A 57671-nucleotide genomic window follows, 5' to 3' on the forward strand; every position below is an offset into this window, starting at 1 on the left:
ATTTTTTTTAATTCCTTGTTTAGTGTTTTTAAGTTTTTTGTTTTCATAAATTATAGTTTTTCTGTAATAAATTTGGATAATTTAACTTTTTTGTGAGATAAATTTAAGTTATTTTTGTTAAAAAACTAAATATTTTTTAATAAAATTTTTAATACAAACAAACAATTAGATTAATTTATGAGCAGTAGACCTACCAAACAGAGTTTAAAAAACATGATATCTGAAGCAGGAGTAGAAAATGTTCTTCTATTTGATATCGATGGAGATTTAATAGATTCGACAGAATTTGATTATGACGGTAATTATGCGGCTATGTCTGGGATAATTGCTACAATGTGTAAAGAAATAATCCAAGATTTAGAGTATGGGGATATGGATAAAATTACCATTCATGCAGATAAAGGCTTAGTTGTAATTAATAAGTTTAATAAAGATTATTACCTAGCTTCTTTTTCTAAAGATGGTTCTAGATTGGGTTTAATCATGAAAACTATGGATACCATTATCAATAAAAATTAACATAAACTAAAAATAATACTATGTCAGATTTTTTAACCACATTTGTCGAAGATTTAAAAACGAATCTTCCTGGTTTTATAGCAGTAGCTGTTACCGAAGTAAAAACGGGAATGTCTTATAAATCATTGTCTGTAATTACTTCTTTTGACCCTGAACTTGCTTCGGCTTATAACCTGGAAGTTGTAAAAGCAAAAATGAATGCAATTAAAGCACTTGGACTTAAGGAGAACATTGAAGATATTATGATTACTTTGACTAATCAAATACATATCATTAGTATTTCTGAAAATGGAGACTATTTTGTTTATTTAGCAGTTGATAGTAACAAAGCTAATTTAGGGATGAGTAGAGCAATGTTGAAAAAATATGCTAAAGAAATTGCTTCCAAAATGTAAAAAAATACAGTTTGTATTTATGGAAAAACCTTAGAGGTTGTTTGGATTTCTAAGGTTTATACTTTGAAATTTTTAGCCGTGATAAACTCTTGAGAAGATAATTTGATTGTCTTTAATTTCTAGAACCTCGGCAATATGCATGTCTTCTTCATTGTTAACTTGTCTTATGTATTCCATAAATACTCTATCTGAGTTTGCAGTTATTGAAGTTACTTTGTAATGTAATGAGGGTAATCTATCAAATGCATCTTGCCACCATATACGCATGGCTTCTTTTCCGGATATTAGCCCATTTGTTTCAGGTTGTCGCAACTTTAATTTTGGACTAAAATGTTTTGCTTCGTTATGATACAATGCGAGTAGTCTTTCTAAATCTTTGGTATTGAATGCTTCAAACCAGTTAATGGCTATTTGTTCTAGATATTTTGACATAATAAAAAATAACCACGAGTAAATAATCGTGGTTAATGAAAAGTTTAAGCGTTTCTTAAATTGATAATTTCCTGTTCTGTTAGGAACCTCCATGTGCCTCTTGGGAGATTCTTTTTGGTTAAACCCGCAAATGTTACACGGTCTAATTTTATCACGTTATAATTTAAGTGTTCAAATATTTTGCGAACTATTTTAACATTAGCCGTCTTCATTTTTACGCCAATTTCACTTTTTGGTTCGTTTTCTATATAGGTGATTTCTTCTACATATACTCTAAAATCGTCAATGTTAATTCCACCTGAAATTTTTTCTAAGTCTTCATATTTTAAATTTCGATCTAGAGAAACTTGATATAATTTAGAAGAACGCTGATTAGGAAGTGTAAATTTTCTAATCATATCTGTGTCATTAGTAAATAATAATAGTCCAGTAGTGGTTTTATCCATTCTTCCTACAGGTTGTAGTTTCGCTTTGGTAGCACTTCTTACTAAATCTAAAACATTATTATCTCCTTTTTCGTCATCTCCTGCAGTAGAAAAGTTTTTAGGCTTATTAAGTAATACGTATTCTTTCTTTTCGGGTGTAATGGTTGCTCCGTCAAAAACGACAACATCACTCAGTTTTACTTTATAGCCCATTTCGGTAATTACCTCTCCATTCACTTTTACATTGCCACTTTGAATGTAAAGATCCGCTTCTCTTCGACTACACATCCCTGAGTTTGATATATATTTGTTTAAACGCATTTCGTCTGAGTTAGAAGAAGTGTTTGTGGTTTTCTTTGGTTTATTAGCTTCTGGTTTTGCCGAAAATTTTGAAGGTGTCTTCTTTATAGGAGCATTCCCTCTAGAGCTACTTGTTTTTTTAAAACCGCCTTGTCTGCCTGAACCTGGTCTGCTTTTATCATTTCCTTGATGACGTGACATAAGTAATTGTATTTTTTGCAAAGATATAACTAATATGTGTAAAAGTATATTTTTATTAGTAAATAGAAATGAATGAGAAAAATGCTAAGCAAATGGGTTTAAAAGTGTTTGGTATTGAATTGCTAATAATTTTTTTCCATGAATTAAAACGGTTGGATCTATTAATACAATACAAAAAACACCAGATACAATGATGAATTTTAATAGGAAATGTAATTTTAAAAAATCACCTTTAGTTTTTGATCTCCATAGTTGAATAAAAAAGAATATCAATAGTAATAAGCTGAAATAGAAATAGATATCCATGTAGCCTACGTCGTAAATATCTGTTAAAAAATACACAGGAAATAGTGTGCTTGCCGTTAAAATGGAGATAATTGTTTTGGCAGTTTTTTCATTAAATAGTACAGGGATAGTTTTGTATTCGTTGGCTAAATCGCCTTCTATGTTTTCTAAATCTTTTATTAATTCACGAATGAGTATTAATAAAAAGAGAAAGGTAGCGTGTGCAAAAATTACATGATAAAAATTCTTATAATACATCAAAATTCCAAAAAAAGGCAAGATGGCTAAAACTGCTGCAGTTAAGTTCCCAATAATAGGATATTTTTTTAATTTATGAGAATAAAACCAAATAAGAAAAATGTAACTTGAAAAAAATAAAACAGCTCTCCAAGAAATAAAGCTTATCATAGTAACAATAAGAAAATTCAATATAAAATAGACTTTTAGTTTTGTTGATTGACTAACTAGTCGATCAATCATGGCTTTTCTAGGTCTATTAATCAAATCTTTTTTTGCATCATAAAAATTGTTAATAATATATCCGGATGCAATAGTTAATGAAGAAGCTAGTACGATTAGAAATAATCTCCAATCAAGAATTATGTCTAAAGCGCGAATTTCTGGTGCTAAGATAAAAATAGCTGCTAAATACTGTGCTAATGCAATCACCCAAATATTATATCCTCTAATTACAGAAAAAAAACTGAAAATTTTAGTCAATAATAATTTAGACTTTCTTGATAGCATTTAGTTAGAATGATTAAAAAAATGGTTTTAATATAAGTTTAAAAATTATAAACTACTTCTAATTTATAATCTTTTAAAGCTGTTTTTGCTTTTTCTAAATCTTCAGTAAATCCAAGTATATATCCACCACCACCAGAACCGCATAGTTTTAAGTAATAGTCGTTAGTTTCAATACCGTGTTGCCAAATTTGATGAAATTGTTCTGGAATCATAGGTTTAAAATGATTCAGTACCACTTTTGATAATTTTTTTGTGTTTGCAAACAAAGATTTGATATCGCCATGTAGAAAATTTTCGACACAAGCATCAGTGTATTTTATGAATTGAGATTTTAGCATTTTTCTAAAGCCATTATCTTTTAAGTTTTCCATAAAAATACTTACCATAGGTGCTGTTTCGCCTACAATTCCAGAGTCAATTAAAAAAACGGCACCTTTTCCTTGAGTGCTTTGACTTGGAATTCCAGTGGGTTCGATATTGTCTTTAGAATTAATTAATATTGGTAAACTCAAATAGCTATTTAAAGGATCTAAACCAGAACTCTTTCCGTGGAAAAAAGATTCCATTTGAGAAAAAATAGCTTTTAATTGTAATAATTTTTCTCTTGTTAGATTCTCTAATACAGTTATTTTGTTATAGGCATATTTGTCATAAATTGCAGCAACTAAAGCACCACTACTTCCTACACCATAACCTTGAGGAATACTTGAATCAAAATACATTCCATTTGCAATATCAGTATGAAGTGTTTCTAAGTTGAAAGAAACTAATTCGGGTTGGCTATTTTGTAAATCAGCTAAGTAGCTAGCAAATTTTTGCAAACTTTTATTAGAAGCTATTGCTTCATTTGATGGGTTTTCATCAGTTTTTAAAGCGCCTTTGTAAAAATTATAAGGTATTGAAAGACCTTTGGAGTCTTGGATGATTCCGTATTCTCCAAAAAGTAAAATTTTCGAATAAAATAATGGTCCTTTCATAGGGTGTTTTTAATTTGGGTTTCGTAAATATACAAAAAAAATTAAATGGCTAGTGCTCCTTTTCCAATTTCGTCGCAAATATACTGACCATTTTGACAATAGCCAACTAATTCATTCTTAATAAAATCTAAAACTTTTTCACTAACATTCTCAGGGTATAAAATATGTACATTTGCACCAGCATCTAATGTGAAACAAACGGGTGTATTTGTTTCGTTTCTAAATTTCCAAATCCGATTGATTATTTCTAAAGTATTCGGTTTCATTAAAATAAAATAAGGCATTGAAGTCATCATCATAGCGTGTAATGTAAGGGCTTCACTTTCTACAATTTTAATAAACTCCGTTAAATTTCCAGTAGATAAAATATTTTTAACTTCTGTTAAATTTTTATGCGCTTGTTCAAATCTTTTTTCTGCAAATGGATGATTGTGCATCAAATCGTGTCCTACAGTGCTAGAAACTTGTTTTTCTCCTTTATCTACTAACAATATGGTGTCTTGATAATTGGTAAATATAGGGTGTAAATCTGAAAATGGTATACCAAACAAATCGGAACTATTTGGCGTTTCTTGATGTTTACCCCAAATAACTACTTTCCCAGTAATGCTTCTACAAGCACTTCCGCTACCTAATCGAGCTAAAAATGACGCCTTTTTGTGAAAATAGGCCTCTGTTATGCTTGGATTTAGTTTTTTTTCTAAACTCATGATATTCATAGCTAAAGTTGCCATGCCAGAAGCAGAAGATGCAATACCTGAACTATGAGGAAAAGTGTTTTGAGTGTCAATTGCTAAATGATATTCTTTAATATAAGGGCAATATGGTGCTATACGCTCTAAAAATTTTTGAATTTTAGGCTTAAATTCTTCTTTTGGTTTTCCTTCAAAAAGCAGTTCGAATGAAAATGAAGTGTTTTTTTCTTTTTTTGAAACGGCTAATTTAGTAATAGTTTTACAATTGTTTAAAGTAAAACTGATAGAAGGATTTGCTGGAATTTGGTGGCTCTTCTTGCCCCAATATTTAACAAGAGCAATGTTACTTGGTGCACTCCATTCAAAAGAAGCGGTTTCAATAGAAGTGTATTTTGTAATGATAAAATCCTTTTCAGTCAACATAATTGAAAATTTGTGCAAAAATACCAATTTTGATTTACTTGTTTGTGAGTTTATTTGTTTATTTGTTGCAAAATTTGAAGTCATGTCAAAGTACCTGAAAATTATCATTGTTGTTGGGGGTTGTTTGTTGGTAGGTTATTTATCGAGTTTGGTTACAATAGAAAGTATAAATACATGGTATCCTACCTTAAAAAAGCCTTTTTTTAATCCTCCTAATGCTATTTTTGCTCCTGTTTGGAGTGTGCTTTATATCTTAATGGGGATAGCAGGTGGATTAATTTGGGACAAATTTGAGATAGATAAAGAATTAGTAAAAAAAGGAATGTTCTTTTTTGTAGCTCAGTTACTATTGAATGCATTTTGGTCCTATTTGTTTTTTGGTTTGCATAATATTTTATTAGCTTTAATTGAAATTATACTTTTAGGACTAATTATTTATGAAACCTATTTGATTTTTAGGAAGATAGATAAAATGGCTTCATTGTTGTTAATCCCTTATCTGCTTTGGGTTTCTTTTGCAACTGTTTTAGCGTTTTCTATTTATATTCTTAATTTTTAAGAATAAAATTTTATTAAATTATTATTTTAAGAAAATTACTGTTGTTTTTTTGTTAAATTTTTATATTTTTGATAGTATTCAAAAATAGAAAGGATATGTCAAAAAAATTACTTTATTTTTTGGGAATTCTACTCACAATTCTTATAGGAACTTGGTTGTTTACAAAATTTTGCTGTCCATGTTGTGAGGCAGTAACTGTTCCCAATGAACGCAAGACTAACGAAAAGATAACGACAGTAGATGAAACTACAAGAAGTTCTCATCTTGGGTTTTCAGTATCCGATTTAAAGATTACTAAGAATGAAAGTCTTAATTTTTTAAATTCTAATTTTTCTTTATTACTACCTGTTTCTGATTCTATAGATAAAGGAATCAATCAATTAAGAGAAGAGTTGAAAAAAAGGGATTCTAATTTGAAACTTACTGGTTTGTATAGCTCAAAAGAAAAGAATAACTCTATTTTTCCAAATTTAGGACTTGCACGTGCAAATGCAGTTAAGAATTATTTAATTACTAAGGGTTTTTCAGAAAAGCAAATTGAAATTGCGGATCAAGTTGAAGAAGCTTTAGTAGTTAAAAATGATACCGTTTTTGGACCAATAATTCTAAAATGGTTGTCTAAATCCAATGTTGATGAAGGAGCGAAAGATTGGGAAGTTGTTAAGGCAAATCTAAATGCGAATCCTTTAACCTTATATTTTAATACAGGACAATCTGCTATAGTATTAACTCAAGAACAAAAAGAAAAATTAGCAATGATTATGGATTATATTAATCATGTTGAAGGCTCCAAGATTAATGTAACAGGTCATTCGGATAATACACCAGGAGTAAGACATAGTAACCAATATTATTCTTTGGAACGAGCTAGATTTGCTAAAGATTATTTTGTTTTGAACGGAATTTTGGAAAATAAGATTGAAATTTCTGGAAAAGGAGAAATGCAACCTATTGCAGATAATACAACCGAATCTGGAAGAGCTAAAAATAGAAGGACAGAGATTACGATTAAATAAAAACAACCAACTAAACTATATTACTATGAATTTACCCTGTTTTTTAATCCCTGCTTTAGTAGGAATTATTTGTGGAATATTAGGCTATTTATTAGGGAAAATGTATTCTAATAAATCTACTTTTGATACAGAATCTTTACAAGATGATTTAGATAGTTGCAATCGAATGAATTCGCAACTCCGATTAGATTTAGAGAAAATGCGTTCTCAATTGAATGAACAAAATAAAATGAAAGCCAATTTTGTTGCCGAAAAAGATCAGATAATTGAAACGAATAGCAAAGCACCAATTAATCTTGCCTTTGATGCTGGTGTTGCAAAAGCTGTTTTTGGTAAAAAAATTAATGAAAACGATTTAAAAATTATAGAAGGGATCGGTCCCAAGATAGAAGAGTTGTTTAAAACCTCTGGTATTTTAACATGGAAAGCTTTATCAGAAACTTCGGTAGATCGTTGTAAAGAAATACTGAATAAAGCAGGAGAACGTTTTCAAATTCATGATCCAGGGACTTGGCCAAGACAAGCCAAATTATGTTATGAAGGAAAATGGCAAGAATTAAAAGAATGGCAAGCTACTTTAGATGGAGGAAGGGAAAAATAGACTAGAGGCTGTCCAAAAAGTACAATCTTGTCAAGCGGAACTTGTTTCAGCTTCTATAAAATATTTGATTTTCAACTATTATTAGATTCCGAAATCGAAGATTCAATGAAGTTAAATAAATTCGGAATGACAAATCAAGACTTTTTAGACAGTTTTTTTTAAGGCTTCGCTAATTAAAAAACCTCCTGTCCATGCGTTTTGAAAATTAAATCCTCCAGTAATTGCATCTATGTTTAGTATTTCTCCAGCTAAATATAAATCAGGTAAAATTTTGCTTTCCATTGATTTAAAATTAATTTCTTTTAAATCAATCCCGCCTGCGGTTACAAATTCTTCTTTGAATGTGCTTTTTCCATCTACTTGAAAAGTACCATTAGTCAATTGTTCTGCTAAACTGATTAATTGTTTTTTTGAACAATCGGCCCATTTTAATTCTGGATTTATGTTTGCAGCTTGTATGAGTTTTTCCCATAATCGTTTTGGAAAATCAAAAGGACAAAAAGTGTTAATTTGCTTTTTATTATTTTGAATTTTAATCTCTTTTAGTTGCTCTACACATTCTTCAAATGAAGTTTCGTTAAGCCAATTGACTTGTAAGGAGAATTTATAGTTTTTTTCAAATAAAAGGCGTGCACCCCAAGCCGATAATCTTAAAATTCCTGGGCCACTCATTCCCCAATGTGTAATTAACAAAGGGCCAGTTGCTTTTAAATTAGTTTCTTTTACTTTTACAGTAGCTAAAGCGGAAAGTCCCATTAAATCTTTTATTCTTGCATCTTTAATGTTAAAAGTAAATAGTGAAGGTACAGGAGGAATAATACTATGACCTAATTGTGTTAAAAGTTCCCAAATTTTTGGGTTGCTACCAGTGGTAAGAATAACTTTTTTACATAAAAAAGAATCGGAATTAGTATCTACCTTCCATCCAATTTCCTTTTTAAAAAGTGATTGAACGCTTTGTAAAGTAAGAATATCTATTTTAAGTTTTTGGCAGGAATTTAAAAAGCAATCTACTATCGTTTGAGAGGAATCGGTTTCGGGAAACATTCTTCCGTCTTCTTCAATTTTTAAATTGACACCATGATTAGTAAACCATTCTATAGTGTCTCCAGAACAAAATTGGTTAAAAGGGCCTTTTAATTCTCTCTCGCCTCTTGGATAAAATTTAACTAATTCATTAGGGATAAAACATGCGTGTGTAACATTACATCTTCCACCACCAGAAATTCTTACTTTAGACAGTACTTCTTTTCCTCGTTCTAAAATTCCTATTTTAAGATTTTTATTTTTTTCTGCGATATTTATTGCTGTAAAAAAACCAGCAGCACCGCCACCTATAATTAGAATGTCATATTTTGTATTCATATTCTATCGGGAAAATCAGAAATAATACCTTCTATTGTAAAACGTTTTACGTGTTCAATATCTATACTATCATTAACAGTCCACGTATTTATTTTTAATTTATTTTGTTTAGCAAAGTTACAATTGTCGGTCGTTAAGAGTGAAAAATGAGGATGAATATAACTTGCATTAAATTTTTTTGCCCATTCAATTGCTTGCTCTACACTTGCCTGAGTTAAAACTGCTAAAGGAATTTTTGAATGTAAATGACTAAAAGTTTTTAATTCTTCATATTGAAAACTAGACACAATAAAATCGGAATATTGCCAACCTTTTTTTTGTACATAGTATTCAATTAATGAAGCGGTAGGTTGTGCAGTATCATGACCTTTTAATTCAATATTTATTTTACATCTTTTGTCTATTAAATCTAAAGTTTCAATCAATGTTGGAATATGATAAGTGTCAAGAATTTTTAATTCTCTCAATTGTTGCAAAGTAAATTTAGAAATTTCTCCTTCGGCATTTGTTAGTCTTTCTAGTGTGAAATCGTGAAAAACAACTAATTCACCACTGGCACAAACATGCACATCTAATTCAATAGCATCGACTTGTAAATGGATAGCTTTTTCAAAAGAATCTAATGTGTTTTCGGTTATATGCCCTTTGGCTCCTCTGTGACCTATTTTTTGCATATTCAAATATATGAAAAAGCGCGAATCTAAAAGATAAGATTCGCGCAATTCAAACAAACAAACAGGTAAACATGAACCTGTACTACTGCAAAACTACAAATTTCCAAGAATCCAATTGTAAATTTTGGTTTTTATTTAACGAAAAATTTGTATTTGTATATATATTTTTAAAAGCGCCATCTAATTCTAGTGAGAAATTTTGGTTGTCTTTTGATAAATTACCAATGAAAATTATTTTTTTACCGTCTTTTTCTCTTTCGAAAGCTAAAATTTTGTCATCCATAGAAGTCTTAATCCTTTTGTATGAAGCTTTGTTTTTACCTCCATTTAAAGCGATATTATTGATCTTTAATTCACCTAATTTTTTAAAAATTTCCCAGTTTTTCCTTTTAGTTTTTGGAATTGAGTCTTTTTCAAAAAATTGTAAGCGATGATCTAAACCATATTCGTCACCACTGTAAATTAATGGCATTCCAGGTGTTAAATAAGATAAGACCATCATTATTTCTGATGCATCACCTAATCTTTCGTTTATTGTTCCATTCCACGAATTTTCATCATGATTATCTACAAAATTCATCAGAATATCGTCAGTTTCATAGTCCTTTGTTCTTTTAGCCATATAAGCATCCCATTCTTTCACGGTCTCTTTACCTTGAGCCATTTTATTCATTGCATGATGCCCATCCCATGCATAACACATATCAAATAAATTATCTTTTAATAATTCGGGTTCCCAAGCTTCAGCTAACATGAAAATGTTTTTTTCTTTTCGAAGTTGAGGAATAGCTTCTTGCCAGAAGTCTGTAGGTACTGAACCTGCAACATCGCATCTAAAACCATCAACACCTTCATTTTGTAGCCAATGTTTCATATCGCTTATCATTGTTTTACGAAGGCCTTGGTTGGAATAATCTAAATCTGCTACGTCAGTCCAATCGGTATCTTTTGGATGTGTTATTTCACCTTTGTCATTTTTTGTATAGAATTCGGGATGTTCTTTAATCCAGATGTGATCCCAACCAGTGTGATTAGGTACCCAATCTAAAATTACATACATATCATTTTCATGTGCTGTAGAAACTAATTCTCTAAAGTCTTCAATAGTACCAAATTCAGGATTGATTGCTTTAAAATCCGAAACAGCATAATAACTGCCTAAATATTTTGCTTGTTCGGCTTCTGGCATTTCCGAAGCAAATTTGCTATTTGCACCACCCGTGGCTTTTCTTTTTGTTTCAGAGATAGGAAATACAGGCATTAACCAAATAATTTTAACACCTAATTCTTTTAATTGTGGAATATCTTTGGTAAACTCATTAAAGGTACCTTTTTGAGAATACTGACGAATATTAGCTTCATAAATGATAGCGTTTTCAGCTATTTCTGGTGTAAATTGAACCATTTCTTTCTTTTTTTCTGTGTCAAATTCACTTGTTTTTTCTTTTTTTTCTTCTTTACAACTCCATAATAAAGAGAGTGCTGTAAAGGCTAGGATAATTTTTTTCATTTTTTTATTTTTAAAAAGTCTTATAAGATATTCAATGTTTTTTTATTCTTTTTCGATTAATAATATTGTAAAAGGTGTATCAAAACTTACTTTGCCATTTTTTATAACTGACTTTGTATTTGAGTATGTGTCTAGAACGGTATCTCCATCTTTAAATGATGTTCCTACAACTATTTCTTTTTTTCCTGTATTTAGGTCAAGACCAATTACTATATTGTCTTTGAAATTGTTTTTTGACAATGTTCTACTAAAAACATAAGGTGAAGCAGTTATTTGGTTATGTTTCCCTGCACCTATGGCTGGATGTTTTTTCCTAAATTGACCTAATTTTTGAAAATGTAGTAGAATTTTTTTTGTCTTAGAATTTTTTTTAATGTCATCCCAATTCATGAATGAGCGTAGGCTAGCATCTCCAATAGTTCCTTCGATTTCTAAGACGCGACCTGTTTCGTCACCATAATAAATTTGAGAAATACCGGGAGTTAATAATAGTTTTGTACCTGCTTCTATACATCTTTCTCTTTTTTTATCAAATGGATAACCGTCATCATGAGAACTGATATAATTCATTACACTATATCCTTTTAAGTCGGTTTGGAGGATGGTATTGTAATTTGAAAAAATTTCTTCATATGTTTTATTCGCATCACCTTTAAAATTAAAATTGATTAGGCTATTGAAACCATTAGCAAAATAATCTACTTTTTTATCTCCAAAATCATATAACTTCTTATTAGAAACACCATAGCCATATACTTCACCTACTAAGAAAAATGGATTGTTGTCTAGTATTTTTGTAGGATTTTGCTTTTTGTATAATTCAAATTTGGTTTGGCACACCTTTGAAAAATCACTCCAAACATCTTCATAAGTATGTTTTACCGTATCCACTCTATAGCCGTCAATACCAAAGTTTATGATATAGTCTGATAGCCATTTCATAATGTAATATTTAGGTGCTTTTGGATACCCAGTTTCTTTAAAAAAAGTTTCCAGCGAAGCCATTTCCGCTTCATAACGCCCTTCTTTTTTCCATTTATCTACTAAAACTTGAGGTAGTGCTACATTTTCCTTACTTTCTGTTTTAATGTCTGGAAGGTTTTCAACTAAGGTACAGTTGATGTAGTTTTTGTATGAATCATAAGTGCATTTTGGGCTAGTGCGCACCCAATCATTTGAATAAACTGGATCTTTTTCGGTAACAGGACCCGTGTGATTGATAACCGCATCAAGAACAATTCGAATTCCTTTTGAATGTGCTTTGGTTACTAATTCAGCTAAATCTTCTTTGGTGCCAAAATTTGGATCTAAAGCAGTCCAATCTTTTGTCCAATATCCATGAAAAGCATAAGTGTTACCTGTCCCTTCATCCACACAACCGTGAATTTGTTCTACAATAGGTGTCATCCAAATAACATTTATTCCTAAATCTGTAAAATAGTTTTCGTCTATTTTTTGAATTATACCCCTAATATCACCTCCTTCAAAGCCTCTTAACTTTCCTGTAGGTTGATTTCGTTCCAAGATAGTATCATTTGAAGTGTCTCCATTATTAAAACGGTCCGTTAATAAAAAATAGACATTCGCAGCTTCCCAAACAAAGGGTAAAGATGCTTTTTCTGATTCACTATTTGTCGTGTCTTTTCCTTTTTCTTTACAATTTACTGTAAAAAGTAGTGTAATTACTAAAAATAAAACTGTTTTTTTCATGTTAAAGTTGTATGTCTATTTGAACTTTTTTATCGTTTATTAAATGTGATTTTAATTCTAATATAGAACGACTTGAATTCCAAGTGTATTTTACTTTTTTATTGTCTAGTCTTACTTTTTTAGGTTTTTTAGAGATGTTGTGGACTTTTAGAGTTACTTCTTTATTGAAAGTTGAAATCATTTCATAATCAGATTCTAATCTAATTTCAATTTTTCCATTTTTAAATTTACTTCTGAATGTTAATTTTTCAAATTTTTTGTCTTCAAAAGTATTAGTGGTAAGTCCATCATCATTAAATAATTTACCTGATGAAACTTTTATAGATTCATCAAAATAAAAGTGTAAATCGAATTCATTTAAACTATAATTATCAGTGGTTTGAACTAATTTTGCCATTGGAATAAAACTACCCGCTCTGATATACGTTGGTATATGATTTTCGTTTACTTCAACAGTTTGTGTTGTGCCTCCTTTGTGTTTTTGCTCCGTATAAAAATTATACCAATTGGTCGTTTGAGGAAAATAAATTTCTTTGCTTTTTTGACCTGCTTCTAAAATAGGGTAAATTAGAAAATCATTTCCCCATAGATAACCATCTGCTTTTGTTAATAAAACTTCGTTATTATCCTCTTCGAAAAATAGAGGTCGCATTAAAGGTTTTCCTGTTTGTGTGTTTTCAAAAGCTAAGTTGTAGTTATAGGGAAGTAGTTGGTATCGCAGTTCGATAGCGCATTTTGCTAATTCTTTTGCTCTTTCACTTCTAAAAATAGGTTCTGAAGCTACATCTTCTTGAGCGTGAGGTCTGAAAATTGGATTAAACACGCCATATTGTAACCAACGAACATACAATTCATCGTCTAAATTTGCACCTGCAAAGCCACCTAAGTCGGAATGCATGTAACCAAAACCTTGCAAACCCATTTGTAATGCAATTTCAGGTTGACCAGATAAACCTCCCCAAGATCTGTTTACATCGCCACTCCAAGGAATCATTCCAAAACGTTGTGAACCAGCCGCACCAGCGCGCATTAATATAAAAGGTCTTTCATTAGGAAAATCTTTTTGGTAACCTTCAAAAATTAATTTAGCCCATTCATGCCCATACACATTATGAACTTCATCAGCTTTTCCAGCGGCAGTAAGAGCGTATGAAGGAAAAACTTCAGGTTCGCCTAAATCGCCCCATATGCCTTTAATCCCTTTTTGATGTAATTCTTTATAAATGTTCCAAAACCAATTCTTTGCTTCTGTGTTAAATACATCAATTAATCCTGTATTGCCAAAATAGAAATCCCAAGTAGCAGGTAATCCTTCTATGGTAGTGGTAAGTAATTTTTTTGATTTAGCTTCATTCCACTTATTTGCATTGGTTAAGATAAAAGGTTCCGTTATTGTGATGGTTTTTATTCCTTGTGCTTCAAAATCTGCAACCATTTTTTCAAAGTTTGGGAAACTATCTTTAAAAATTTCTAAGTTCCCCATTGTGCCTTTAATATCTTTACCAAACCAATATAAATCCAATATAATTGCATCAACAGGTATAGCATCTTCTTTGAATTTTTGAATGACTTTTCGGGCTTCTGTTTCTGAATGATAACCAAAACGTGAGGAAAAATTACCTAATGCCCATCTTGGTGGTAAAGGTTGTTTGCCGGTAAGCTTTGTGTAATTTGAAATAAGATTTTCCCAATTATTTCCTACAATTAATTGGTATGTTTTTCTACCAGAAATGGTTTCATAAGAAAGAGTATTGTCTTTTTTACTGTCAAGATCTAAAAAACCTATAGGAGCATTATCAAAATGGAGTATGTATTTTTTAGAAGAAACCACGATAGGTAATGTGAAGTTCATTAACTCCGATTTGGTTTCATAACCATAATGTGCTCTATTATATAATTGCAACCTATTTCCTCTTCTATTCATTCCTAAAACACGAGCACCACCTCCATATAGGATTTCTTCTTTAGTAAGATTAAAACATATGCTTTCTATACTGTCATTTTTTTTGTAGCCTTCCTTTTCAGAAATTATCAATTGATTTTGATTGTCTAAATACAATATTTGAAAAGGATTTTTAATTATTAAAATTTTAATTCTTGGAGTTTCAATTTTTATTTCTTTTTCGGTTTCCAAAATTTTATTTGGAAAAGAAGCATTATTGAGAACTTTAGCATAAGAATAGGGATTGAATTTTTCGTTTTTAGGGATAAAAGAAGTTTCAATAATTTCATCGGTTATATATTGAAATGCATAAGTTCCCTCATTAGTTAAAATGTTGATGTTTCCTTCTTTTTGTTGTAGCTCAATAAATTTTCGATTTGCGTTTTGAGCAAATGAAAATATAGAAATGAATAATATAATAAGTATTTTTTTCACTTTATTTATTTTCCTAACATGAATAATAGTGGAATGTCAAAGCGTTTTTGCCATGATGCTTCCGAATGATTTTCTCCTTCAAAGCGGAGATTTTTAAAATGGGTATTGTTATATCCTTTTTCGAGAAACAATTGGTTTACCGTTTCTTCGTATTGAGGGTAATGCTGGTCTAATGTTTCTGTTCCAAAATCAAAATAAAATTTATGATTTGTAGATGATGGGATATTTGCCTTTAAGTAATTGAAAAATGAACTGGGTATTGGATTTTTTTCTTCAGGATATAGACCAGGCCAATGTGTAGAGATGCAAATAGCACCGCTAAATATGCTCGGATATTCGCAAATTGCATACATAGACATTAATCCGCCCATACTCGATCCGCCAACAAATGTGTTCTCTGCTTCTTTTAAGGTGAAAAAATTAGCGTCTATATATGGTTTTAATTCCGTAACAATAAATTTTAGATAATCATCGCCTTTAAAGCTATTGTCGGTTATATTCAGTTTTTTCTTTTTTGAATCTTCAAAGAGTGAGTCTTTTACTTTTTTTGGAAGATAGTTAATTGTTTTTTTAGGATATAAATCAAAAAAGCGAAGGTCAGGAATGTTGTGAATACCAACAATGATGAAGTTTTCAACTTCTTCTTGATCCATTAGTTTTATAGCGGTTTCATCTGCCATCCATTCTTGTTTGTTCCAAGTAGTATTAGAATCAAATAAATTTTGGCCATCGTGCATATAAATGACATTGTACTTTTTTTTGTTAGAATAACCAATAGGAATCCAAATATCAACAGCTCTTGGTTTTATTAACTTTGTTGGGAAACTATCTATACGAATAATATTTCCTTTTACTTTATCTGATTTAGGTAAAATTCTAGGTTTAATTTTAACTTGTGCAAATGTCAATGTCGATAGGAATAAAATAAAAAGAAGCTTTTTCATAAAATATTTTTTTGGTTTTAATTTAACTCTAAAATTAAAACAGATTTTGCATTTATGACAATGTTATTATTTAAATCGATAATTTGATTGGATAGGATATCTTTTCCAATTTTATAACTTTTTACGTTTTCTCTAAATAGTTGTGTGTCTATGGTTTGGATTTCTGTATTATTATTTATAATTACCATAACACTTTCATGGTCATTATATCTAAAATAGGTGTAAACATTATTAAAAGGTATATAATGTTTTGTTTTTCCAGAATGTATGACACTTTTATTTTTTCTCCAATGCAATAATTTAGAGGTGAAATCAAAATATTGACGTTGTTTTTCATTTCTTTCAGAAGCGATAAATGCACTTTTTGCATCATTTATCCAGCCACCTGGAAAATCTTGTCTAATAGCGGCATCACCTTGATCTTTATTGCCACTCATCCCTATTTCAGAACCATAATACAATTGAGGAATTCCTCTTATAGTTGCAATAAGAGCTGTGGCCAATTTATAATCATTAAAATCTGGATATAGATGATTGAATCGTTGCGTATCATGATTTTCAGTAAAAATTAATATGTTTTGGGTATTAGGATATAAAAAATCATTAGTAAAATTTTCATATATTTTAATCATTCCTTTATCCCAATCCGATTTGGTTTCTTTAAAGGCATTACTTATAGCGTCATGTAAGGTGAAATCCATAACACTTGGTAAATAGGAATTGTAATTTTGAATAGCACCAATTTTACTGTCTTTTTGCCAATAGGCCATTTGTGCTTGGTCGTGCATCCAAACTTCACCTACAATATTAAAATAAGGATATTCATCAGTTATCGATTTGGTCCATTTTGAAATTGCTTCTTTGTCACAATAAGAATAAGTATCTACACGAAAGCCATCTAAATCTGCAAATTCAATCCACCAAATAGCATTTTGGATTAAGTAATTTAATACTAATGGGTTGCTTTGGTTTAGATCAGGCATAGATTTTACAAACCAACCATCCATACATAAGGAAGCATCTTTTTCAGAAGCATTAGGGTCAAATTGAGTAGTCATTCTGTAATTTGTTTGCCCATATCCAGGAAATTGATGAATCCAATCATAAGTGGGTAAATCTTTTATCATCCAATGTTCAGCACCCCAATGGTTAGTTACATAGTCCATGATAAGCTTTAAATTTTTTTTCTTCATTTCAGATGACAATCTTGCATAATCTTCATTAGTACCATATCTAGAATCTATCTTATATACATCTGATTGACCATAGGTGTGATAGGAATATTGTTTGTCATTGTCTTCACATAAAGGTGTTGACCAAATAGCTGTTGCTCCTAATTCTTGAAAATAATCTAAATGATCTATAATACCTTGAATATCTCCACCGTGACGACCACCTGGAAAGTTTCTGTTGCTTTTCTCTGATGTATCCTCTGTACTATCGTTTGAAATATCGCCATTTGCAAAACGATCTGGCATTAAGAGATAAATTGCATCCGAAGCGTCAAATCCTTTTCGAAAACGAGAATTTTCTTTCCTTTGTTTTAAACTATATTTTTGCTCAAAAGTTTTATTTCTATTTTTGAATGAGAAGACAAATTCTTGCGCTTTTGTATTTTTTGTGTCTATAGTGATAAAAAGGTAATTGGGATTTTCTGTTTTTTTTATATTGCAAATTGTAATGTCGTTTGAAACACTTACGGTATTGGTTGCAATATTTTTTCCATAAAATAAGATTTCAACTTTTGAATGAGACATATTTTCCCACCAAAATGGAGGTTCAACTCTTTCTATTTGTGCAGAAATTGTGAAACAAAAGAAAGATACTATGAATAAAAGATTCTTTTTCATTATTGTAAAAAAACCTGATAGAGTAATGTTACTATCAGGTTTATTAGTTTTATACTGTTATTAAATGGTTCGGTTCAACTGTTATTTCTTTACCAAAAACATACACTTTGATAGCTTGGTTTCCTTCTAAAGAAAATTTAGTTTCTTTTTGGCCTACTTCTACTTTAATAATTTGATTTCTGAAATTAATTTTAAATGAATATCCTTGCCATTGTGATGGAATTCTAGGTTCAAAATGTAAGGAGTTATTTTTAACACGCATACCACCAAAACCTTCCACAATACTCATCCAAGTTCCTGCCATAGAAGTAATATGCAAACCTTCATGCACTTCTTTATTGTAGTCGTCTAAATCTAAACGAGAGGTGCGTAAATAAAAAGTGTAAGCTTGTTCCATTCTACCTAAAACTGCGGCTTGAATTGAGTGAACACAAGGAGAAAGAGAACTCTCATGAACTGTAAATGGTTCATAGAAATCGAAATGCTTTTCTAATTGTTCTTTAGTGAAATGATCTTCAAAAAAATAGAATCCTTGTAGAATATCGGCTTGTTTAATATAAGGAGAACGTAAAATACGATCCCAAGACCATTTTTGATTGATTGGGCGTTGTGATTTGTCTAAATCGGATACTTTTACCAATTCTTTGTCTAAGAAACTATCTTGTTGTAAGAAAACCTCATGTTCTTCGGAATATGGGAAATACATGTTTTCGGCTACTTTCTTCCAAGAAGTTAATTCGTTATCATTAAGATTTACTTTTTGCATTATGCGAGAATAATCTGAATGATATTCGGCTTTCACTTTCAAAATTTGATCAAAAGTATAATCGATACACCATTTTGCAATGTAATTTGTGTACCAATTATTGTTTACATTGTTTTCATATTCATTTGGTCCCGTAACACCTAAAATAACATATTTGTTTTTATGTTTTGAAAAAGTAGCTCTTTGAAACCAAAAACGAGCAATACCAATTAAAACTTCTAAACCTTTTTCTGGAATATATGAATAATCACCTGTATATCTATGATAGTTGAAAATAGCAAATGCGATTGCACCATTGCGATGAATTTCTTCATGTGTAATTTCCCATTCGTTATGGCATTCTTCCCCATTCATGGTTACCATTGGATATAGAGCGGCTCCATTTTTAAATCCTAAATTGTTTTGGGCATTTTCAATAGCTTTATCCAATTGATTGTAGCGGTATTCTAACAAACTTCTAGCTACATTTTGGTTTTTGGTTGCCATATAAAAGGGAATACAATATGCTTCAGTATCCCAATACGTTGATCCACCATATTTTTCACCAGTAAATCCTTTAGGGCCAATATTTAATCGAGAATCTTTACCCAAGTAGGTTTGGTTCAATTGAAATATATTAAAGCGAATGCCTTGTTGTGCTTTTACATCGCTATTAATAGTGATGTCGCTCATTTCCCAAATTTTTGCCCAAGCTTCTTTTTGTTGGTTTAGAAGTCCATCAAATCCAATAGAATTTGCTTTTTCAAGAACTTTTTTAGCCGCAAGAATTAAATTGTCTTCCGTGTGATTTGTTGAAACAGTATAACCACCCAACTTTTGAATAGTAACTGTTTGTCCTTTTGTTGCGGCTATTTCGTACGAAAAAGAAATTTTAGTGGCTTCTTTATGTACTTCAACTGGTAAAACATTTGCATTTGAGTTGTTAACTAAAATACTATTTTGCATAAAAGTAGCTACCACAAAATTGGTTTTTAATGTACGAGCTACCACAAAAGCTTTGTTTTCATCATGTTTAATAGTTGATGTTTCCCAAAATTTTTCTTCCCAATTGGTATCTTCATTTTCAATTCCTGCATCTATATAAGGCTTAAAAACAACTTTTGCATCAGAGTTTACGGGTGTTATTTCATATTTTATCGCACCTAGTTCATCTATATCTAAGGAAAGAAAGCGAGTTACATTAACCTGAATATGTGTATTGTTGTTTAGAATAGCTTCGAAAGAACGATTGTACCAACCTTCTTTCATGTTTAATTCTCTTCTAAAATTCTTAATTTCTTTACAAGTAGCTAAATCTAGAGACTCACCATTAATCTCTACAATTATTCCAATCCAGTTAGGAGCATTTAAAACTTTGGCAAAATATTTTGGATACCCATTTTTCCACCAACCCACTTTGGTTTTATCTGGATAATAAACACCAGCTATATAGCTACCTTGAAAAGTGTTGCCAGAATAGTCTTCTTCAAAGTTAGCTCTTTGTCCCATAGCACCATTTCCAATGCTAAATAAACTTTCTGAGGATTTAACACGATCTGCATTAAATCCTTCTTCTATGATTGACCAATTATTTGGTATAATATAATCCTGATTCATTTTATTTTTTCAATAAATTGTCTAAAAAAATTGTGTCGATGAAAGTAAAGTTGGGAAACACAAAATGTGCTTCATGTAATATTTCTTTTTCACCTATTCCTATACTTGTCATTTGAGCGATATTAGCTGCTTGGATACCCGCAACAGAATCTTCAAAAACAATACAATTGGATGGAATTGCATCCATTCTTTTTGCGCCTTGTAGAAACACTTCGGGATCTGGTTTAGCATTGGTAACATCATTACCGTCTACGATAGCTTTGAAATAATGGATAATACCCGTTTTTTCAAGAATAGGTCTTGCGTTTTTGCTAGCACTTCCTAAAACAATATTTTGGTTGTACTCTTTAAGGTAATTTAAAACAGTTAGTACACCGGGTAAAATTTCAGATTGATTAATAGAATCTATATATGATAAATATTCTGAGTTTTTTTGTACAAGCCATTTTTCTTTATCTTCTGCAGATGCTTTAATGTTTCCTAATGCTAGAATGATATCTAAAGATCGAACTCGGCTTACTCCTTTTAATTGTTCATTATGTTCTGGTGTAAAATCTATTCCTAATTGAGAAGCTAATCGTTGCCATGCTAAAAAATGATATTTAGCTGTATCAACAATAACCCCATCTAAGTCAAATATGAAAGTTTTATTGCTCATTAATATTCAATTTTCTTTTAGTTTTTACGGTTAATGTTAATAATCCAGCAAAAATCATTGATAAACCGCCTATGATTAAAGCATAAATAGGTTCGTCATTAAAAAATGTATTTACTAAGAATCCTAAAATAGTTCCAGCTACAATTTGTGGAATTACAATAAAAAAGTTAAAAACACCCATGTAATATCCCATTTTATTAGAAGGTAAAGCACCAGAAAGCATAGCGTAAGGTATGGAAAGAATACTGGCCCAAGCAATACCTACACCAACCATAGCTAACAATAATCCTGTTTTATCGGATAAGAAATAAATAGAAATAAGTCCTAAACCACCTGCAACTAACGCTAACATATGAGTGAATTTATTACTGGTTCTTTTTGCAATAACAGGCAATAAAAAAGCTACTGCTGCCGCAACTCCATTATAAACTGTAAACATAACACTAACCCAATCGGCTGCGTCATTATATACTTTTGAAGTGGTATCAAAAGAGTTGAATACATGACCCGTAACAGACTTGGTCGTGTATATCCACATGGCAAATAATGCAAACCAAGAAAAGAATTGTACCCATGCTAATTGTTTCATGGTTTTTGGCATATTTAATAGGTCCGTTACAATAACAGTGAAACCATTTCTAACTTTTGCTTTTCGGAGTTGTGATACAATAATAAAAAGTATTCCAGTTACTAATAAGCCGATTGCTAAAATGTATAGTTCCTTATGTTTATTTTCTTGTTTATTAATATAGTAAACATATGTGAGAGCCATAGTTCCTACAGTTGTTAAAACAAGACCATAGTTAAATTGTTTTTTAAATGGAACTAAAGATTGACTGTTTTCAATTTTATTACTTTGATTCTCTTTATCGTTTTCAAATTGTTCTAATTCTTCTGGAGTATATTCTTTCGAGTTGAAAACTGTCCATAGCACAGCTAAAAGGAAAACAATTCCTCCAATATAAAAAGACCATTTAACAGAAGGAGGGATAATTCCTGCTGGTGCAGTATTTTCTATTCCAAACCAATTTGTGAAAACATAAGGTAAAGCAGATCCTACAACTGCACCTGCTCCAATAAAGAAACTTTGCATTGAAAATCCTAAAGTTCTTTGTCTTTCAGGTAAATTGTCACCTACGAATGCTCTAAATGGTTCCATGGAGATGTTAATAGAAGAGTCCATAATCCATAAAGTGCCAATAGCTACCCACAAAGTAGGTGAGTTTGGCATAATACATAAGGCTATTGAAGATAAGATTGCTCCCACTAAAAAGTAAGGTCTTCTTCTTCCAAGCTTAGTCCAAGTTCTGTCAGAAAAATACCCAACTATAGGTTGAACAATAAGACCTGTTAATGGAGCTGCTAACCAATAGAGTCCAATCTTATCCACTTCGGCACCCAAAGTGTCAAAAATTCTTGAAGTATTTGCATTTTGTAATGCAAAACCAAACTGAATTCCTAAAAAACCGAAACTCATGTTCCAAATTTCCCAGAAACTTAATTTACGCTTTTCCATTATCGTAATTTTATTTGATTTACGATAAGCGTTATTGCTTATCAAAACTTAATTTGTAGAAGTGTATTATAAGCTTTGATTGAGTACAAATATATATTTTATTTTATTCTAAAAATTTTTTTTAACTACTTTTTTTTCTTCAAAAAAAACAACTATTTTGTTTTAATTGTTTGATTTTTAATTATTTGTATTGAACTATCACGTTTGCGTAGATTCTCTAGAAATGAGATTTGTTTCAATTACTTCAGTACGATATGTTTCATCTTCTTCGTCTTCAGCTTCTAATCTCTCAATTAGCATTTCTGCTGCTTTTCTTCCCATTTTAACGCCATTCTGGCTTACAGTAGTAATGGTTGGGGTAGAAAATTTTGATATGATACCGTCTGTAAAAGCAATTACTGCCATTTCATTGGGTATTTTTACTCCTTTTTTTAAAGCTTCTTTAATAGCAACTACAGCAAAGAGTTCGTTAACAGCAAAAACGCCATCTATTTCTTCTTCCAAGATTAATTTCTGAATTACATCAGAACAGTTATCAATGTCTTCTATTTTTAAAATGATATCTTCATTAATTGTTATATTGTGATCAGTTAAAGCTTTTAGATAACCATCAGTTCTTAATTTACCTACACTCACATAATCTACTGTGGTAATTAAAGCAATTTTTTTTCTGCCTTCTTCTATAAGATAGTTTACGGCTTGATAGGCTGCTAATAAATCATCAATAATAACTTTGTCTGCTAGAATTTCATTGGCAACTCTATCAAACATAACAATAGGCATACCTTGATTAATTACTTCTTGTAAATGATGGAAATCTTTCTTTTGTTGTGTTTCTTTAGAAAGCGACATAATAAAACCATCTGTACTTCCGTTGGCAAGCATTTCTAAGTTGATTACTTCTTTGTCAAAAGATTCATCAGAAAGACATACAATTACATTATAACCTTGTTCGTTTGCTACTTGTTCTACACCACTAATTACAGTGGCAAAAAAGTGGTGCACAATTTCAGGGATGATAATGCCAATAGTTTTTGTTTTTTTATTTTTTAGACTTAAGGCAATGTTATTCGGTTTATAGTTGTATAGTTTTGCAAAAGCTTGAACTTTCAAACGCGTATCTTCGCTAATTTCTGGGCTATTTTTTAAAGATTTGGAAACCGTTGAAATCGATACATCTAATTCTTTAGCAATTTGTTTTAAAGTTACTTTTCTTTTCATTGCTTTTTTTGTAAATTTAATATTCTTAATAAAAGTACTCTTATTTTTTTTAGTATGGTAATTTTAATGTAAAAAAAGAGCTGTATTAATAAAGTTTTCAACACGAAAACGTTTTCGGTACAGCGTAATTACGAGCTCATTTTTTTTTACGCTTTTTTTACATAAATTTAACATTAGAAGTGAATTATAAGCAAAAATAATTAAAGATTTAACCCTAAACAAATTGTATGAAAACATTACAAAAACAGCTATTTTTTATAATGCTGGTATTTTTGCCTTTAGGTACTTTTGCACAAAACGTTTTAAAAGGTAGAGTGTTAGATAGTGCCACGCAATCCCCATTACCAAGCGTTAATATAGCAGTAGCAAATAGTACATCAGGTACGTCAACTGATTTTGATGGAAATTTTATGCTCTCAAATTTATCAGATGGTGATCAGATTGTTTTCTCTTATGTAGGTTTTGCAAAACAAACTTTTATATATAAGGGACAAAAAGAAATCACCATTTATATGGTAGAAGATGCAAATCAGTTAGAAGGAGTAGTCGTTATTGGTTATGGATCAGTTAAAAAAGAAGATGCAACGGGTTCATTAGTTTCAGTTACTTCAAAAGAATTTAATAAAGGAGCTATCGTATCGGCAGATCAATTATTAACGGGTAAAGTGGCTGGTTTAAGAATTACAACAAATGGAGGTCAACCTGACTCTGCTCCAAATATTAGAATTAGAGGAGGATCTTCATTGAATGCTAATAGTAGTCCTTTAATTGTTATAGATGGAATTCCTGTTGATAATACGACACAAGCAGGAGTAAGTAATCCATTATCGTTTATTAATCCAAATGATATAGAAAGCTTTACCGTTTTAAAAGACGCATCTGCCTCTGCAATCTATGGTTCTCGTGCTTCTAATGGAGTAATTATCATAACAACTAAGAAAGGTACATCAGGAGAAGCGCAATATAATTATTCAGCAAATGTTTCTGTGTCAAAAGTGGGTAAAAAAATAGAAGTAATGAATGGTAGTGATTTTACTAAATTTATACAACAATACCATCCTACTTATACAAATTTTTTAGGAATAGATGATCCAAATTCTACAGCTACAGATGATCTTTCTACTCCAAATGTAATAGAAGGGAGAATTTTATTTGATACAGATTGGCAAGATGCAATTTATAGAACTGCCATTTCTACGGATCATAATTTTAGCGCAAAAACAAATTTGTACAAAGTGTTACCGATGAGAGCTTCTGTATCATATACTAAAAATGAAGGAATTGTTAAAACTAATGATTATGAAAGATATAATTACTCATTAAAATTATCACCTAAATTATTTAAAGATTATTTAAAAATTGATGCTAACGCTAGATTAATAAGTGTTGTTAAAAATTCGATTGATGAAGGAGGAGCTTTAGGAGGAGCTATTAAGATGGATCCTACGAAACCTTTATATGACTACTCTTCTTCAAATAGATTTGGAGGTTATTATCAAGATTTATCAATCCATCCAAATAATCCTAGTCAATATTTAAATACAATTAGCGGGCAGTATAATCCTCTAGCACTACTAGAGCAAAGAAATAGACCCGAAAGAGTACTGAGATTTTTAGGTAATATTGAAATGGATTATAAAATGCATTTTTTACCTGAATTAAGAGCCGTATTGAATTTAGGGATTGATGCCTCTAAAGCTAGAATTCGCGAAGTATTTAGTAATAATGCTTTAGCAACATATAGAGTAATCAATAATGGTGCAGATTATGTTTTCAATCCTGGTCTTAATTATTTGGAAAATCAAAAAATGACAAATGTAACCATGGATTCTTACTTAGCCTATAGTAAAACATTTGATGGTTTTGTAAATAAATTTGATATTCAAGGTGGATATTCATATCAAAATTTTAAAAATGATGGAAATAAAGAAATCTATAGATATAATCCAAATTCAGGAATTAGAGAAGTACAGCTAAGTGAAGGAAATTTAAACAATAGATATTACAATGTTTTGAATTTGCAGTCTTTTTTTGGTAGAACCAATATAGATTTAGCAAATAAATATTTAGTTACCTTAACCTTTAGAGCAGACGGTTCTTCTTTGTTTAGAGAAGATAAAAGATGGGGTTATTTTCCATCAGCAGCAGTAGCTTGGAAATTAAAAGAAGAAAGCTTTCTTTCTGATGTTACCTTTGTGAACGATGCGAAAATAAGAATTGGAGTAGGTAAAACAGGACAACAAGATATCACAGGAACTGTAGGGTTTTATCCATCTACACCTTTGTTTAGTGTTGGGAGTAATAGTAGCCAATATTTAGATGGTTCTAACTTATATTCTGCTTTAGCATTTAATGAAGATTTAACTTGGGAAAAAACAACTACCTATAACTTAGGTATTGACTTTGATTTCTTTAAGAATAACTTTTTATCAGGAAGTTTTGATATATATAAGAAAGAAACCAATGATTTATTGGCTGAAGTTCCATTGCCACCTGGACAAGGGTTAAAAAATACTTTTATTAAAAACGTAGGTAGTACTGAAGGGAAAGGTTTTGAACTAAACTTAAATTTTAAACCAATACAAACAGACGATTTTAGATTAGAAGTGTATACCAATTTAGGTTATAGTTATGTAAAAGTAACCGATTTAAAAGATGTTGATAGAGTACCTGCTGGTGGTAATTTACCAACTGGTACAGGAGTAAATATAGCGTATCATGTAGTAGGTTTACAACCTTATTCTTTTTGGGTTTTTGAACAATTGTATGATGTAAATGGAAATGTTATACCTGGAGCTTTTGTAGATAGAAATGCTGATAATGTTATCACTAATGAAGATAGATATTATAAAGCAGTTAGGCCTAATTGGACATTTGGATTTGGATTTAATTTCAATTATAAAAATTGGGATGTAAGTTCTAGTTGGAGAGGACAATTTGGCGGACAGGTTTACAATTCAAGAATATTGACTTCTGGATGGGTTGATAGTGCTATTCCAACAAATAGTAATAGTTTATCAAACGTATTGAATTTTTATTCAGGAGAAGCCGATACAGCGTTTCAAAATTATAATGGAAACGCCACTTTTTCAGATTATTTTCTGGAAGATGCTACTTTCTTAAGATGTGAAAATATTATTTTAGGTTATAAATTTAACAAACTAATAAAAAGTTCAAGTTTAAGGGTTTATGGAGCTTTAAATAATCCTTTTTTAATCACTAAGTATTCAGGTCAAGACCCTGAAAACTTTAATGCGATTGATACTAATTTTTATCCAAGACCTAAGTCTTATACTTTTGGTTTAAGTATGGATTTCTAAAAAATACAATATGAAAAGAGTTAAATTATTAAGTTTATTTATTCTGAGTTCTGTATTGTTTTCTGGTTGTACAGATGATTTAAATACAGAACCCAAAGTAGAATTGTCATTAGAACAATTGTTACAAAAAGACCCGAATGCAATTACCGGTATCATGTCAAAATTATACGGATCATTTGCTTTGTCTGGACCAAACGGACCTGGATCTTCTGATATAAGTGATGATCCAGGAGAATCTCCTTTTTTAAGAGGGATTATTAATTTGCAAGAGTTTACTGCAGACGGTATGAAAAATCGTTGGGGAGACGATGGTTTGGATCAATTAACAACCACTTCAAGCTGGGATGAGAACAATAAGTTTTTTAGATATTTATATAATCGTGTGTATTATACTGTTCCGCAATGTAATAACTTGCTAGTGGTTCTTAATAATGTTGATGTTCCAAATGAAGAATCTATTGTAAGTGAAGTAAGATTTTTAAGATCTTTAGCGTATTACTATATGATTGATTGTTTTGGAAAAGGAGTTTTAGTTACTGAAGAGAATGTAGGTGAGTCAACACCTTTACCAGAAGCATCTAGATTAGATTTATTTAATTTTGTTGAAGCTGAATTGTTAGATATTGAAGATAAAATTGCTACAACAAATAGTTATGGAAGGGCAAATAAAGCGGTAGTGAGAATGCTACTGGCAAAATTGTATTTAAACGCTCAAGTATATACAGGTGTTGATAGATATACAGATGCATTGACATATACCAAAAAAGTAATAGCTGAAGGCGGATATACTTTAAATAATAATTTTGCAGCTAACTTTACGGGAGATAATAATACATCTAATGAGATAATTTATCCTTTAATTGCTGATCCTTTAGTAAGCCAAAGTTATGGAAATACAACCTATATTGTCAATGGTAGCTTAAACAGTGCTACCATGACATTAAGCACTTATGGTGCAACACAAGGTTGGGGAGGACATAGAGCGACAAAAGCATGGTATGGATTATTTGGAAATTTAGGAACTTCAACAGATAGTAGGGCTCAACTTTTTTGGACTAATGGTCATACTTATGAAATGACAGACTATAAAGAATGGATGAATGGATATCCATCTATTAAATTTAGAAATAATAATTATATGTCTTCTAGTGCATCAACAGATTTTTCTGGAACGGATTTTCCTTTGTTTCGATTGGCAGATGCTTATCTTATGTTTGCTGAATGTGTGGTAAGAGGCGCAAGTGGAGGTTCAATGACTGAAGCACTTGATTACGTTAATCAAGTAAGACAAAGATCAAATGCTCCAATTATTACTTCTTCTGAATTAAATCTTGATTTTTTAATTGATGAAAGAGGTAGAGAGCTTATGCTGGAAGGGCATAGAAGAAGTGATTTAATACGTTTTGGTAAATTTACTGGAGGAAGTTATTTATGGCCTTGGAAAGGAAACACGTTGAATGGTACTGCAATACCGTCAACTTATAATGTTTTTCCAATACCATTAACTGCGCTTCAGGCAAATCCAAATTTATCTCAAAATCCAGGTTATTAACATAAAATTGTTTTAAAATGAAAAAAATATTAAAAATATCAATCCTAATAGTATTACTAGCTTTTAATTTTTCTTGTGAAAATGATGAACAAGTTACTGTTCAAGCAGATGTAGACCCACAATTAGTTTCTCCTCTAAGCGGAAATGATTATGAACTAAATCCTGCAAATGCAGCAAATGAGGCAACAACATTAGTTTGGAATCATGCAAAATATTCTGTGCAAACAGAAGTTAATTATGAGGTGCAAGTTGCTTTATCTGGTACAGATTTTTCAAATTACGAAATAGCTGGTTTAACTACAAATAGATTTGTTACTTGGACAGTTGAAGAATTGAACGGTTTAATGTTAACTTTAGGTGCAACACCTTATAATGCTACAGATATCGATGTTAGAATTAAAGCATCATTAGGATCTAATGAAAGTTTAGTGTCCTATTCAAATGTTATTACCTTAGGTGTTACTGCTTATACTACTGAATTACCTAAACTTTGGCTTCCTGGTAGCTATCAAGCAGATTCAGGATATGGAAACAATTGGACACATAGTACAGCTGCTAAATTAGCTTCCGAAGGATTTGGTAATACAAATTTTGAAGGGTATGTTTATTTTGCTTCTACACAAGTATCGCCAAATGATGGTTTTAAATTTACGGATGCAGCCGATTGGAATAATGGAATTTTTGGCGATGATGGAACTTTTACTGGTGGTTTAACATCTCCTGGTGATAATATTGGGGTAACTCCTGGTTATTATAGAGTTACCGCTAATACGACGGCATTAACTTATAATATAACACAAACTACTTGGGCAATCATAGGTAACGCAACCGCTGGTGGTTGGTCAACAGATACACCGATGACTTATAACTCGACTACTAAGAAATGGTCTGTCGTAGCTACTTTGAGCACTCAAGCGGCACCAGATAATGGATTGAAATTTAGAGCAAATGGAGGATGGGATATCAATTTAGGAGATACAGATGCTGATGGTACAATGGAATACGGTGGTCAAAATATTGGAACAACTGCCGGAACTTATCTAATAGAATTGGATTTATCTAACCCAAGACAATATACTTATACATTAACACCTCAATAATAGTAAGGCTACCCAGGTAGCCTTTCTTCTTTAAAATAAATAAAAAATGAAAGAAAAATTTACGCTATTTCTTTTACTACTTACTTGTTTTGCCTTCTCACAAGTTTCTTGGCAAGCAGGAACTCCAGAGGCTAATCAATCTGCTACTTTGTTGTTTGATAAAACTGGAACTGGGTTGGCTAGCTATTCAGGAACTATTTATGCACATACTGGATTAACTGTTAATGGCACACCATGGCAAAATGTTATTGGTTCATGGGGAAATAATACTTCACAACCTGCCTTAACTTTGGTTTCTGGGAATCTATATAAATTAGATTTAACACCAACAATTTTAGCTTTTTATAGCAATCCATCAGGAAGTGTTACCAAATTAAATGTGGTTTTTAGAAGCGATAATGGTTCTCAACAAACAATTGATTTAGAATTGCCTATTGGTTCTTTTCAAACGAATTTGACAAGCCCGTATGAAAATAGTACAACCATTCTAAATTCTGGTGGAAGTCTAAACATTACTGCAAATAATACAAACGGGAATGCAAATTATACACTTTTTGCCAATGGATCAAGTATTCATACATTTACTGGTTCTTCTTATAACTATACGGATGCGAGCATAACAAGTAATAAAAATTATGAATTACAAATTTCTCAAGGTAGTGTTACCAATTCAAAATATTTTGCTGTAGTTGTTAATCCTTCAACAATTACAGAAGCGTTGCCTAATGGATTAGAAATTGGTATTAATTATAATCCTTCAGATAATACCAAAGCTACTTTAGTATTGAACGCTCCAGGTAAGGATTTTGTTTATGTGGCTGGGTCTTTTAATAACTGGAATCCAAATTCAACTTATGCTATGAAGAAAGACACTTCTTCAGAAAAATTTTGGTTAGAATTAACAGGATTAACTTCGGGGCAAGTATATACTTATCAATATTGGGTTGTTGATCAAACGCCTACAAGTAATTCACAAGCAATGGTAAAAACAGCAGATCCTTGTTCCACTTTGGTCTTATCACCTTATGATGATCCATGGATTGCTGAAACAAGTTTTCCTGGAATTACCACAACATATGCTTATCCTTCAGGACAAGAAAGGGAAGTAACCGTTCTTCAAACAGGACAAACACCTTATAATTGGCAAGTAACTAATTTTACAAAGCCAAATAAGGATAACTTAGTTGTATATGAGTTATTGGTTCGTGATTTTGATGCTGATAGAAATTACCAAGAGGTTATTGATAAAATCGATTATTTTAAAAATTTAGGAATTAATGCCATAGAATTAATGCCAGTAATGGAATTTGAAGGCAATGAAAGTTGGGGTTACAATACCGCTTATCATATGGCTTTGGATAAATTTTATGGAACCGAAAACAAATTAAAAGAATTGATTGATCTTTGCCATCAAAATGGCATAGCTGTAATATTAGATATTGCTTTTAATCATGCTTTCGGAAGAAATCCCATGGTGAGAATGTGGATGAATGATCCAGACGGTGATGGTTGGGGAAGTCCAAATACAGATAATCCTTACTTTAATACAGTAGCAAGACATACATATAGTGTAGGAGAAGATTTTAATCATGCTTCTACTTATACAAAAGATTATGTGAAACGGACTATAAAACATTGGATTACAAACTATAAAATTGATGGTTTCCGTTGGGATTTAACTAAAGGATTTACTCAAAATTGTACTAGTGGTGATGAAAATTGTACGAATGCGTATCAACAAGATCGTATTGATGTTTTAAAAGAGTATGTTGATTTTTGCTGGAATTTGGATGCGAATCACTATGCTATATTTGAGCATTTAGGTTCTGATACTGAGGAGCAACAATGGGCAAATTACAAGATTGGTGAAGGTAAAGGAATCATGATGTGGGGAGAAATGTTTTATAATTATAAAGAATTAGCTAAAGGATTTGCTACTAATGGAGACATTTCTAGAATAGGTCATGTAAGTAGAGGCTTTACGGGTAAAAGATTAATGGGTTATCCTGAAAGTCACGATAAAGATCGATTAATGTATGAAGCCGTAACATATGGTAATGGCTCCGGTTCTTATCCTGTAAATGGAAACTTAACCAATGCTCTTAATCGAATGGCTTCCTTAGGAGCAATTAGTATTTTAGTTCCTGGACCAAAAATGATTTGGCATTTTCAAGAGTTAGGTATGGATGATTCTATCTATACATGTAATAATGGTTCTGTAAATTCTGAAACCGATCCTACTCCTGGTGATTGTAAATTAGATACAAAACCACAACCTCAATGGACAGAAAATTGGCTGTCAGATCCCATTAGAAGTGGTATCTACAATAAGTATGCTAAAATGATTGCATTAAAAACTAACGAACCTGTTTTCAATGGTAGTTACACGATTAGTCCAGATGGAAATAATGTAAAGCAAAGAATTTATGTCTATGATAATAGTTTGCCAAGTACACAATTGAAAAACGTAGTTATTTTGGCTAATTTTTCAGTTGCCGATTTAACTATAAATCCTAATTTTCCTTACACAGGAACTTGGTATGATTTAATGAATAATTCTTCTATAACAGTAACTAATGTAACGACCCCTGTGACGATTCCTTCTGGACAATTCCGAATTTATGGTAATCAACAAACAGTTTTAGATGCAACATCATTTGAAAATGAAAATACAATTTTATTGTATCCTAATCCTGCAAAGAATAGTATGACTTTATCTTTAGATGCTAAAAAAGTGGAAATTTATAGTGTAACAGGTCAATTGGTAGAACGTTTTGATCGTGTATTAGCGAATCAAAATATAAATATTGAAGCGATTCAGAAAGGAATCTATTTTGTAAAAATTACAAATAATGATGACAAGATTGCAAAAAGAAAATTAATAAAAGAATAAATTATTTCAGTTGGTTAGGTTTTCTTAAGAGCCTCTTTTTAAAAAGAGGCTCTTTTTTTATACTATATTTTAAATTTTGAAGTTATATTAGTATGGAAAAGAAGCAAATTTATATTGTAATACTATTATTTGTCTTTATTTTAGGGTGTAAAACAAAAGACGTAAATACACAATACAGAGACGATTTTAGAAGTATTTCAGAAAAAGAAAAAGAAGTTTTTTTAAAACAATATCACGCTACTTCAAGTGATAAAAGCGTACTTATTTTAACTCAAGGTTATAAAGGAGAGAAAATAACGGCTAAGCAAGAGGAAAAGCCTATTTATTCCAATTATCCCATAACCAATTTAAAAACCAAATTAGCAGACTATTTTGCTTTTTCTAACGAAAGCAACCTTTTTATTTATGATCAATTCTCGAAAAAAGAAATTGTTATCCCTTCCGATAAAGCAAAAAAATATAAATTTATTTACCTTTTAAAAAAATATAAGGGTGATACTGCTGATTTTTCTATTACTTATAGTAATACGTTGCGACCATTGAAATAAATTTTTTTGTTTACATTTAACTAAAATTACAGTTTTTCTGTAATTTTAGTTAAATGTAAACTTTTTCTGTTTTTTCAGGAGTGACTAGATTATTTTTGCTATTATAAGAATCTTTAATTAATCTTTTAGTTTTTTCTTGCTTTATCATTATATAGGATTGATAATTATTTGCTTATTCATTACATGATTATTTAAATGTTTTTCATTGATTTTAGAATAATAATTTGGTCAACAAAAGAGAAAAGATTTAGTCGAAATTTAAAATAGAAATCAATGAAAAATTATTTTCTTTTTGTTTTTTTTATGGTTGTAGGAGGAATGTATTCACAAGATGAATCAAACCCATTTACTTCAAATGATAATCAATCAAATAAAATGATTGAGAATGTTAACCTATACAATATTGAATTAGATGGCTTAATAATTCCTATAGAAATCTCTTACAACCATAGTGGTTTTAGAGTAGGAGAGGCACCTGGAATAGTTGGTTTAGGTTGGAGTTTCCATGAAATAGGTAAAATAGCAAGAAAATCAAATCATCTACCAGATGATTATCAATATACAATTACCCCTTCTTCTGATAAAGGAGGATGGTTTTATAATGATAATACTTATATAAATGAAATAGGATCAAATACTACAAATTCAAGTACAATAAGAAATAGTAGTGATGTAAGTCCAGATTTTTATGATTTCACTTCGTCTTTTGGTAAAAATGGATTATTTACTTTTGATAAAAATATAAACTTAGGAAATGTAGAATTAACTCCTGTCTTTTTAGATGGTAACGATAATTTCACTCTTAATTTTAACCTAAATAATCTTCATTATGGAGTTAACAATTATCAAGATGTCGTTTTTGAATTAAATGAAGAAAATGGTTATACTTATAGTTTTATAGGAGGACCAAGCAATGCTAATTATTATAGAAATGGTGGTAACCCTACTAAGACTAAAGATTATTATGTTTCCAAAATTAAATCGAATCATAATGATGATGAAGTGTTTTTGTCTTATTTAGAGAAAAATTTTGATAATCGAGTTTTATACAGTAGTGGTTATAAAACTTCAACAAATATTTCTCCTATTCAAACTTATTTGGATTATTTTTATCAAGGCGAATCTAAATTGGTTATAGATGAAATTATAACTCCAAAAGAAAAGATTTCTTTTGAATATAGAGATTATATATTTTATAACAACTCCTCTGGACCAAATGATTATTTGCCAATTTTAGACGCAATTTATATAAAAAATTTAAATGATGAAATCATAACATCTTTCCATTTGGTTTATGAAGAATGGATAGCATATAATAGACCGCTTTTGACTAAAATTTATAAAGGAGAAAAAGGTGTTTATTACCCTTATGTTGAAGATTTTTATGACGAACAAGGATTGTCTTATATAAATGTAATAAAGATTAAAGAATTTGAATATTATGATTATTCTGAATTACATGCTGACTTACAAGCCTCAAATCCTAGTTTTAATTTTAAGAATATTGACTTGTTAGGGTATTATAATGCAAGTAATAATAGTACTTTATTTCATGGGAATATGAATCCTTGTAGTAGTCAATCAGTGTATACTGGAGATAGAATCCCTAATTTATTAGGTGCTAAACAAGGAGTTTTAAAAAAATCTATTAATAATTTAGGAGGTATAATGGAATATGATTACCAATTAAATGCTGATTCAGGGAAGTATGGAGGAGGTTTAAAAATTTCTAGTATTATGGAAAAACCCGATGTAATTACTACCTATACTACAACATTCCAATACACAGGTTTTTCTGGTTTTTCAGTTGATATGGTTAATCCATTAAATTCTATGATGAGAGGATCTTCTATAAAATCTGTCACTAGTTTTCCTAACGAAGAATTACCTGATCAATGTCAAGAATGTGATTATGTAAATCATTACCAAAAATCAGGTAATTTTTTTACAACAGTTACTTCAAAGAAATTTATTAAAAATGTACCCAATCAAGATGGCTCTGAGATAGGCGATTTGTTCTTAATAACAAAGACAACATACCGTCCAAATTATAAAACACTTGTACGTACTCCTTTAGTAGAAAAAGTTGAAGTATTTGAAGATGCAGAATTTGCATATGATCCAAATGGGCCAACTGGTTGGTCAACATTGAAAGAAAAAAAAGAATTTATTTATGATTTTGATTTGCAAAATGTAAATTATGTAGCTACAATTAATGCAAATAGAATATATACTAATGGGGTAACAAACTGCCAAGGTGATTATTTCAGTAGTACTCCAAAAACAACAAGCATAATTAATCGTCCAATATATAAAATAGAAATGCCTCTTAAAGAAGTTCGTTCTGAAAAATATAAAAGTTATATTGATGAGGGTTATTCTCAAATATTAACTTCAAAACAAGTGATAAGCTATTTTGGTGAGAATAACCCTAATTATGCATTAAATGTATTACGTCCTAAGGAAGTTATAAATTATCAGAATGACATTCCAGTTTCAAAGAAGAAATTTAAGTATTTAGTAGAAGAATTTATTCCAGGAGCTGGCTTAACTAATTTAATTAATTTTAGTACTGAGAATAAAACCTTATTATCAAATGAATCTAACTGGTTATATGAAGACGGGCAATGGTATTTAAATTCAGCAAATTTTTACGAGTATTTTTCAGATGGTAAAATAAGGGCAACTACATCTTCTATAAAATCGGCTACAAATCAGACTTACACAGAAACTAGTTTTAATCCATATTATTCTGGAGGTAATTTAAGCGGTATTTCATTAATCAATAAAATAGAATATGAATATGACTTGAATGGTAAAATACATGTTGTCAAGGATTTGGAAAAAAACGAGTTTAAAAGTTTTTACAGAGATAATGATTATAATGCTAATTTAGTGAATTCGGTTTTAATAGGGAATTTAGATTATGATACAAATTTTTACAGGAATAGTTTTGAGAACGAAAATGGTATAGACTATTTAGAAACAAGTAATGCTTTAACGGGGAAAAAAGTATATGCAGGTACAGAATATATAGATTTTGGAACCTTTCCAAGTGAATATGTTGTATCCTATTGGTATTATCAAGATTTAGATTGGCACATTACTTCCTATGTTCATGAAGGGGGTAATGTAAAAATAGCTAAACCAGTCCATGCTGATTTTATAGATGAAGTTTGGATAAGACCAAAATTTACAAAATTGATGGGTAAAGTAAACAATAAATATATGGAGTCTACTCATTTAATTGACGATAAAGGTTTTGTAGTTAAAAATATTTTTGATGAATTTGGAAGAAAAATTAAACAAATTGATCAAGATGGAAATATCATAAACGAAAGAGCATACAATTTTACTAAAGAATAATCATAAGAGGATGAAAATAAAATTTTTAATAGTATTAGGATTAGTATGTAATATAGTTTTTTCTCAATTATCAACCGATAAGAACTATGTTCATGTTAAAACATATAAAAGGGCAGTAAATGAAAATATAGTTTCAACTGATGATAATGATTTTGATGAAGATATAACATATTTAGATGGTAGTGGTAAACAAAAACAGACAATATTAATCAAAGCAGGTGGTAATAATGAAGATATTATATTTAACAATGAGTATGATGCATTAAAAAGAAAGCCAAAGGCATATCTTCCTTATGCAAAAGATAATAATGCTGGAGCATATGAGAGTAATTTTAATGCAGTACAGTCGGCTTTTTACAACACAACTAAATATGAGAATACACTTAATCCATATAATGAGAAGGTTTATGATGAAGATGATTTGGGTTTTGTAAGTGAAATTTCAGATCCGGGCAATGATTGGGAATTGTCAGAAGGAAGAACAAAAAAGCAAAATTATAAATTATATAACTATCAAGGTGTAGAAGATAGTGTTTATAAATATGCAGTTGATTTAACAAATCCCAATTCTCCAGTTTTGGTTTATTCAGGAGGAATCTATGATTCCAAAACATTAGTAAAATATATTTATAAGAATGAAAACTGGATTGCATCGGATAATAAAGATAATACAACAGAGGTTTATAAAGACAAAAGAGGTAGAGTTATTTTAAAACGATTATTTGAAAATAACATAGCACATGATACTTATTATGTTTACGATATTCAAGGAAATGTTGCTTTTATAATTCCGCCGGTGGTTAATCATAATGATTTATTTGATTCAAATGACAATCCTACTCCTAATCAAGTTTCAGTTTTAGAGAAATTTTGTTTTCAATATAAATACGATTCAAAGAATAGGCAAATAGAGAAAAGGTTACCTAGTAAAGGTTGGGAATATTTAGTTTATGACAAATTAAATAGAGCAATTTTATCTCAAGATGCTAATTTAAGAAATGGTTCTAGTAGATGGAATTTTGTGGAGTATGATGCCCTTGGGAGAATAGTTTATGAAGGAGTTTTAACTGATATAAACAATTATACAAGAGAACAAATCCAAAGCGTTGTGGAAGGTTTAAATACTTATGTTTATTATGATGGCTTAGCACCATTTAATTTTTCACATTATTTAGATCAATTTTCTCTAGATGTTAATTCTGTGAATTATTATGATGATTATCTATTTAATCTCGATGGGATTAACGTTTCAGAATCTAATTTGTATAATGTTAAAATGAATATGTATACTAAAGGTTTGTTAACAGGTAATAAAGTGAGGATTTTGAATACTAATGAATGGGAAACTAACGTTTATATGTACGATGAAAAAGAACGAGCTGTTAAGGTGATTTCAAAAAACCAAACTTTGGAGAGTTTAAATACTGTGGACTTTAAATTAAGTTTTTCTGGAGTTGTTTTAGAAAAAACATCGACCCATAGTAAAACAAATGTAGTAACAAATTTGGTAACTGTAGATGAATATTCGTATGATAAAAATGAAAGATTAATTAAGCATCAACAAATAATAAATAACAAACCAAAAGAGCTTATTTCGGCATTAAGATATGATGAATTAGGTAAGTTACAAGAAAAAAAAGTTGGAGGTACAACAAAAATTAATATTACGGGTCTTGTCGAAAGTGAAGGTTTAATTACAAAAACTGGTTCTACTAATTCTTGGACAAATGCAACGATTGAGTCTGTAGATAAGATTAAAGAAGATGGAAAATTAAGCTTTAAGATTCGATCTACAAGCGGTTATCTAAAGATGGGATTATCGTATAGCCCAGCTAGTACTTTACATACACAAATAAATTATGCTTTAAGTTTTTCAAATACAGGAATTTTAAGAGTATTAGAAAGTGGAACATTAATGTTTAGTTCGACATATACACTTAATGATTTTTTTGAAATTGAGACAATTGCTAATCAAGTATATTACAAAAGAAATGGAATTATAATTTATACTTCTACTGTTGCTACAACTGGAGAACTTTATGTAGATTCGCATTTTTATATTAATAATTCCTCATTATCTAATGTGTCAATCGAAAATTACAGTTATGAAAATATTAATCCACTTCAGACTATTGATTTTAATTATAATATAAAAGGTGAGTTAACAAAAATTAATGATGTTAATAATCTTGGTAATGATTTGTTCGCTTTAGAAATAAAAAGAAACAATCCTACTTCTACTGGTACTCCATTATATAATGGAAATGTAAGTCAAGCATATTGGAAAACTGCAAATGATAATCAATTACGTTACTATGATTATAATTATGATAATTTAAATAGAATAAAGAGCGCAAAATTTCATAACATAGATGATTCCCTACAAAATGATAGTTTTAGCTTACACACTGTAAACTATGATGAAAATGGGAACATAACTTTTTTACACAGAGCTGGAAATAAGATGAACGATCCTAACTTAGAGTGGATGGATTTTATGACATATTCTTATGATGGTAATCAATTGACAAGAGTTTTAGAACAAGGGCATGGATACTTTGGTCATATTACACAAGTAGAACAAACTGATACAAACCCCCAATATGAGTATGATGCAAATGGAAATTTAACAAAAGATAGAAATAAAGCAATAGCAAATATTAGTTATAACCATTTAGATTTGCCAGAAGTGATTACATTCGAGGGAACAACTACAAAAACAATAACTTATGTATATGATGCTTCTGGAAAAAAGCTTGAAAAAGTAGTTAATAATAATGGTAGTATAACCATTACAGAATATGGCAATGGATATATTTATAAAAAAGTTAATTCTAACCCCACAACCTTAGAGTATATTCAACAGGCAGAAGGTTACATAGCACATAATAATGGTGTTTATAGTTATGTTTATAACCATACAGATCATTTAGGAAACATCCGTATAACTTATTCCGATTCTAATAATGATGGAACAGTAACTACTTCAGAGATAATTGAAGAGAACAATTATTTCCCTTTTGGAATGAAACATCAAGGGTATAACAATGTGTATAATATTTTAAATGGAAATTCATTAGCTCAAAACTTTAAATTTGGAAATAAAGAATATGAAGAAAATTTTAGCCTGAACTTATATGATTTTGGAGCGAGAAATTATGATGCAGCTACTGGTAGGTGGTTTGGGATTGATGGTTTATCAGAAAAATATAATAGTACATCTACTTATGTTTATGCTTTAAATAATCCTGTTTATTATGTTGATTTAGATGGTTTTGAGCCAACACCTTATGAAGCAGCGATAATGGCTTCTCATGTGTATGGAGATAATGTGACGTTAGTGGGAGGTTGGAAGGTTTCGAACTTGCAAAAAGCGATTCATTACTCATCTGGGTTAGATGGTGCTTTGTATGAAAGAAATATTAATGGATATGTTGAATATGCATATGTATATGCAGGGACTACTAATATGTCTGATTGGAAAACTAATGGGAATCAGGTTTTTGGAACTTCTTTACAATATGAGCAAGTGTCAAAAAACGTTGAAAAATTAGACAAATTTTTTAAAGGAAAAGAATTGACATTCGTAGGACATTCTTTAGGTGGAGGATTGTCAAATTTTTCCTCACTTTTAACAGGAAGATCATCAATAACCTTTAATCCTGCATGGATTTCAAAAAAAACTGCCCAAAAATACTTAAATAAAATAGTTCCATTAAAATTAGGTAACTCAGTGAGAAATTTTGTACACGAAAAAGATCCATTAAATAAACTTCAAAATACATTGGAAGCTCGTGCAATTGGATTATTACATTATGGGGAAGATTTTAAAATTAAAGCTGGTGATTTTTGGGACTCAATAATTAACGGACATTTTATTGGTGAAATGATAGATTCATTGGAGGATAATGGACAAAATGGATATATGGATAAGGATGGAAGTTTGATTTATGATATGAGAGATGATCCAACTCAACAAGAAGTGGATGATAAACGAAGAGACACTGATGATTATGATCCATGTAACTGCTATAATGGCTGGAATTAAAATAATATTTATGAAAAAAATAATTTTATTCATCTTATTAACTACAACTTTAGTACAGTGTCAAGAAGATAATCCTAATCTTGAATATCGGTTTGATAATTTTAAAAACACTCCATTGTCAGAATTTGCTGAGGCTGTAAAAAAAAATGACACTTTTTTAATTAGAGAGATAATAGAGAATAAAAAGGTGGATGTTAATTACAATGAGCCTAATTATGGTTTAAGTTTGTTAGTATTGTCAATAGCTAATGATAAAGCAGAGGCTTTTAAATCATTAATTAGGTATGGTGCTAATGTAAATGCGGTATGTGGTATAGATTTTAAAACTACTCCGCTTTTAACAGCTATTCTTTTTTCAGAAAACTGCAATACTTTTTATGTAGAGCATTTGCTGAAAAATGGTAGTAATGTGAACTACGTTCTTAATGATGGACTTTTTTCAGAAGATAAATATGATCAAGAAACTCCTTTGTTTGAAAGTGTAGGTAAACTTTCTGATAAGGGTCTTTTTTGTGATAAAATTTCACAAATTTTAATTGAAAACGGAGCAAATTTAAATCAAAAAAAATATATTGATCCTTTTAAAGAAAAAAAATCAATAATTGATATTTGCTTAATTCATAAAAATTTGTTTCTTCTTTATTACCTGTTTAAAGAGGATTTAGTAGAGGTGCCTAAAGAAATTGAGTTAGAAACGATTGATGGAATTGAAAAGATAAGTTTAATAGAGTATTTAAAAAGTGAGGAATTTGATTTTCCATATTCTCCTGATTTCAAAAATAAGAGAGATGAGCTTGTAAAATTAATTGAGAAGCATAATTAGGGTAGTGTTTAAAAGTTATTGAAAGCTATAATTTCTGTTTTAAAAAAGCTAAACTTGATAACTCGGACTTTTAATCCTGATAGCGTGAAAATTTTTCCGTGTCACAAAGCTGCTAAAAATAAAATCACTCTTTTATAGAGTGTTTTTTTTATATTTTAAAACCTTAAATAGTAGCCATAAAAAAAAGCTGAACTATGGTTCAGCTTTTTGTTGTGCGGGTAAAAGGACTCGAACCTTCACACCTTGCGGCACCAGATCCTAAGTCTGGCGTGTCTACCAATTTCACCATACCCGCTAAATTGGTGTGCAAATATAAGTATTTTTAGATATAATCAAAAAACTTTTTTGTTTTTTTTAAATAGAATGTTATTGCTTTTTTATTAAATCGTTGTAAATGAAAAGCCAGCAATATTGTGCTGGCTTCATTTTATCGTATTTCTTGATTTAAAATCAAATCAATATATAAGTTGATTTTGTTTTTTAACTCTTTTCGGTGGGAGATAAAATCTAAAAATCCATGTTCTAATAAAAATTCTGAAGTTTGAAAGCCTTCTGGTAAATCTTTACCTGTTGTGTCTTTTACCACACGAGGACCAGCAAAACCAATTAAAGCACCAGGTTCGCCTATGTTGATGTCTCCTAACATCGCATAGGAAGCAGTAGTTCCTCCAGTTGTTGGATCAGTACAAAGTGAAATGTAAGGTACCTTTGCATCTGCTAATTGTGCTAATTTAGCCGAAGTTTTGGCTAACTGCATTAAGGAATAAGCTGCTTCCATCATTCGGGCACCACCCGATTTTGAAATCATTACAAAAGGTACTTTGTTTTTGATTGCATAATCAATCCCTCTAGCGATTTTTTCTCCTACAACTGCTCCCATAGAACCGCCAATGAAAGCAAAATCCATACAAGAAACTACTAAGTCTTTTCCTTTTGATTTTCCAACTGCCGTACGAACCGCATCTTTTAACTTGGTTTTCTCCATGGCATCTTTCAATCGGTCACCATATTTCTTAGTATCTTCAAATTTAAGAGGGTCCTTAGATGTCATTTTAGCATCTAATTCTTTAAATTCATTGTTGTCAAACAAGATTTCAAAATACTCTGCACTACCTATTCTTACGTGAAAATCATCTTCAGGACTTACCCATAAGTTTTTTGCTAATTCCTCTGTATCAACAATTTTACCTGTAGGTGATTTGTACCACAAACCTTTAGGAACGTCTTTTTTATCTTCAGTTGCTGTTTGAATTCCTTTTTCTTTTCTTTTAAACCAAGCCATATATTACAATTATAAATTATAAATTAGGAATTAATAAATTAATTTTAATACCTAGTTATTATAAAGTGTTTACGTTGTTTAGATCAGCAAACGCTTGTTCTAATCTTTTATTGAAGGTTACTTCACCTTCTCTAATCCATTTTCTTGGATCGTAGTGTTTTTTGTTTGGGCTTTCTGGCCCTTCTGGACTACCAATTTGTGTTCTTAAATACTCAATATTTTTTGTCATATAATCACGAATTCCTTCTGTGAAAGCAAATTGTAAATCGGTATCAATATTCATTTTAATAACTCCGTAAGAAATGGCTTCTCTAATTTCTTCTAAAGTAGAACCACTTCCACCATGGAAAACAAAATCTACAGGATTTGCAGCTGTATTGTATTTGTTTTGTACATATTCTTGAGAGTTCTTTAAAATTTTAGGTGTTAATTTTACATTTCCAGGTTTATAAACACCATGTACATTACCAAATGCAGCTGCAATAGTGAATCTTGGACTCACTTTCATTAATTCTTCATAAGCATAAGCTACTTCTTCCGGTTGGGTGTATAATTTTGAACTATCTACATCTGAATTATCTACTCCATCTTCTTCACCACCTGTAATTCCTAATTCAATTTCTAAAGTCATATCCATTTTGCTCATGCGCTCTAAATATTTTTTAGAAATTTCAATATTTTCTTCAATTGGTTCCTCTGATAAATCAATCATGTGAGAACTAAATAATGATTTTCCTTTTTCTTTATAAAATTGTTCAGAAGCATCTAACAAACCATCAATCCAGGGTAATAAATTTTTTGCACAATGATCGGTATGTAAAATTACGGTAGCTCCATAAGCTTCCGCTAATTCATGAATATGTTTTGCTCCAGCTACAGCTCCTAAAATAGCTGCTTTTTGATTTTCATTAGAAAGACTTTTACCTGCATTAAATTGGGCTCCACCATTTGAAAATTGAATGATAACTGGGGCTTTTAATTTTGCTGCGGTTTCTAAAACACCATTTATTGTGCTAGAACCTGTAACGTTAACTGCTGGTAATGCAAATCCTTTTTCTTTTGCATAGGCAAAAATTTCTTGTACTTGATTTCCAGTTGCTACACCAGGTTGTATTGAATGACTCATAGTTAGTTTGTTTAATATAATTTACAAAAATAATAATTTAAAAACTAGAATGGATAATTAATTCCAAAATTTAAGACTGTTCTACTAAAGTTAATATCTCTAAACCATCTTTCGCTTTGTTCTTTTGCAGGATTGTAGGTTTTGTATCCAAAATCTATTCTGAAAACAAAGAAATCAAAATCATAACGTAATCCTATTCCTGTGCCTAATGCAATATCTGTTAATGATTTTATTCCGTTAAAGGTGTAAGCTTTATCTTCCACATTGTCAAAAATATTCCAAATGTTTCCAGCATCTGCAAAAAGGCCACCATTTATTTTTCCAGCTATATTAAAACGATATTCAACACTAGCTGCCAGTTTTAAATTAGCTTCGTTAAAATCATTAATTCCTCCACTGCTTCCAGGACCAAGACTGTAAGCTTGCCAACCTCTATTATCATTGGAACCACCAGCAAAATAACTTCTAGAAAAGGGTATTGAATTGGCATTTCCATAAGGGATAGCAATACCACCAAAAGTTCTAAAAGCTAAGATGTGTTTTTTTCCTAAATCCCAGTGTTTAATTAGATCTATTTCACCTTTGACGTATTGGGCATATTCAATTCCAAAAAGTGTTTTGTTGCCATTGTCGCTCTCTTGCTGTGGTACTTGTTTGGCAATTAGACTGGCTAAATTGCCCGCTGTTTCTAGTTTGGCTTTAATAGCATAAAAGGTGTTGTCTAGAAATCCTTTTTGGGTGTTTTTGTTAAATGTAAAAGCAGAAGAAACGATCAGATTGTTCTCAATTAATCTTTTTCTTCTTTCACCAATGCTTCGAATTGAATTATAATCATCTTGATTGTTAATTGTAATTGAGCCATTGTTTGTAACCGCATCAATAAAATCTACAGCACTGGTGAAAGATAGATTTCCTGAATTAACTAAGTAGGTTCCACTAGTATCATAAATTTGTGCTAAATCATTCAAACGATTATAAGAAGAATTGTAAACATTAAAATAATTATCAATATTTAAGTTTCTTACAAATTGTACATTGAGCAAATCAAAACGAATTGTAGTATGATCTCTTGGAATCCAATTGTAATTAATAATGCCACTAAAATTTTCTTTATCCAAACCAATGTTTTTTTGATTGGTTAAACCAAAACTCATTTGAGTAGTGGGTAGCATTTCTTTTTTAATTATACTAGTGGTTCTAAACGGAAAGAAAATTCTAGGAAAAGTTAGTTTTACATCAGCACCATATTCGGAAAGATTGAAAAAAGTCCCATTAGGATTAGGTAAATCTCTAGAAGAACCTATATTGCCTCTCGTGGCTATTTCTAATGTTTCTGCTCTTCTAAATAAATTTCTGAAAGTTACCGAAAGATTTCCTGAAATTCCAAAATCTTGAATATTGGAATGATTGAAGTCGATAGCAGCATTCAAATTTTTCTTTTTTAAAGGAAGAAGATAAATATTGGCTATTAAGTTGTTTTCTTCCTTATTTAGGGTATCAACTACATATTCGATAGTAGGAAAACTGAATACTTTAAGATTACTAAGCGATCTTGAAGTCAATGTCTTGTCATTGTCACTAAAATAGCTTCCTTTTTCAATAAAGATGGCATCGGTTATGGCTTTAGGCTTGTAATTTAGTTTTCCAATGGAGTAAATATGGTAATTATTGTAAGCAACACTATCGCTAATCTTATATTTTCCTTTTTTTATAGCGCTATTGGTAAAAATATTTACCTTACTTATTTTATAAATTTTAAATGGCGTTTTTACTAATGTATCACCTCTCTTAATTTTACGATCTTCTATATCATATACAATATCAACGTTGTTATTCTTTTCGCTTGTGATTACATCATAGCGAACGTGGTTAACTTGAAAATCATAAACTCCGTTATTTCTAAAATAATTAGTTAGCCTAGTTCTCTCTGCATCAAACTTTTCATCATTAAATTGCTCTCCAGTTTTGATTAAAGATTTAGGTTTAGCTTTAACAAATAAACTATCTAGTGCTTTTGTTTCAATATTGGTAGAAATGCTATCAATTATATAACCTTTTCCTGTTTGTACATTGTAAATTATTTTTCCTTTTTTAAAACCAATTGAATCTACTGTAGCACTCACTTTAGCATCAAAAAAACCTTGATTGTTGTAAAAACCTTGCAATTTATTTTTTGTATTACCAATTTTTATGGAGTCAATTATTACAGGAGCTTCACCTGTCTTTTTTAAGAATCTGCTCAATCCAGATACAAGAAACGATTGGCTTAATCTATCTACTTGTTTGTTGGATAATAATTTAGCTAAATTTTCTCTTCTATGGGGTTTTTTATTTAGCCAAGCATAATACAATGAATCTGGATTCTCTTTGGCCATGTTATATAGACCTAAACGCAAAGGAAAACCTAATAATTTTCCATTGGGTTTTTGGCTCAATAAACTTTCAACTCTTTCGCTTTTAACTACTGTATCATTAGTGATTACAGTGTTTTTAATTAAGAGTTGTTTGTTATCTGGAACTTTTTTTACTATTGAACAGGAGTAAAAGATAGTACCAGTTAAAAATATAAATGCTATTTTTGGAAAGAAATTTTTCAATTCGATTAATATAGTTAGTCAAAAATACAATTTTTATGGTTAGTAAAAACCAAATTAAACTTATAACTAGTTTACAACATAAAAAATATCGAAAAGAGTATCAATTATTTTTAGCTGAAGGTAAAAAAGTAATACAAGAATTTTTGGATGCAAACTATGAATTGCATAGTCTTTTTGAAACGGAAGACTTGTTTTTACCCGTGGATAAGAGCAAAATTCATACCATAACGCCATCAGAATTAAAAAAAATAAGTGCACTTACAGCGCCAAACAATTGTTTAGCCTTGTTTAGAATTCCTGTTGTTAAAAGAGTAGAATTATCGGGATTGGTTTTAGTGTTAGACGATGTAAGAGATCCAGGGAATTTAGGTACTATTATAAGGTTGTGTGATTGGTTTGGAATAGAAACACTATTGTGTTCTGAGGAAACGGTGGATTGCTATAACCCAAAAGTGATTCAAGCTACTATGGGGTCTTTGAGTAGGGTAAATATTGTATATTCTAATCTTGAGAAAAAGTTGAAAGGGAATAAATTACCCATTTTTGGAACTTTTATGGACGGTGAAAATATTTACAAAGAAACACTCCCTAAAGAAGGAATAATTATTATGGGTAACGAAGCCAATGGTATTTCTTCTGAAATGGAGGCGTTGATAAATAAACGCATAACTATTCCTAGATTTGGTTCTTTGCAACAAACGGAAAGTTTAAATGTGGCAACTGCTACAGCAATTATATTAAGTGAATTTAAGAGGTAGTTTTTAGTGAAAAGTAAAATTTATAAAAACACCTCTAGTTTTCATAGATTGAATATTTCCCGTCCAAGGGCTGTTTGGGTCGTTGTCACGAATTAATTCGTCATTTAAACTAAAAACACCTCTTATAGAAGGAGAAAATTTAAAGTATTCTAAATATAAATCAATACCAAATCCTAGTTCATAAAAATTTGTCCATTTTTTCATTCTAAAACGATCATTATAATTGTCGTCAGGAGCATCTGAATTACTGCCTAAATTCAATGCAGTTGAAAGACCTCCTAATACATAGGGTCGAATGTTACCTGCTCTTTTAGCGGAAAATTTTAAAAGAAGAGGGAAATGAATGTATGTTGATTTGGCTTCTCTTAGCGCATCTACAGGATCGTCAAACCCTGGGAAAGTTATGTTTCTTTGTGTAATATATAATCCAGGTTCAAAACGTAAATCTACGTGCTCAATGATTCTTAGGTTTCCAACAAGACCTACGTTGAAACCTGTTGTTGTTTGTGTAGATACATCTTTTGTGGGCTGTAAATAATCAAACTTAAAATCTAAGCTGTTGAAGCCCAAATAGTAACCCCAATGTACTTTTTGTTTGTCGAAATTTTCTAAATTGATAATTGGGTCTTTACCAAATAAACCACCTTGAGCAAAACTTATTGTTGTGGCTAATAACAATATTATATATATTTTTTTCATACTATTTCTTAGATGCATGATAAATTGTTGCAACACCAAATGTTTGAGGTAAATGCTTTACATCTATAAACCCAATTTTTCTCAAAATATTGTTTAGAGCTTCACCAAAAGGGAAAATATTTGCAGAATCTGATAAATATTTATAAGCTACTTTGTCTTTAGAGAATAATTTCCCGATTATTGGTAAAATAAATCGTGTATAAAAAGCATAACCTTGTTTGTAAGGAAATTTAGTAGGTACAGAGGTTTCAAGAATAACAAAAATGCCATTTGGTTTTAAAACACGAAGTATTTCTGCTAATCCTCTTTCTAGATTTTCAAAATTTCTAACACCAAAAGCAACAGTTATAGCATCAAAGTAATTGTCTGGATAAGGAATGTTTTCACTATCTCCTAGAACCATTTCAATTTTTGAATCTAATTTTCTTTCTTTGATTTTTTCTTTACCTACTTCAAGCATGCCTGCTGAAATATCCAGACCTATTATCTGTGTTGCAGCAGTTTTAGTCATTAAGATGGCTAAATCACCAGTTCCTGTTGCAATATCTAATATGGTATTTGGGGTTTTATTTGCAACAAGTTGTAATACTTTTTTTCGCCAAGAGACATCAATCCCAAAAGAAATAACTCGATTTAATCCGTCATAATTGCCAGCAATGTTGTCAAACATTTGGGCAACTTGTTCTTTTTTACCTAATTCTGAATCTTTATATGGTGTTATGTTTTTTGACATGCTATTAATTATATGGTTCGCAAAAATACGAATTTAATTTTCATTTTCTAATGTAGGTTAGATACGTAAAATCAAAGAGATGTTTTTCGTCTTTTGAGTGGTATTCTTCATGGACTAATTTCCAATTTTTTTCATCAAATTCCGGAAAAAAAGTGTCTGCTTCTATAATTGTGTGTACTCTTGTAAGTTCGATTTTGTCAACAAAATCAATCGATTGTTTGTAAATTTCTCCACCGCCAATGATAAAGCTTTCTTGTTCCTTAGGGCAAATTTCAATTGCTTTTTTTAAACTACTTACAACAATGCAATTTTCTGGAACAGAATATTCTTTTTGTCTCGTAATAATAATATGTGTTCTATTAGGTAAAGGTTTTGGGAAACTTTCAAAAGTTTTTCTTCCCATAATAATATAATGACCTGTGGTTAACGACTTGAATCTTTTAAAATCATCAGGTAAATGCCATACTAAATCGTTGTCTTTGCCAAGAGCATTGTTTTCTGATGCAGCTGCAATTATTGTTATCATTTTGCTTATAGTTTCATTAAGAATTTAATTATTTTTAATTTTTTTATCGAATGTGGAAAATATTTTAAATCCAATTCAAACCAGTTAGGTTTTTCTAAAATACTTTTATAATGTGAGAATGTTTTGAAACCATTTTCTCCATGATAGGAACCAATACCACTGTCTCCCACACCTCCAAAAGGAAGTTTACTATTGCTGATTTGCATAACAGCATCATTGACGCATCCACTACCAAAAGAGATTTCGTTTAAAATTCTTCTTTTACTATTTCTGTTGTTTGTGAAAATATAACAGGCTAAAGGTTTAGGGCGATTTTTGATTTTTTTGATTACTTCAGATAAATCTGTATAGTTTAAAACGGGTAGGATTGGACCGAAAATTTCATCTTTCATAATTTCGTCTTCCTCAACTACATTTTTTAATATTGTGGGTTCAATATAACGATTTTCTATATTATAGTTACCGCCATAAAAAATCTTTTCAATAGCTATTAAATTGGTAAGCCTTTTGTGATTTTTTTCGTTTATAATTTGAACATAATTGTGATTTTCAAAGCTTAAATTTGATTTTTCAATTTCTTCTTTACATATTTTTAAAAATTGTTCTTCAATATTCTTATGTACATAGACATAATCGGGAGCAATGCAGGTTTGTCCAGCATTTAGAAATTTGGCCCATATTAATCTTTTTGCACACATTTTTAAATTACAATCAGATGTTACAATTGCAGGACTCTTGCCTCCTAATTCCAAAGTTACGGGAGTCAGATTTTTTGCAGCCGCTTGATAAACAATTTTTCCAACAGGAACACTACCAGTAAAAAATATTTTGTCAAATTTTTGTTTTAATAAATTCGTTGTTTCTTCTATACCACCTTCAATTACCTTAAAAAAATCGGGTGAAAAGTTTGTGTTAATTAATTGGGTTATTATTTTACTTGTGTTTTGAGGAACTTCACTAGGTTTTAAAATAACGGTGTTTCCAGCAGCAATTGAGGCAATTACTGGAGCAAATGATAATTGATAGGGATAATTCCATGCACCAATAATTAAGCTGACACCTAAGGGTTCAGGTATAACATAACTTTTGGCAGGAAAATTAATCCAATTGGTAGTTACTTTTTTAATAGAAGACCATCTTTTAAGATTGGAGATAGCTTCTGAAATATCTTTGTATAGTAACCCTAATTCGTTAGTATAATTGTCAAATGATGATTTTTTAAAATCTTTATAAATAGCTTCTTCTAATAATAATTCGTTTTTTATAAGGATTTGTTTCAGTTTTTTTAATGCTTCTATCCTAAATTCAATAGGTTTAGTTGCATTTGAATTAAAGAAATTCCTTTGATTTATTATTATTTGTTCCATGAATAATTATTCTAATAAAAATGCCTGTTTGATTTGTTTTTCAAACAGGCATTATGACACTTATTTTTTTGTTATTTGTATAAATTCCAGTCGTATTCTTTAAATTCTAGCTTCGTATTATCATTTATTTTTACTGCCGAATATTTATTGATAAATCCTACCATATTCATAGGTCCAATAAAATCTGTAAAATACCATTCGAAAATTTTTGACAATTGACAAGTTGCAACTCCAATTGTGTTTTGAGAAGAATCGTTGATGTAATTACTTGTTGCTACATCTAAATCGTAGTCTATACTATTTGCCGAATAAGCAGTATTTCTTAATTGAGGTGAAGAAATTGCTGTAGAATATAGTACAAAATGAACTCTTGGGTCGTTCATCGGGCGTAAAATTTCATGTTCAATATGATCTAAAGAAATTTTTTCACCATCAAAATCGATAAATTGCATTTTAAAAGGATCTCTAATGTAATTGATACTTTTGATGGGGTAGTTTTCAACTAATAATTTTATAATGTTTGCATTGTAAACATTTACCCAATAAGTTTTAACCTCTGCATCTGACCAACTTTTATTGGGAGAAATTTTAGAGAAGTTTTGAGCGATATTGTTAATCTCTCTTATGTTTTTTAAAACTTTATCATAATCTACCACTCCCTTACTCGATACATGTTTTTTAAGGAAATCATCATACTCAGAAAAATCAATAACTTGACTAAATCCGTTTAAACTCACAACCAATAATAATAGTAAAATTTTCTTCATAAGATTTTTTTAATAATTTTTAATAATTTAAAAAAAACGATTGCAAAAGTAATCATTCTGTTTTACAATTTTAGTAAAATTAAGTTAAATTTGAATTAATTTGTAAAATTAAAATACTGTAAATCATTGCGATATCTTTTTTGTAATCGACTTTCATAATTAATGTTGCAAAAACTAAGCCAAAATTATAATGTTTTTCCTTGAAAATACTTTAAATAAATGAGTCAGTAGAAGTAGAATTTACTACTCTTTTGATTTAGAGATAAATAACTTTTTAGTTAATCATTTTTAATTATTTTGTCTATTTTGTGAATACTTTCAATAATATGATATTTTGTTTCAGGATTTTGAACCGAATTTTTTAAAGTTGTTAATTCTTTATTCAATTGAACAAGTTCTCCGAAAAGTAATGATTTAATATCTGAAAAAGAGCTATTTGAATTGTTGTTTTCTCCTTGATACAATTTAATAATTCGTTCAAGATATGCTTTTTGTAAATTTCTTTGAGTTAGAGAATAGATATTATTGGTCTCAATTTTCCAAATTCCAATTCTCAATTGATTTAAAAATTCATAAAGCGAGTAATTATTAGAATCAATAAATTGTGCATCTAGTAATCTAGACATTCTTTCTTCACTTAAAAGATTATTTAAATGTTTGGTTTGATGATTTAATAATTGTTGATAATAACCATTTGAAAGGAATTTATCTAAAAGGGTAGTTTCAACTAACCATTTTTGTTCACTGAAAGCATTTTTAATTAACCAATCCATTGCTTCTTTTTGTTTGTTTTTTTCGATTACTGTATAAACAGAACCAGATTGATTAGGTTTCTTTTCTATTTCATTTACTCCACCTACATAGGTAACTACATGACCAATATAACGACTCCAAACACTTAAAAGTTCTCCATATAATTCTTCTAAATCTTCATAATTATTCGTTTTTGTACTGGTCCATTCAGGAAGATTTTTTGCTACAATTTTAAGGTTGCTTATAGCATAATTACCCGCTTTTACTGCATTATTACTGATATCTTCTGTTTGCGAATACGGATTAAATGTACTAGATTGTTTACCAAATTCATATTTAGGATCACCAGCTTTTTCTAAAATCCATTGGTCTAAGGTTGGAATTTCATCTTCAGGAGTTTTTGCATTAGGAACAATTCGGTAGCCCCAATTTACTGCATAGGAATCATATGGCCCCATTTGTCTAATAAAACGAACATCTTTATCGCCTGGCTGAGCTATATAATTAAACCGTGCATAATCCATTATGCTAGCTGATATTCCATTTAATTTAGTAAAGAAGGGTTTCCTGTAATCTTCTACATTATAAGCGCAACTTGCACTCATGTTATGTGGAAAACCTAAGGCATGTCCAACTTCATGAGCAATAACCATTTGCATCATTTCTCCCATTTCTTCATCGCTAGTATGTAGTGTTCTTGCTGATGGATTAGCTGCACCAGTTTCTAATAAATATCGATTTCTATAAGAGCGAAGATGATTGTGGTACCATATAATATCGCTTTCAATTATTTCTCCAGTTCTTGGATCTGAAATACTTGGTCCTACTGCATTTCGGGTAGTACTAGCTACATACCTAATTACTGAATAACGGATGTCTTCTGGATTAAAATCCGGATCTTCTTCTTTAGAAGGTGGATCTTTGGCAAGAATTGCATTTTTAAAACCAGCTGCTTCAAATGCTTTTTGCCATTCTTCTACTCCTTTTTTTATGTATGGTCTTAATTTTTCTGGAGTAGCTGGATCCAAATAATAAATAATAGGTTTTATGGGTTCAACTAATTCCCCTCTTGCATAGGCTTGAGAATCTTTTGGTTCTAGTCTCCACCTTCTAATGTACGTTTTTTTGTCTGATTTTAATTCTTCACTACTATAATCATATTTATTTAGTGTAAACCAGCCTACGCGCGAATCAAAATATCTCGGACGCATAGGGTTTTCTGGAAGGAGAATTAAAGATTGACGCATTTGAATGCTTATACTTTCAGTTTCTTCTAATACCGATGGTTTCGATGCATTGTAGGTGAAGTCTTGTACAACTTCAATATTTAATGGAAATGTTTTTATGTAGTTTATAAAACTTCTAGTTTCATCCAGATTTTTTACTTTGTATGCCTCTCTAATTCTAGAGGATAAGCCGCTTATTGCTTTCACATCAGTAGCATAAAATTTTGTTACATCTATTACTGTTGCAGTAGAATCTTTTGTAAAAGCAGCAATATCAAAAGCATATAAAGTAATGTCATTATTATTTGCTTTAACTGAGATGTTAATTGGCAAACTATCGTTTGCAATACTATTTGAAGATTTTACTTTTATTAATAGTTTGTCTTCAAATTTATCCCAAAAAATTAAATTCGTATTTGTTTCACTTCCAGCATTAACATAACCACCACCAAGACCTTCTGGTACTTTTGCAAATTTACTTACCAAAAGCATGTCTTTATTGAGTAAATTATTTGGAATTTCAAAATAGTATTTATCTGTAACTTTATGAACTTTAAATAGACCAGATGTTGTTTTTGCTTCTTTTGTTATTATACTTGAATACTCTTTTATTTTGCCTTCTTTTTTCTTTTCGAGAGGAACAGCTGTTTCGGTTTTTGTGGGTTTTTTCTTTTTCCAAAATTGAGCATTGGCATTCCCAAAAGTAAATAGTACTAAAAGCAGAAGTATGATTTTTTTCATTTGATTGAGATTCTTTTAGCTAAAATACTACAAATTCAAGTAATGAAAAAATGGTTGGATTATTTTAAGAAAATAATAACAGGAGTTTGTTGTTACTTATTGAAGTTTTATATTGATAGGGAATGAATAGTTGATTTTTGTTGGGACGTTATTTAGTAAAGCTGGTTCTAGTTTCGGAAGTAATTTATATATTCTCATAATCTCTTCTTTTATAAATTCATCGCCTCTTTTAACATCTATTAAATCAATATATCCTTCTTCGTTTATCGTTAATGTAATAATAAAAGAAGTATTAGTAGTCTGTTTAGATTCAGATGGCAAAATAAAATTTTTAATGAAATGATTTTGTAACCCTTTATCTAAACATTCTCTTTTTTCAGTAGGATTTAGATTTTTACATTCTATGAATGTAGGTGAATCGGGTTGTGTTATGAAAGAGTCAACTTCTTTTGGTGTTTTGCTGATTGAATCGGTTTTACTATTTTTTATCAAAAAGAACTTGATATGTGAAATTTTATCAAAATATTTGTCAAAATCTTTTCGAGATACATCTATTGAAATTTTTTTTAAAAATTTTTCTACAATTGGAATAAAATCACTTGCATCAGTTATAATTTCAACTAATTCTATATTTCCTGTTGAGATTATTTTATATTTAATTGTAATTTGAGTTTTATTGTATTTATTAATGAAATTAATATCTTGGGAGTTAAATTCTAGATTTAATTTATTTGGAATTTCTTCCATTAAACACCAATTTATTTCGCTTGTATTTTTTTTTGAAGTACAGTTTTCAAACTTTATTTCTTCTTGGGAAAACCCAAAGGTTAAAATCAATAAAAAAAGTAATGGAATTTTCTTCATAAAAATAGTTTTAAACCGCAACTGCTCCTTTAATGTGTGGATGTGGGTCATAACCTTCTAAAGAGAAATCCTCAAAATCAAAATCGAATATATCTTTGATTTCAGGATTTAATTTCATTTTTGGTAATGGACGACATTCACGAGACAATTGTAACTCCAATTGCTCGATGTGGTTGTTGTAAATATGAGCGTCTCCAAAAGTGTGAATAAAATCACCAACTTGTAAACCACAAACTTGAGCAATCATCATTGTAAATAAGGCATAAGAAGCAATATTAAAAGGAACACCTAAAAAAATATCAGCACTTCTTTGGTATAGTTGGCAACTTAACTTTCCATCAGCAACATAAAATTGAAAGAAAGCATGACAAGGAGGTAAAGCGGCTTTACCATTGGCAACATTTTCAGCAAAGGAAATTGAAGTGTCTGGTAATACACTTGGATTCCATGCAGAAATCAGCATTCTGCGGCTATTTGGGTTGTTTTTTAAAGTTTCTATAACTTCTTTTATTTGGTCGATTTCCTCACTGTTCCAGTTTCTCCATTGATGCCCGTAAACAGGACCTAAGTCGCCATTTTCATCTGCCCATTCATCCCAAATTTTAACACCGTTCTCTTTTAGATAGTTGATGTTAGTATCTCCTTTTAAAAACCACAATAATTCATAAATAATAGATTTAAGATGTAGCTTTTTTGTGGTTACCATTGGAAAACCTTCACTTAAATCGAATCGCATTTGATATCCAAATACACTAATAGTTCCTGTTCCTGTACGATCTCCTTTTTGGTTCCCGTTTGCTAATACATGCTTTACTAAGTCGTGATATTGTTTCATCTTATTTGGTTAATGATGAAAAGTAATAGTATTTACTGTTTTTCTTTAAAAAAATGATAAACGAACCTATTTTCTTTTCTGAATTTTATATAAATATAATTTTGGTTTGAGCTATTTATGTCTTTTTTGCTTTTACCTAATGGTTTACCCAATAATCATTCCTGCTATAGTTGCAGATAATAGTGAAGCAATACTTCCGCCAATAACAGCTTTTAATCCAAACTCGGATAATGTTTTTCTTTGATTTGGAGCCAAAGAGCCAATTCCTCCAATTTGAATTCCGATAGAGGCAAAGTTCGCAAAACCACAAAGCATATAAGTTGCCATAATTACCGATTTTTCATAAGTAAAATGAATGTCGTTTGCTGCATTTTTTAATTCTGCTAACTGAATATAACCCACAAATTCTGATGCTGCTAATTTAATTCCTAATAATTGCCCCATAAGCATCATGTCTTCTTGAGCTACACCGATTAACCACATTAATGGAGAGAAAATAAGGCCGAGTATTGTTTCTAAAGAAAATTTTGTATAGGGAGTGTTTTCTGCTATGATGCTATTTAAGCCAGAATAATAGCCGATTTTATCTAAGCCCCAATTAATCATAGCTATAAAAGCAATAAATACTAGTAGCATTGCGGCTACATTAGCAGCTAATTTTAATCCTTCTGTGGTTCCAGTTGAAATAGCATCTAATATATTAGAGCCTATTTTTTCTTTTGTAACTTCTACATTAGTATTTATCTTTTCTACTTGAGGGTATAATATTTTTGAAATAATGATTGCACCTGGAGCTGCCATCACAGAAGCGGCTAATAAGTGTCTTGCAAATTCGGCTTCTAATACTTTGTCTCCACCACCAAGAAAACCAATGTAAGCAGCTAATACACCACCAGCTACAGTTGCCATTCCTCCTACCATTACCAGTAAGATTTCAGACTTATTCATTTTTTCTAAATAAGCTTTTATTAATAAAGGGGCTTCTGTTTGGCCTAAGAAAATATTACCTGCTACAGATAAACTTTCTGCACCTGAAATCTTTAATAATTTTGTTAGAACAATAGCTAGAAGTTTGACTACTTTCTGAATGATTCCTAAATAAAATAATAAAGAAGTTAAAGCTGAAAAGAAGATGATGGTAGGTAAAACTTGAAATAAAAAGATAAAGCCAAAGCTTTTAATATCCATCATGCCCCCTAATAAAAACTCACTACCAGCTCTGGTAAATTCAAGAACTTTAGTAAATAATTTTCCTACAAAGTCAAAAAACAATTGAACAAAATATATTTTTAGAATCCCAAATGCAAGAACTAATTGTGCTGCTAAACCAATGAAAACAGTTTTCCAATTAATAGCTTTTCGGTTAGCACTGAACACATAAGCGATAGCTAATAAAGCTAACATACCTAATATACCTCGTACAATTCCTGTAGTGGTTATTCCTGAACTTTTTACTAAAGTCTTGCGGTTTTCTCTTGTTTGCTTAATTTTATTTGAAGAAAAAAAAGAGTATGCTTTATCTCCTTTTTTTAAGGTAAGTGTAGAATCGGTTTTAGTTTCGATTACGAAACGTTTTGTAGGTGAATCGGAACCGTTTTCAAAAAGAAATAAAAATTTATCTTGTATTAAATAATCTCCTTTTTGGAAAAGGCTATCTTGAGATAGTTTAAGATGGTATGTGCCTTCTTTTAATTCTAAATAATCATTTTTAGAAGTGTCTAATTGCCATTTTTTTTCAATTTCTTGTGCATTTATATTTAAAAAAGTAAATATAAATGTTATGCATAAAAATATATTTTTTATCATTTGGAATGTAGTATTAAGATTCTTTTTTAGAGATTTCATCTCTTATTTTTGCTGCTTTTTCGTAATCTTCGTTTTGTACAGCTTCTTCTAGTTTGTCATAGAGTTCTTGTAAGGAGAAGTCGGCATAATCGTCTTTTGCTGGAGTGGAAGATTCGTTTGCGCCAAAAGTTTCTGGATTG

At 30.3% G+C, this 57671-nt stretch carries 43 protein-coding genes and 1 tRNA gene (1 of these 44 running past the window's edge); 14 read left to right on the forward strand and 30 right to left on the reverse strand.

Annotation, left to right across the window (positions count from 1 at the left end; genetic code table 11):
* Nucleotides 1-177 precede the first annotated feature (177 nt).
* Both HALO113_RS17075 and HALO113_RS17080 read left to right on the forward strand, forming a co-directional pair.
* On the forward strand, nucleotides 178-519 hold the full coding sequence (locus HALO113_RS17075) for a roadblock/LC7 domain-containing protein (RefSeq protein WP_159780348.1): 342 nt from the start codon (nucleotides 178-180) through the stop codon (nucleotides 517-519).
* A 20-nt stretch (nucleotides 520-539) separates the two neighbouring features.
* Entirely contained in the window at nucleotides 540-914 is a 375-nt protein-coding gene (locus tag HALO113_RS17080; protein ID WP_159780349.1) for a hypothetical protein, read from the forward strand.
* 72 nt (nucleotides 915-986) lie between these two features.
* Here HALO113_RS17080 and HALO113_RS17085 read toward each other — a convergent pair whose 3' ends face one another.
* From HALO113_RS17085 to HALO113_RS17105, 5 genes are all read right to left on the reverse strand, one after another.
* Nucleotides 987-1346, reverse strand: a complete 360-nt coding sequence (locus HALO113_RS17085) for a nuclear transport factor 2 family protein (protein ID WP_201297705.1) — start codon at nucleotides 1344-1346, stop codon at nucleotides 987-989.
* Between the two features lie 44 nt (nucleotides 1347-1390).
* On the reverse strand, nucleotides 1391-2272 hold the full coding sequence (locus HALO113_RS17090) for a pseudouridine synthase (protein WP_159780350.1): 882 nt from the start codon (nucleotides 2270-2272) through the stop codon (nucleotides 1391-1393).
* Nucleotides 2273-2356: 84 nt separating this feature from the next.
* Complete coding sequence (locus tag HALO113_RS17095) at nucleotides 2357-3304, reverse strand: geranylgeranylglycerol-phosphate geranylgeranyltransferase (protein ID WP_159780351.1); 948 nt, start codon at nucleotides 3302-3304, stop codon at nucleotides 2357-2359.
* A 38-nt stretch (nucleotides 3305-3342) separates the two neighbouring features.
* Entirely contained in the window at nucleotides 3343-4281 is a 939-nt protein-coding gene (locus HALO113_RS17100) for a mevalonate kinase (protein WP_159780352.1), read from the reverse strand.
* Nucleotides 4282-4322: 41 nt separating this feature from the next.
* On the reverse strand, nucleotides 4323-5399 hold the full coding sequence (locus HALO113_RS17105; protein ID WP_159780353.1) for a diphosphomevalonate/mevalonate 3,5-bisphosphate decarboxylase family protein: 1077 nt from the start codon (nucleotides 5397-5399) through the stop codon (nucleotides 4323-4325).
* An 82-nt stretch (nucleotides 5400-5481) separates the two neighbouring features.
* Between HALO113_RS17105 and HALO113_RS17110 the strand changes: the two genes are divergently transcribed.
* The 3 genes from HALO113_RS17110 (at nucleotide 5482) to HALO113_RS17120 (ending at nucleotide 7575) form a co-directional block, all read left to right on the forward strand.
* Nucleotides 5482-5958, forward strand: coding sequence for a TspO/MBR family protein (locus HALO113_RS17110; RefSeq protein WP_159780354.1), 477 nt, complete (start codon nucleotides 5482-5484; stop codon nucleotides 5956-5958).
* A gap of 95 nt (nucleotides 5959-6053) precedes the next feature.
* Nucleotides 6054-6974, forward strand: a complete 921-nt coding sequence (locus tag HALO113_RS17115; protein WP_159780355.1) for an OmpA family protein — start codon at nucleotides 6054-6056, stop codon at nucleotides 6972-6974.
* Nucleotides 6975-6999: 25 nt separating this feature from the next.
* Complete coding sequence (locus tag HALO113_RS17120) at nucleotides 7000-7575, forward strand: hypothetical protein (RefSeq protein ID WP_159780356.1); 576 nt, start codon at nucleotides 7000-7002, stop codon at nucleotides 7573-7575.
* Nucleotides 7576-7719: 144 nt separating this feature from the next.
* Here the strand turns inward: HALO113_RS17120 and HALO113_RS17125 are convergent, their stop codons facing one another.
* The 11 genes from HALO113_RS17125 to HALO113_RS17175 form a co-directional block, all read right to left on the reverse strand.
* The gene (locus HALO113_RS17125; protein ID WP_159780357.1) at nucleotides 7720-8940 is read right to left on the reverse strand and encodes an NAD(P)/FAD-dependent oxidoreductase; all 1221 of its coding nucleotides are present in this window, start codon (nucleotides 8938-8940) and stop codon (nucleotides 7720-7722) included.
* On the reverse strand, nucleotides 8937-9614 hold the full coding sequence (locus tag HALO113_RS17130) for a glycerophosphodiester phosphodiesterase family protein (protein WP_159780358.1): 678 nt from the start codon (nucleotides 9612-9614) through the stop codon (nucleotides 8937-8939). The genes HALO113_RS17125 and HALO113_RS17130 overlap by 4 nt, the downstream gene beginning before the upstream one ends.
* 82 nt (nucleotides 9615-9696) lie before the next feature.
* On the reverse strand, nucleotides 9697-11124 hold the full coding sequence (locus HALO113_RS17135; RefSeq protein ID WP_159780359.1) for an alpha-amylase family glycosyl hydrolase: 1428 nt from the start codon (nucleotides 11122-11124) through the stop codon (nucleotides 9697-9699).
* A 42-nt stretch (nucleotides 11125-11166) separates the two neighbouring features.
* Nucleotides 11167-12834 carry an alpha-amylase family glycosyl hydrolase gene (locus HALO113_RS17140; protein ID WP_159780360.1) on the reverse strand — a complete coding sequence of 556 codons (1668 nt, stop codon included), beginning with the start codon at nucleotides 12832-12834 and terminating at the stop codon, nucleotides 11167-11169.
* Nucleotide 12835: 1 nt separating this feature from the next.
* Nucleotides 12836-15211 (reverse strand): TIM-barrel domain-containing protein, encoded by a 2376-nt coding sequence (locus HALO113_RS17145; RefSeq protein WP_236554785.1) that lies wholly within the window; start codon nucleotides 15209-15211, stop codon nucleotides 12836-12838.
* 5 nt (nucleotides 15212-15216) lie between these two features.
* The gene (locus HALO113_RS17150) at nucleotides 15217-16155 is read right to left on the reverse strand and encodes an alpha/beta hydrolase (protein WP_159780361.1); all 939 of its coding nucleotides are present in this window, start codon (nucleotides 16153-16155) and stop codon (nucleotides 15217-15219) included.
* A 17-nt stretch (nucleotides 16156-16172) separates the two neighbouring features.
* The gene (locus HALO113_RS17155) at nucleotides 16173-18005 is read right to left on the reverse strand and encodes a glycoside hydrolase family 13 protein (protein ID WP_159780362.1); all 1833 of its coding nucleotides are present in this window, start codon (nucleotides 18003-18005) and stop codon (nucleotides 16173-16175) included.
* Between the two features lie 49 nt (nucleotides 18006-18054).
* Nucleotides 18055-20367, reverse strand: coding sequence for a glycoside hydrolase family 65 protein (locus HALO113_RS17160; protein WP_159780363.1), 2313 nt, complete (start codon nucleotides 20365-20367; stop codon nucleotides 18055-18057).
* 1 nt (nucleotide 20368) lies between these two features.
* Entirely contained in the window at nucleotides 20369-21025 is a 657-nt protein-coding gene (gene pgmB / locus HALO113_RS17165) for a beta-phosphoglucomutase (RefSeq protein WP_159780364.1), read from the reverse strand.
* Entirely contained in the window at nucleotides 21015-22541 is a 1527-nt protein-coding gene (locus HALO113_RS17170; protein ID WP_159780365.1) for an MFS transporter, read from the reverse strand. Before HALO113_RS17170 ends, pgmB begins: the two co-directional genes overlap by 11 nt.
* 198 nt (nucleotides 22542-22739) lie before the next feature.
* Nucleotides 22740-23762 (reverse strand): LacI family DNA-binding transcriptional regulator, encoded by a 1023-nt coding sequence (locus tag HALO113_RS17175; RefSeq protein WP_159780366.1) that lies wholly within the window; start codon nucleotides 23760-23762, stop codon nucleotides 22740-22742.
* A 227-nt stretch (nucleotides 23763-23989) separates the two neighbouring features.
* On the opposite strand from HALO113_RS17175, the gene HALO113_RS17180 reads away from it, so the two are divergent.
* The 8 genes from HALO113_RS17180 (at nucleotide 23990) to HALO113_RS17215 (ending at nucleotide 41412) form a co-directional block, all read left to right on the forward strand.
* Entirely contained in the window at nucleotides 23990-27082 is a 3093-nt protein-coding gene (locus HALO113_RS17180; protein WP_159780367.1) for a SusC/RagA family TonB-linked outer membrane protein, read from the forward strand.
* A gap of 10 nt (nucleotides 27083-27092) precedes the next feature.
* Complete coding sequence (locus tag HALO113_RS17185; RefSeq protein ID WP_159780368.1) at nucleotides 27093-28634, forward strand: RagB/SusD family nutrient uptake outer membrane protein; 1542 nt, start codon at nucleotides 27093-27095, stop codon at nucleotides 28632-28634.
* Between the two features lie 17 nt (nucleotides 28635-28651).
* Nucleotides 28652-29734: a SusE domain-containing protein gene (locus HALO113_RS17190; RefSeq protein ID WP_159780369.1), complete on the forward strand. Its 1083-nt coding sequence runs from the start codon at nucleotides 28652-28654 to the stop codon at nucleotides 29732-29734.
* Nucleotides 29735-29780: 46 nt separating this feature from the next.
* On the forward strand, nucleotides 29781-32627 hold the full coding sequence (locus HALO113_RS17195) for an alpha-amylase family glycosyl hydrolase (RefSeq protein WP_159780370.1): 2847 nt from the start codon (nucleotides 29781-29783) through the stop codon (nucleotides 32625-32627).
* Between the two features lie 92 nt (nucleotides 32628-32719).
* Nucleotides 32720-33175 (forward strand): hypothetical protein, encoded by a 456-nt coding sequence (locus tag HALO113_RS17200; RefSeq protein WP_159780371.1) that lies wholly within the window; start codon nucleotides 32720-32722, stop codon nucleotides 33173-33175.
* A gap of 273 nt (nucleotides 33176-33448) precedes the next feature.
* The gene (locus HALO113_RS17205) at nucleotides 33449-36541 is read left to right on the forward strand and encodes a hypothetical protein (protein ID WP_159780372.1); all 3093 of its coding nucleotides are present in this window, start codon (nucleotides 33449-33451) and stop codon (nucleotides 36539-36541) included.
* A 10-nt stretch (nucleotides 36542-36551) separates the two neighbouring features.
* Nucleotides 36552-40589, forward strand: a complete 4038-nt coding sequence (locus HALO113_RS17210; RefSeq protein WP_159780373.1) for a DUF6443 domain-containing protein — start codon at nucleotides 36552-36554, stop codon at nucleotides 40587-40589.
* A 10-nt stretch (nucleotides 40590-40599) separates the two neighbouring features.
* Nucleotides 40600-41412, forward strand: a complete 813-nt coding sequence (locus HALO113_RS17215) for an ankyrin repeat domain-containing protein (protein WP_159780374.1) — start codon at nucleotides 40600-40602, stop codon at nucleotides 41410-41412.
* A gap of 213 nt (nucleotides 41413-41625) precedes the next feature.
* Here the strand turns inward: HALO113_RS17215 and HALO113_RS17220 are convergent.
* The 4 genes from HALO113_RS17220 to HALO113_RS17235 form a co-directional block, all read right to left on the reverse strand.
* Nucleotides 41626-41707: transfer RNA gene (locus HALO113_RS17220), tRNA-Leu, on the reverse strand.
* A 132-nt stretch (nucleotides 41708-41839) separates the two neighbouring features.
* The gene (accD, locus tag HALO113_RS17225) at nucleotides 41840-42694 is read right to left on the reverse strand and encodes an acetyl-CoA carboxylase, carboxyltransferase subunit beta (RefSeq protein WP_159780375.1); all 855 of its coding nucleotides are present in this window, start codon (nucleotides 42692-42694) and stop codon (nucleotides 41840-41842) included.
* 58 nt (nucleotides 42695-42752) lie between these two features.
* A complete protein-coding gene (fbaA, locus tag HALO113_RS17230) occupies nucleotides 42753-43820 on the reverse strand; it encodes a class II fructose-bisphosphate aldolase (RefSeq protein WP_159780376.1) in 1068 nt (355 codons plus the stop codon).
* A 44-nt stretch (nucleotides 43821-43864) separates the two neighbouring features.
* Nucleotides 43865-46417: a BamA/TamA family outer membrane protein gene (locus tag HALO113_RS17235; RefSeq protein ID WP_159780377.1), complete on the reverse strand. Its 2553-nt coding sequence runs from the start codon at nucleotides 46415-46417 to the stop codon at nucleotides 43865-43867.
* 35 nt (nucleotides 46418-46452) lie between these two features.
* On the opposite strand from HALO113_RS17235, the gene HALO113_RS17240 reads away from it, so the two are divergent.
* On the forward strand, nucleotides 46453-47175 hold the full coding sequence (locus tag HALO113_RS17240; RefSeq protein WP_159780378.1) for an RNA methyltransferase: 723 nt from the start codon (nucleotides 46453-46455) through the stop codon (nucleotides 47173-47175).
* A gap of 3 nt (nucleotides 47176-47178) precedes the next feature.
* Here the strand turns inward: HALO113_RS17240 and HALO113_RS17245 are convergent, their stop codons facing one another.
* The 10 genes from HALO113_RS17245 to HALO113_RS17290 all read right to left on the reverse strand — a co-directional run.
* The gene (locus HALO113_RS17245; RefSeq protein WP_159780379.1) at nucleotides 47179-47874 is read right to left on the reverse strand and encodes a porin family protein; all 696 of its coding nucleotides are present in this window, start codon (nucleotides 47872-47874) and stop codon (nucleotides 47179-47181) included.
* A 1-nt stretch (nucleotide 47875) separates the two neighbouring features.
* Entirely contained in the window at nucleotides 47876-48607 is a 732-nt protein-coding gene (gene ubiE, locus HALO113_RS17250; protein WP_159780380.1) for a bifunctional demethylmenaquinone methyltransferase/2-methoxy-6-polyprenyl-1,4-benzoquinol methylase UbiE, read from the reverse strand.
* Nucleotides 48608-48647: 40 nt separating this feature from the next.
* Entirely contained in the window at nucleotides 48648-49133 is a 486-nt protein-coding gene (locus tag HALO113_RS17255) for a dihydrofolate reductase (RefSeq protein ID WP_159780381.1), read from the reverse strand.
* Between the two features lie 5 nt (nucleotides 49134-49138).
* Entirely contained in the window at nucleotides 49139-50500 is a 1362-nt protein-coding gene (locus HALO113_RS17260) for an aldehyde dehydrogenase (RefSeq protein WP_159780382.1), read from the reverse strand.
* A 71-nt stretch (nucleotides 50501-50571) separates the two neighbouring features.
* Entirely contained in the window at nucleotides 50572-51267 is a 696-nt protein-coding gene (locus HALO113_RS17265) for a DUF547 domain-containing protein (RefSeq protein ID WP_159780383.1), read from the reverse strand.
* 278 nt (nucleotides 51268-51545) lie between these two features.
* Nucleotides 51546-53987, reverse strand: coding sequence for a zinc-dependent metalloprotease (locus tag HALO113_RS17270; protein ID WP_159780384.1), 2442 nt, complete (start codon nucleotides 53985-53987; stop codon nucleotides 51546-51548).
* Between the two features lie 96 nt (nucleotides 53988-54083).
* Nucleotides 54084-54851 (reverse strand): hypothetical protein, encoded by a 768-nt coding sequence (locus HALO113_RS17275; protein ID WP_159780385.1) that lies wholly within the window; start codon nucleotides 54849-54851, stop codon nucleotides 54084-54086.
* Nucleotides 54852-54861: 10 nt separating this feature from the next.
* Complete coding sequence (locus tag HALO113_RS17280) at nucleotides 54862-55686, reverse strand: thymidylate synthase (protein WP_159780386.1); 825 nt, start codon at nucleotides 55684-55686, stop codon at nucleotides 54862-54864.
* A 144-nt stretch (nucleotides 55687-55830) separates the two neighbouring features.
* Entirely contained in the window at nucleotides 55831-57492 is a 1662-nt protein-coding gene (locus HALO113_RS17285; protein WP_159780387.1) for a NupC/NupG family nucleoside CNT transporter, read from the reverse strand.
* Between the two features lie 13 nt (nucleotides 57493-57505).
* Nucleotides 57506-57671, reverse strand: the final stretch of a protein-coding gene (locus HALO113_RS17290; protein WP_159780388.1) for a bifunctional nuclease family protein. 464 nt of this gene lie beyond the right edge of the window; only the last 166 of its 630 coding nucleotides appear in the window; the start codon falls outside the window, past its right edge; it ends in the stop codon at nucleotides 57506-57508.

The sequence above is a fragment of the Flavobacterium sp. 9AF genome (genome assembly GCF_902506265.1).
Taxonomy (GTDB): Bacteria; Bacteroidota; Bacteroidia; order Flavobacteriales; family Flavobacteriaceae; genus Flavobacterium.

What these genes read in the sequence shown, in the direction of transcription:
- HALO113_RS17260 (WP_159780382.1), bottom strand. Translation starts at nt 50,500, where the DNA reads ATGGAACAAATAATAATAAATCAAAGGAATTTCTTTAATTCAAATGCA.
- HALO113_RS17285 (WP_159780387.1), bottom strand. Translation starts at nt 57,492, where the DNA reads ATGATAAAAAATATATTTTTATGCATAACATTTATATTTACTTTTTTA.
- HALO113_RS17080 (WP_159780349.1), top strand. Translation starts at nt 540, where the DNA reads ATGTCAGATTTTTTAACCACATTTGTCGAAGATTTAAAAACGAATCTT.
- HALO113_RS17205 (WP_159780372.1), top strand. Translation starts at nt 33,449, where the DNA reads ATGAAAAATTATTTTCTTTTTGTTTTTTTTATGGTTGTAGGAGGAATG.
- HALO113_RS17265 (WP_159780383.1), bottom strand. Translation starts at nt 51,267, where the DNA reads ATGAAGAAAATTTTACTATTATTATTGGTTGTGAGTTTAAACGGATTT.
- HALO113_RS17135 (WP_159780359.1), bottom strand. Translation starts at nt 11,124, where the DNA reads ATGAAAAAAATTATCCTAGCCTTTACAGCACTCTCTTTATTATGGAGT.
- HALO113_RS17090 (WP_159780350.1), bottom strand. Translation starts at nt 2,272, where the DNA reads ATGTCACGTCATCAAGGAAATGATAAAAGCAGACCAGGTTCAGGCAGA.
- fbaA (WP_159780376.1), bottom strand. Translation starts at nt 43,820, where the DNA reads ATGAGTCATTCAATACAACCTGGTGTAGCAACTGGAAATCAAGTACAA.
- HALO113_RS17190 (WP_159780369.1), top strand. Translation starts at nt 28,652, where the DNA reads ATGAAAAAAATATTAAAAATATCAATCCTAATAGTATTACTAGCTTTT.
- HALO113_RS17210 (WP_159780373.1), top strand. Translation starts at nt 36,552, where the DNA reads ATGAAAATAAAATTTTTAATAGTATTAGGATTAGTATGTAATATAGTT.
- HALO113_RS17130 (WP_159780358.1), bottom strand. Translation starts at nt 9,614, where the DNA reads ATGCAAAAAATAGGTCACAGAGGAGCCAAAGGGCATATAACCGAAAAC.
- HALO113_RS17175 (WP_159780366.1), bottom strand. Translation starts at nt 23,762, where the DNA reads ATGAAAAGAAAAGTAACTTTAAAACAAATTGCTAAAGAATTAGATGTA.
- HALO113_RS17150 (WP_159780361.1), bottom strand. Translation starts at nt 16,155, where the DNA reads ATGAAAAAGCTTCTTTTTATTTTATTCCTATCGACATTGACATTTGCA.
- HALO113_RS17115 (WP_159780355.1), top strand. Translation starts at nt 6,054, where the DNA reads ATGTCAAAAAAATTACTTTATTTTTTGGGAATTCTACTCACAATTCTT.
- HALO113_RS17270 (WP_159780384.1), bottom strand. Translation starts at nt 53,987, where the DNA reads ATGAAAAAAATCATACTTCTGCTTTTAGTACTATTTACTTTTGGGAAT.
- HALO113_RS17095 (WP_159780351.1), bottom strand. Translation starts at nt 3,304, where the DNA reads ATGCTATCAAGAAAGTCTAAATTATTATTGACTAAAATTTTCAGTTTT.
- HALO113_RS17160 (WP_159780363.1), bottom strand. Translation starts at nt 20,367, where the DNA reads ATGAATCAGGATTATATTATACCAAATAATTGGTCAATCATAGAAGAA.
- HALO113_RS17275 (WP_159780385.1), bottom strand. Translation starts at nt 54,851, where the DNA reads ATGAAGAAAATTCCATTACTTTTTTTATTGATTTTAACCTTTGGGTTT.
- HALO113_RS17240 (WP_159780378.1), top strand. Translation starts at nt 46,453, where the DNA reads ATGGTTAGTAAAAACCAAATTAAACTTATAACTAGTTTACAACATAAA.
- pgmB (WP_159780364.1), bottom strand. Translation starts at nt 21,025, where the DNA reads ATGAGCAATAAAACTTTCATATTTGACTTAGATGGGGTTATTGTTGAT.
- ubiE (WP_159780380.1), bottom strand. Translation starts at nt 48,607, where the DNA reads ATGTCAAAAAACATAACACCATATAAAGATTCAGAATTAGGTAAAAAA.
- HALO113_RS17140 (WP_159780360.1), bottom strand. Translation starts at nt 12,834, where the DNA reads ATGAAAAAAACAGTTTTATTTTTAGTAATTACACTACTTTTTACAGTA.
- HALO113_RS17110 (WP_159780354.1), top strand. Translation starts at nt 5,482, where the DNA reads ATGTCAAAGTACCTGAAAATTATCATTGTTGTTGGGGGTTGTTTGTTG.
- HALO113_RS17200 (WP_159780371.1), top strand. Translation starts at nt 32,720, where the DNA reads ATGGAAAAGAAGCAAATTTATATTGTAATACTATTATTTGTCTTTATT.
- HALO113_RS17075 (WP_159780348.1), top strand. Translation starts at nt 178, where the DNA reads ATGAGCAGTAGACCTACCAAACAGAGTTTAAAAAACATGATATCTGAA.
- HALO113_RS17100 (WP_159780352.1), bottom strand. Translation starts at nt 4,281, where the DNA reads ATGAAAGGACCATTATTTTATTCGAAAATTTTACTTTTTGGAGAATAC.
- HALO113_RS17180 (WP_159780367.1), top strand. Translation starts at nt 23,990, where the DNA reads ATGAAAACATTACAAAAACAGCTATTTTTTATAATGCTGGTATTTTTG.
- HALO113_RS17215 (WP_159780374.1), top strand. Translation starts at nt 40,600, where the DNA reads ATGAAAAAAATAATTTTATTCATCTTATTAACTACAACTTTAGTACAG.
- accD (WP_159780375.1), bottom strand. Translation starts at nt 42,694, where the DNA reads ATGGCTTGGTTTAAAAGAAAAGAAAAAGGAATTCAAACAGCAACTGAA.
- HALO113_RS17120 (WP_159780356.1), top strand. Translation starts at nt 7,000, where the DNA reads ATGAATTTACCCTGTTTTTTAATCCCTGCTTTAGTAGGAATTATTTGT.
- HALO113_RS17195 (WP_159780370.1), top strand. Translation starts at nt 29,781, where the DNA reads ATGAAAGAAAAATTTACGCTATTTCTTTTACTACTTACTTGTTTTGCC.
- HALO113_RS17185 (WP_159780368.1), top strand. Translation starts at nt 27,093, where the DNA reads ATGAAAAGAGTTAAATTATTAAGTTTATTTATTCTGAGTTCTGTATTG.
- HALO113_RS17125 (WP_159780357.1), bottom strand. Translation starts at nt 8,940, where the DNA reads ATGAATACAAAATATGACATTCTAATTATAGGTGGCGGTGCTGCTGGT.
- HALO113_RS17085 (WP_201297705.1), bottom strand. Translation starts at nt 1,346, where the DNA reads ATGTCAAAATATCTAGAACAAATAGCCATTAACTGGTTTGAAGCATTC.
- HALO113_RS17105 (WP_159780353.1), bottom strand. Translation starts at nt 5,399, where the DNA reads ATGTTGACTGAAAAGGATTTTATCATTACAAAATACACTTCTATTGAA.
- HALO113_RS17155 (WP_159780362.1), bottom strand. Translation starts at nt 18,005, where the DNA reads ATGAAAAAGAATCTTTTATTCATAGTATCTTTCTTTTGTTTCACAATT.
- HALO113_RS17245 (WP_159780379.1), bottom strand. Translation starts at nt 47,874, where the DNA reads ATGAAAAAAATATATATAATATTGTTATTAGCCACAACAATAAGTTTT.
- HALO113_RS17170 (WP_159780365.1), bottom strand. Translation starts at nt 22,541, where the DNA reads ATGGAAAAGCGTAAATTAAGTTTCTGGGAAATTTGGAACATGAGTTTC.
- HALO113_RS17280 (WP_159780386.1), bottom strand. Translation starts at nt 55,686, where the DNA reads ATGAAACAATATCACGACTTAGTAAAGCATGTATTAGCAAACGGGAAC.
- HALO113_RS17255 (WP_159780381.1), bottom strand. Translation starts at nt 49,133, where the DNA reads ATGATAACAATAATTGCAGCTGCATCAGAAAACAATGCTCTTGGCAAA.